Source organism: Streptomyces bambusae (assembly GCF_019400985.1).
Lineage (GTDB): Bacteria > Actinomycetota > Actinomycetes > Streptomycetales > Streptomycetaceae > Streptomyces > Streptomyces bambusae_A.
In genome coordinates this window covers 1-57,671 of the sequence record NZ_WTFF01000008.1, presented here as the reverse complement: position 1 = coordinate 57,671, position 57,671 = coordinate 1, and the positions used below count along the sequence as shown (strand labels likewise).

Genomic DNA, 57,671 nt, shown 5'->3' with positions numbered 1-57,671 from the left:
CTCTGCGGCTCCGGCCTGGAGGCCGTGATCCAGGCGGCCCGGGCCATCGCCCTCGGGGACGCCTCGGTGGCCGTGGCCGGCGGGGTCGAGTCGATGACCCGCGCGCCCTGGGTGGTGCAGAAGCCCGAGCGCGCCTACCCGGCCACCCACCAGCAGATGTGGTCCACCGCGTTGGGCTGGCGGATGACCAACCCGCGGATGCCCCAGGAGTGGGCGGTCTCCCTCGGGGAGGGCGCCGAGCTGATCGCCGACAAGTACGGCATCGACCGCGAGGCGCAGGACGCCTTCGCCCTCGAGAGCCACCGCAAGGCCGCCGCCGCCTGGGCTGCGGGCCGCTTCGACGGCGAGGTCGTGCCCCTCGACGGGATCGACCTGGTGCGCGACGAGTGCATCCGGGAGGGCTCCACGCCGGAGTCGCTGGCCAAGCTCAAGCCGGTCTTCCGGCCCGACGGCACGGTGACGGCCGCCAACGCCTCGCCGCTCAACGACGGCGCCGCCGCCCTGCTGCTGGTGGACGAGGCGGGCCTGCGCGCCACCGGGCGCGAGCCGCTGGCCCGGATCCGCGCCTCGGCCGTCACTGGCGTCGAGCCGCAGCTCTTCGGACTGGGCCCGGTGGAGGCCGTCCAGCGCGCCCTGGACAAGGCCGGCCGGGGCTTCGGCGACCTGACCACGTTCGAGCTCAACGAGGCCTTCGCCGCCCAGGCGTTGGGCTGCTTCGCCGGCTGGCCCGAGCTGGACCCCGCCGTGGTCAACCCGCTCGGCGGAGCCATCGCACTCGGCCACCCGCTGGGCGCCTCCGGGGCCCGGCTGGCCGGCTCGGCCGCCCACCAGCTCGCGGCCGCCGGCTCCGGCACCGCGGTGGCCGCGCTGTGCATCGGCGTGGGCCAGGGGATCGCCCTCGTCCTGGAGCGCTAACCGGCAGCACTCAGCGGGCCGCGGACGACCCCGTCCCGGGACCCTCGGACCCCACCGTACGCGCGCCCAGCGCAACCCCGCGCTGCCCGGGGACGCTTGAGACGGCCTCAGGCGTACCCGCCGCGGGGGCGTTGTCGGTGGAGCCTGCTACCGTCCCGTCCCTACCGCAGCTCAGGGGAGACGGCCTCCTGGTTCAGGCTGCGCGGAAGGCGAGCGGACAGGACGAGGGGGCGGCGGACGACCCCGCCGGGCCCCTCCCGCCGGTCGCCCAGGAGGTCCTCGCCGAGGCGGTCGAGGGTCTCACCGGGCGGCTGCGCATGAAGTTGGACGCGGCCATCGGGAGCTGCGACGCGGCGGGTGCGCGGCGGGCACCGCGGACGGCTCCGTCACGGTCCGCTTCGGCGAGGACGCCGAGGTCACCCTGAATCCCGGCCCCTCGGGCGTGGTGACCCACGCCGAACAGGCCGTCCGCACCAGTCTGCCGACGCCCCGCTGCCTGCACCGGGCCGCGGTACTCGGCGCCGCGCCTCGCCCGCAGCCGTCCCCGCGGCGCGGCGCCACACCCCATCGTTCTCACGGTCCCGAGCGGGGCAGCCTCCCCATCGTTCTCACGGTCCCGAGCGGGGCAGCTTCCGCGACGATCGTTTCCGGTCACCGTCTCCCGTAACTGCCCAATAACTGAACAGAATCCGGCCCGTCCGGTCTGGCACGATGACGCCTGGCCACCCCCGCCACCCCACCCCCGGAGGCCCCGCGCCATGCCGCTCCTCGACCCGACGCTCTGGCAGGACGGACCGACGCTCAGGGGCGGTACCGCCCCTGTCGTCGAACCTGCGACCGGCCGCACCCTGGCCACCCTCGACCTCGCCGCCGCCCCCGACGTGGCCGAAGCGGCCGTACGGGCGCACGCCGCCCAGCGCGACTGGGCGCGGGCGACCCACAGCGCGCGGGCCGCCGTCCTGCGCCGCGCCGGGGACCTGTTCACCGCGCACGCCGACGAACTGCGCGGCTGGCTGGTCCGGGAGTCGGGGTCCGTCCCCGGCAAGGCGGACTTCGAGCTGGCCGTCGCCGCACAGGAGTGCTACGAGGCCGCGGCGCTCGCCTCCCGCCCGACCGGGCAGGTGCTGCCGAGCGAGGCGCCCCGGCTGTCGTACACCCGGCGGGTGCCCGCCGGCGTGGTGGGGGTGATAGCTCCCTTCAACGTGCCGCTGGTCCTGGCGATCCGCTCGGTCGCGCCCGCCCTGGCCCTCGGCAACGCCGTGCTGCTCAAGCCGGACCGCCGCACCGCCGTCTCCGGCGGACTGGTCCTGGCCGCCGTGTTCGCCGCGGCCGGGCTGCCGGCCGGCCTGTTGCACGTGCTGCCCGGCGCCGCCGCCACCGGCGAGGCGCTCGTGGCCGATCCGCACGTGCGGATCGTGTCCTTCACCGGCTCGACCGCCACCGGCCGCCGCGTCGGCGAACTGGCGGGACGCCACCTCAAGCGCGCGCACCTGGAGCTGGGCGGCAACTCGGCCCTCGTCGTACTCCGCGACGCCGACGTAGAGGCGGCCGTCGCACAGGCCTCGTGGGGGTCCTTCTTCCACCAGGGGCAGATCTGCATGACGGCCGGCCGCCACCTGGTGCACGCCTCGCTCTACGACGAGTACGTCGAACGGCTCGCCGCCAGGGCCGAGTCCATGGCGGTGGGCGATCCGCACCGCGAGCAGGTCCACCTGGGCCCGCTCATCGACCGCGCCCAGCTGGAGCGGGTGCACGGCCTGGTCGAGGCCAGCGCCGAACAGGGTGCCAAGGTGGTCGCGGGCGGCGCCCACGAGGGCCTCTTCTACCGGCCGACCGTCCTCGCCGGGGTCTCCGACGACACCCCCGCGTACGCCGAGGAGGTCTTCGGCCCGGTGGCGCCCGTACGGTCCTTCCAGACGGAGGACGAGGCGGCGGCCCTGGCCGCGGCCGGGCCGTACGGCCTCTCCCTCGGCATCGTGACGCCGGACACCGCGCGCGGGCTGGAGCTGGCGGAGCGGATCCCGACCGGCATCGTGCACATCAACGACCAGACGGTGAACGACGAGGCGGTCGCGCCGTTCGGCGGACTGGGCGCCTCCGGCACCGGCGCCCGCTTCGGCGGCGAGGCGAACCTCGACGCCTTCACCGAACTGCGCTGGACCACCTCCCGCGCCACCCCGCCGGGCCACCCTTTCTAGGACTCGGCCGGCCGGCCGGAATGCGCGGGGGGCCTTCGCTCGTTGCACCGGCAGAAGCAAGACTCTGGAGGTCTGGGAACCGTGGCTACTGTCGAACTCACCAAGGAGAACTTCGACCGGACGGTCAGCGAGAACGAATTCGTGCTGATCGACTTCTGGGCGGAGTGGTGCGGTCCGTGCCGGGGCTTCGCCCCGGTCTACGAGAGGGCCTCGGAAACCCACTCCGACCTGGTGTTCGCCAAGGTCGACACGGAGGCGCAGCAGGAGCTGGCCGCGGCCTTCGACATCCGGTCGATCCCCACACTGATGATCATCCGCGACCAGGTGGCCATCTTCGCCCAGCCCGGCGCACTGCCCGGGCCCATGCTGGAGGACCTCATCGGCCAGGCCCGGGCCGTGGACATGGACGAGGTGCGCGCCAAGATCGCCGCGGCGCAGCAGGAGCAGGCACAGCAGGAGCAGGAGTAGCGGCAGGCGCAAGCGCAGGGGCAGGGGCAGGGGCAGGGGACCGGCGCGCCGGAGGCGTGACGGTGCGGGGCCGGGAGCGCGTCCAGCCGCGACACTGGACCGCATGACGGAAGCGGTTGAGTACGACGTCGTGGTGCTCGGTGCGGGGCCGGCCGGCGAGAACATCGTCGACCGGACCCGGGCCGCCGGGCTCAGCACCGCCGTGGTGGAGAGCGAACTCGTCGGCGGCGAGTGCTCGTACTGGGCCTGCATCCCCAGCAAGGCCCTGCTGCGCCCGGCCCTCGCCCGGGCCGACGCCCGGCGGGTGCCAGGGCTGGCGGAGGCGGTGGCCGGGCCGCTGGACGCGGAGGCGGTCTTCGCCCACCGCGACTACTGGACCGGCCACTGGAAGGACGACGGCCAGCTCGACTGGCTGGAGTCCATCGGCGCCCATCTCCACCGCGGGCACGGCCGGCTCCACGGCGTCCGCACGGTGGCCGTGACCGGCCCGGAGGGCGAGCACGAGCTGCTCACCGCCCGGCACGCGGTCGTGATCGCGACGGGCAGCCGGGCCGTGATCCCCGACCTGCCCGGCATCCACGGAGCCCGCCCCTGGACCAGCCGCGAGGCGACCTCCGCCCGGCACGTGCCGCCGAGGCTGCTGATCGTGGGCGGTTCGGTGGTCGCCGCCGAGATGGCCACCGCCTGGCAGGCCCTCGGCTCGCAGGTCACCGTGCTGGTCCGCGGGCCCCGCCTGCTGCCGCGCATGGAGCCCTTCGCGGGCGAGCTGGTCGCCGAGGCGCTGCGCGAGGCGGGCGCGGTCGTCCGTACGGAGGTGACCGTGGAGGCGGTGGTACGGGACGGTTCCACCGGACCGGTCACCGTCGTGCTGGAAGGCGGCGAGCCCGTCGAGGGCGACGAGTTGCTGATGGCCACCGGGCGGTCGCCGCGGACCGAGGACATCGGGCTCGACACCGTCGGGCTCACCCCGGGCGGCTGGCTCGACGTGGACGACAGCTTGCGGGTCGTCGGACACGACTGGCTCTACGCCGTCGGGGACGTCAACCACCGCGCGCTCCTGACCCACCAGGGCAAGTACCAGGCCCGGATCGCGGGCGCCGCCGTCGCCGCCCGGGCCGCGGGCGGCTCCGCGGGCGCGGGCGGGGTGGACACCGGGCGCTGGGGCGCGCACGCGGCGACGGCCGACACCGCCGCCCTGCCGCAGGTGGTCTTCACCGACCCCGAGGCCACGGCGGTCGGCCTCACCCTGGCGCAGGCCGAACGGGCCGGCCTGCGGGTCCGCGCGGTCGACCACGACCTCGGGAAGGTCTCCGGCGCCGGCCTGTACGCCGACGGCTACCGGGGGCGGGCCCGGATGGTGGTGGACGAGGACCGGCAGGTGCTGGTGGGCGCCACCTTCGTCGGCCCCGGCGCCGCCGAACTGCTGCACGCGGCGACCGTCGCGGTCGCCGGCGAGGTCCCGGTCCCGCGGCTCTGGCACGCGGTCCCGGCCTTCCCGACGATGAGCGAGATCTGGCTGCGGCTGCTGGAGACGTACCGGGGCTGAGGGCGGCGACCGGCCGCCTCGGCCTCGGCCGGGGGCGACGGCCCTGCCGCGCCGTGCCCTGCCGCGCCGTGCCCCGCCGCCGCTGAGCGGGCGTCAGCTGCTGCGGTAGACCTTGACCACCTTGCCGTCGATGCCCGCGTGGACGTAGCCGCCGCCTCCGGTCTCGTCGGTGAGGTACGGGCGCATGGACGGGCTGCCGTCCATCAGCCAGGGCTCGACGATCACGTAGCGCAGGGACGGGTGGCTGACGCCGAGGTCGCGCTGGGCCGCGTCCAGGAGGCCCGGCAGGGCGTCCCAGCTCACCTTCGTCATGTCGATCGGGGGTTTGCCCTGCTGCACGGACAGGCCGCTCGCCCCGAACCTGCTGACCTTCCCGTCGCGGTACTGGTACGAGTTCGTCGCCTTGGCCCCCGGCGTCATCGGGACGTCGGCGAGCGCGTAGCCCTCGTAGAGCCGCAGGTTGAGGAACGTGGTGGTGCCGGTCTCCTTGCGGAACGCCTCGACGGCCGCCCGGGCTCCGGCAGGACTGATCAGGCTGCCCTGGGGGGCGGCGGAGTCGTCCTGGCGGGAGCCACCGGAGCCGGCGGAGCCGGCCGTGGCGCTGCCGCCGCCCGTGGCCGCCGGGGCGGAGGACGAGGCGGAACCGGAGGGCGCGGCGCCCTTGGCGTCGGAGCCCGTGCCCCTGCCCGTACCCGTCCCCGTACTCGTGCCGGTCCCGGAGGACGATGCCGAGTCCTTGCCGTCGTAGGGCAGCCACTGGATCGCCGCGGCCGTGCCGCCCGCGAGGACCAGTGCGACGACGGCCAGGGCGACCAGGCCGGAAAGGCGGCGCGGGGCGGGCCCGGAGACCGCCACGGTGGGCGCCGCCGGGGGCACAGCGGCCCCGGGAACGCCGCCGAGGGCCGGCACGCCCGGAGCCCCGACGGCCGGAGCTCCGGCACCCGGGGTCCCGATGCCCGGAGCTCCGGCGATCCCGATGCCCGGGGTCCCGATCCCTGGGCCCCCGACCCCAGGGGGCCCGGCGACCCCGCCGGCCGGCCCGGGCACGGACGCCGCCGTGGGAATCGGCATGGGCGGGCCGAACTGCCCCGCCCCGGACGGCGTGGCGGAAGCGGCCGCCGGGGCGGGAGTGGCGGGAGTGGCGGGAGCGGGCGGTGCCGCTGATCCGCCCGCGGGGCCGGCGAGAGCGGTGCTCGCGTCGCGGAGCAGCTGTTCCAGCTGTGCGGCGTCCGGGCGGGCGGCCGGGTCCCGCACGAGCAGCCGCTCCAGTACGGGGCCCAGCGGGCCGGAGCGCACCGGCGCCGGGATCGGCTCGTCCAGGACGGCCACGACCGTGGCCAGCCCCGTGGCCCGGCGCAGCGGATGCACGCCTTCCGCCGCCACGTACAGCAGCATCCCCAGCGACCACAGGTCCGAGGAGGGGTTGCCCTCCTGCCCCCGGACCCGCTCCGGCGCGATGTACTCGGGCGATCCGATGAGGTCGCCCGTGGCGGTGAGGTCGGTCGAACCGTGCAGGGCGGCGATGCCGAAGTCGGTCAGGACGGCGCCGCCGTCGGGCCGCAGCAGCACGTTCGCGGGCTTCACGTCGCGGTGCAGCACCCCCTCGGCATGGGCGGCCCGCAGCGCGGACAGGACTTCGAGACCGAGTCGCAGCACGTCGCCGACGGGCAACGGCCCCTGGGCCAGCCGGTCGTGCAGGGAGCCGCCCTTGACCAGTTCCATCACGATCCACGGGTGCCCGTCGCTGCCGGCGGCCGGCTCGACGATGTGGTGGATCGTCACCACGTGCGGGTGCGCCAGCCGGGCCAGCGCGCGCGCCTCGCGCACCGCCCGCTCGCGCAGCTGCACCGCCAGCCCGGGATGGGCCGCGGCCACGGCCGGGTCCGGCGGGCGCACCTCCTTGAGCGCCACCTCCCGGTGCAGGGCGATGTCGCGGGCCCGCCACACCGTGCCCATGCCCCCGCTGCCCAGCGGGGAGATCAATTCGAAGCGGCCGTCGACCGGCTGTCTGCCGCCCTCACTCGTGTCCATGGCGGGCCATCGTATGAGCCGGGGAGGGGGTTCGCGTACTCGGCCCGTACACGCGGCGGGCGGCCGGCCGGCAACCGGTCGTCGCCCGGCCGGCAACGGTCTTCGCCCGCCCGGCAACCGGTCTTCGTCCGGCCGCCACCGGGCGGCCGGCGCCCGGCGCGCGGCCCGTGATCATGCCACGCGCTGTGCGGTGGCCATGGCGGCGGAGCCGCCGCTGCCCGTAGAAACGAGGTGGCGCGACCGGCCGCCACCGCTGTCCACGAAAGGGCCCCCACGTGATCGTCATCGCCCATCTCAGCGACGTCCACTGCGACACCGACCCCCGTGCCGCCGCCCGGACCCGGGCCGTCATGGCGTACCTCGACGACCTGCCGTACGACCTCGACGCCGTTCTCGTCAGCGGGGACATCGCCGACCGGGGACTGCCCGAGGAGTACGAGGAGGCCCGGGAGGCGCTGCGGACCCGGCATCCGGTGGTCGTCTGTCCCGGCAACCACGACGACCGCGGGGCGTTCCGGCAGGGGATGCTGGGCCGGCTGCCCGGGCCGGCGCCGGTCAACCAGGTGCTGCGGGGCACCGGTTTCGTCCTGGCGGTGTGCGACTCGTCCGTGCCCGGCAAGGACGAGGGCCTGCTGGAGGACGAGACGCTGGCCTGGCTGGACGGCGTACTGGACGAGACCCCGCGGACCACGCCCGTCCTGGTGGCCTTCCACCACCCGCCGGTCGAGCTGTACGCGCCGTACGTGGACGGGATACGGCAGTTCGGCGAGGAGCGGCTGGCCGAACTCGCCGCGCGGCACCCGCACCTGACGGCGTTCCTGTGCGGACACGCCCACACGGCGGCCGCGACCACCTTCGCCGGACGGCCGCTGCTGGTCGCGCCGGGCGTGGTGTCCACGCTCCGGCTGCCGTGGGAGCGGCAGGACGGCCCCGAGCACCACGTGCACCTGGACGAGCCGCCGGCCGTCGCCTTCCATGTCCTGGACGGCGACGGCCGGCTGACGACCCATTACCGGGTGGTCGTGGCCCGCGACTGACCGGCGACCGAGCGGCGCGAGCGGGGCGCCTCGGTCAGGTCAGGACGGTACGGATGCTCGTTTTCCCTACGGTGCGTTCTACCGTGCGTCCTACGGCGTGACGGTGATCTGCTGCGCCGGATCGGTGGTGTCGGTCACCGTGTAGACGGCGTTGAAGGTCGAGGTCGTCGCACTCGTCGGGCAGCCGAAGCCGCCGGTGACCTTCACCGGGACCGAGGCGTTGGCGAACGTCAGGGTGGGCGGGGCGCCGTTGGCCCAGGTGCCGGGCACGCTCGCCGCGGCCGTCGGCGCGGCGGTGACCGTACAGGAGGCGAGCCCGCTCGTCCTGACCACCAGTCCGCCGGCCGGCACGGTCATCGTCGCGGTGATCGGCGAACCGTCCTGCATCGACACCGACCAGGCCCCGCTGGTGGTCACCGTCGGGGTCACCCCCGGCATGCTGGAGGTGCACGAGCTGTACGTCGGCGCCGAGATGGGGGACGCGACCGGACCGGCCGCGTTGTGGTTGCCGGGCGCGGCCGGGACGGTGCCGGTGGCGACGGAGACCGAGCAGGTCACCGTGACCGAACCGGCCTTGAAGGTGGCCTTGCCGCTGAGCGTGGCCTTGAATCCGTGGCCGGCCGGCGTGACGGTCGTCGAGCCGGCCACGGGTAACGCACTCGCGGGCGCCGGGGCGGCTGTGGTCGCGGTGGCCGAACCGAGGGTCAGGGCGCCGGCGGCGGCGAGCCCTAGGACGAGCGTGGTGCGCGTGCGGCTCATGGCTGTGCTCCTTGGGGATCGGAGGGGGAGCGGTGCGGTGTGGGGGAGGAGCGGTGCGGTGTGTGCGAGGTGCGGCGGCGGCCGCCGCGCACGTCGGCGTACGGCTGCCACGCGAACATCAGGCCGCCGCCGAGGATGCCGAGCAGGGTGCCGATCAGGAACCCGCCGAGGTTGGACAGGACGAGCGCGGCGGTGGCGACGAGGGTGGTGAGCACCCCGGCGAGGGTGCGGTAGTGCGGGGCGAACCAGACGGACAGGCCCAGCACGACCATCACCAGGCCCATCAGGACGGAGGGGATGCCGGCCACCCCCTGCTGGAGCATGATCTTGAGTGGAGCGAGCGGCAGGGCGCAGATCTCGGCGCCGGCGAGGACGGTGACGAGCCCGCCCCAGAACGGCCTGCTGCGCCGCCAGCGCCGGAAGCGCTTGCCGGCCCGGACACTGCTGCCCGCCCGGACACCGTTGTCAGCCGGGGCCGGTGCGGTGCCGGTAGTTGTGCCGACGCTTGTGCCGCTGCCGCTGCCGCTGCCGCTGCCGCTGCCGCTGCCGCTGCCGGCGCCGGCGCCGGTCCGGGGCGGCGTGCTCCGGGACCTCCGGCCTAGAAGCATTCCTTCTTGCCCTTGCTGATGTCCATGCTGAGGCCCGTGAGCTTGAAGGTGCCGGCGTTCGTCGCCCAGGCCGTCTGCCGGAGATCGGTGATGGTGACGGAGTCGGCCTGCTGCCCGAACAGGTCCTGCATGCCCTGCGCGTCCGCCGGACCCTTGTCGAGGGTGGACGCGTCCCGCCCGATCTCGATGTTCTTGAACTCCGCGTTGCCGGCGAGCTGGGTGGCGTCCACGAAGAGGTTGCTGGCCTCCACCGGGGCCTTCTGCCCGGCCGTGAGGTTGAGCGAGATGTCGCCGATCACCGGCAGGGTGGTGACCACGGACTGGCAGAGGCTGTGCAGCTTGGCCTCGCGGATGGCGGTGACCGCCACCGGGATGAGCTCCTCGCGGGCGTTGACGTCGACGCTGCCGTACTGCGCGAAGCCCTCGCCCGCGAGGCTCTGCGCGGAGACCTTGAACTGCTGGCCCGACACGGCGAAGGACGCGGCGAGGGCGCCCTGTGCCAGGGCGATGCCCAGGCCCGCGGTGACGGCCACGGCCGGGACGGTCAGGACGGCGAAGCGCCGCCAGCGCACCCGTCCGGTGCCGTCGCCCGATAAGTGAGCGTCCGGGTGGGATGTGGTGCTGTGGGACTCTTCCATGGGAAATCCCCTTGTATATCGGCTGTGCACCGTTGTTACCGACGAGTTGAATGTAAGAGTGCCAATGGTGGTTGGCAAGGTTGTGCGACAGCGCCCTTTCGGCCGACTCCTACTGCTGCGTACGGGGCTCCGTATGCAGCAGCGCGGCCACCTCGGCGTCCACCCGGCGGGCCATCGCGCGGGCGAATTCCGCGGCCACGACCTCGCGGGCCATCGGCCGCAGTTCCGCGACCGCATCGCTGATGTGCTGGAGCTGGGTGGCCGAAAGTCGCTCCAGTCCGTCGGGGCCGATCACATGCGTGCGGAACAGCTCGACGAACCGGTCCGCGACCGCCGCCGCCTGCGCCTGCACGAACGCCCCCACGTCCAGGACCTCCGCCATCGGGACCCCGAGCCGCACCAGCGTCAGCGTCGCCGTCAGCAGCCGGCGGCTGCGGTGCGTCACGGCCTCGCCGTCGATGCGTACGTACCCCAACTCGGCGGCGCGCCGGGTGTCCTCGGCCGATCCCCCCGGACCGAACAGCTCCCGCAGCTCGGTCATGGACATCGTCACCGGCTCCTCCTCGCGGACCCAGTCGCGGGTCATCTCCCGCTCCAGGCCCAGCAGTCGGCCGAGACCGCCGCCGTCCTCCCAGGCCGCGAGCAGCTCGGCGATGCCGCTGACCGTGTAGCCGCGGCCGAGCAGGTCGTCGATCAGCCGCAGCCGGGCGAGGTGCTCGTCGGAGTACCAGGCGATCCGGCCCTCGCGGCGCGGTGGCGGGAGCAGCCCGCGCTCCTGGTAGTAGCGCAGGTTGCGCACCTTGACGCCCGCCGCCCGGGCCAGCTCCTCCCGGCGGTAGCGCCCCGCGGGCGCTCCTCCCTCGGCTCCGCCGGCACCCTCGACTGCGCTGCTCACAGCGGGAGTCTAGGCCCGACGGCCGCCCCGCGCCCGGCGCCCGGCGGACCGTACGCCGGTCCCGTTCCCCGCGCTGCCCGGACCCCCTGCACCCTTCTCGCCCTTCTCGCTCTTCTCGCCCTTCTCGCCCTTGACGACCCGCAGGATCACGAACTTCGGGTCGCTCGCGACGAGTTCGCAGTTGCCGAAGAGCCGGCGCAGCCGGACGTGGTACCCCAGGTGCCGGTTGCCGACCACCCACAGCTCGCCGCCCGGCCGCAGCGCCCTGCGGGCCTGCGCGAACATGCGCAGCGCGGTCGCGTCGGTCGTCGCCTGATGGGAGTGGAAGGGCGGATTGTTCAGCACGAGGTCCACCGATCCGGCGGGCAGTCCCGCCAGCCCGTCACCGACCACGAACTCGGCCGTGCTCCCGCCCTCGCCCGCATGCGCCACATCCACATGCGCCACATTCGCCTCGTACGTCGCCCGCGCCGAGGCCACCGCCTGGTACGACTCGTCGGCGAAGACCAGCTCGGCGCCCGGGTCGGCGAGCGCGGCGGCCGTCCCGAGGATGCCGTTGCCGCAGCCCAGGTCGACGATCCGGCGCGCGCCGGTGCCCTTCGGGAGGTGCCCCAGCAGGAAGCGGGTGCCGATGTCGAGCCGGTCCGCGCAGAAGACCCCGGCGTGGTTGACCACCGTGAGCCCCTCGGCGGGCCCGGCACCGGCGTCGGGGCCGAGCGTGTACACGAGAGGCCACGGATTGCCGGCCGTCCCGCCCTCTTCTGCGCTGCTCGCGCCCGTCGGCGTACAGAAGATCAGCCGCGCCTTGCGCTCGGCCAGTGAGGTCCGGGTCGGCCCCAGGATCCGCTCGAACAGGGTCAGCGTCGAGGTGTGGATCTCCTTCACCATGCCAGTGCCCACGACCACCGTGCCCGCGTGCACGTGCGGAGCCAGCCGGTGCAGCTGGTCCTCCAGCAGGGCCAGGCTCTTGGGCACCCGGACCAGCAGGACGTCGATCCGCTCGGGCGGCGCGTCCTGCGTCGTGAGCAGCCGTACCGACCCCTCGTCCACGCCGGCCCGGGCCAGGTTCGCGACGGTCGCCTCGCGCGTCAGGAACGAATCGGTGATCTGCGCCGGCCCGTGCGCGGCCAGCGCCGTGACCAGCGCCCCCCAGCGGTCGCCCAGCACCGTGATCCGGCGCCCCGCCAGCTCCACCGGGCCGCGCTCGCCGGTACCGGCGGCGAGGTGCCGCAGCAGGTACTCGTCGGCGGCGTCCCAGGCGCGGAGCCGGTCGCGGGGGTCCTCGGGGAAGCGGGTGAGATCGTACGAGCCGAAGGGCGTGGTCAGACGGTTCATCGTGGTCCCAGGCTAGCCGCTCGGCCCGGCTGCCCGGACCGGGCGGCGCGGGCCCGTCATGCCTCGGGGAAGTCCCCGGCCATCGCGGCCGCGATCCGCAGGTACGTCCCCGCCTCCGCGGCCCGGCCCTGCCGCTCCAGCGTGCGACCGAGCAGCAGCTGTGCGTAGTCCTCCACCGGCCAGCGCTCCAGGATCGCCCGCAGCTCGCCCTCGGCGCGGGACAGCTGTGCGGAGTGGTAGTAGGCGCGGGCCAGCAGCAGCCGGGGCGCGAGCTGCTCGGGCGTCTCGGCGGCGAGGGAGTCCAGGACGCGGGCGGCCGGGGCGTACTCCTTGGCGTCGAAGAAGAGCTGGGCGCGCGCCCAGCGCTCGGCGGGGGTTCCGTGCTCGTAGTAGGCGTTCAGGGCGTTCATGGCCCGTGCAACACGCGGGCCGGCGCCGACATTCCGCCGAACGGCAGTGCCCTGACCAGGCTAGGTTGTGCCCATGAGCAATCTCGATCGCCAGCCCGCTCTGTCCACCTGCGGCGGCCGCGGGTTCGTCGTCGCCGAACCGGTCCGTGAACTCCTCAGCCCCCGCCAGGTCAAGCTCGGAGAGTCCACGGAGGTCCGCCGGCTGCTGCCGAACCTGGGCCGGCGCATGGTCGGCGCCTGGTGCTTCGTCGACCACTACGGCCCCGACGACATCGCCGACGAGCCCGGCATGCAGGTGCCTCCCCACCCGCACCAGGGCCTGCAGACCGTCAGCTGGCTGCACGAGGGCGAGGTGCTCCACCGCGACAGCGTGGGCAGCCTCCAGCTCGTACGACCGCGTGAGCTGGGCCTGATGACCTCGGGCCGGGGCATCAGCCACTCCGAGGAGAGCCCCAGGTCCCACGCCCGCTTCCTGCACGGCGCGCAGCTGTGGGTCGCCCTCCCCGAAGCCCACCGCCACGTGGACCCCCACTTCCAGCACCACGCCGACCTCCCGCACGTCGCCGCCCCCGGCCTCACCGCCACGGTGATCCTGGGCACCCTGGACACCGCGACCTCGCCCGGCACCACGTACAGCCCGATCGTCGGCGCGGACCTGTCCCTGACCGCCGGCACCGAGACCCGCCTCCCGCTGGAACCGGACTTCGAGTACGCGGTCCTGTCCATGTCGGGCGAGGCCCACGTGGACGAGGTCCCCCTGCAACCGGGCTCGATGCTCTACCTCGGCTGCGGCCGCACCGAACTCCCCCTGCGGGCGGCCTCGGACGCGGGCCTGATGCTCCTGGGCGGCGAACCGTTCGAGGAGGAAATCGTCATGTTCTGGAACTGGATCGGCCGGTCACACGATGACATCGCGCAGGCCCGCGAAGACTGGACGAACGGGACGCGCTTCGGCGAGGTGAAGGGCTACGACGGCCCTCCGCTTCCGGCTCCAGAGCTCCCGCCGACGCATCTGAAGCCTAGGGGAAGAGTGCGTTGACCTGCTGGTTTGTGTGGATGAGGGCTGGGTGTCGTGCTCGCACCCGGCCCTCCGATTTTGGTTTCGCAGGGGGAGGTCGCCGGACGCGGTGCGAGAGCCTTCGGCGCCGACGGTCGAGTCTCATGTGTTGCGGGCTGTAACCAAGTTTGGTCGAACGAATGCTGACCTTTTCCGAGGCGATCCTGTCGAGTGGTGGCCAGTGCTATTGGTCGATGTCGTCGAAGGGGCTGCCCTGGGAGTCGGGGCGCGGGTTCCCCGGCTGCTGATCCCGGCGCCCGGGAGGGGCCGGCTGCCCCTGTCGCCTGGGGAAATAGTCCCAGGCCTCTCGGTGTTCTGCCTCGACACACGAGAACTGGGGGTGTCGACGCTGGAGCTGTTCAGCATGCGAGGCAGTGTGACGGAAGTTGCGCCGCGACTGGCCGATGAAGAGTCGGAGGTGCAGGCGCTGGTTGAGGCCCACACGGAGATCATGCTCGGGGTGAGGTTCCTTGCCACCGAGTACAGCACTGGCCCCGTGCACGGTGGGCGGATCGACTCGCTTGGGCTTGATGAGAACGGTGCTCCCGTCATCGTCGAGTTTACCGACCGCAGGTACTCCTGCCCGTGATGTCCGTCTGGGACTGTGACCAGCACGTCCCGGGCTTGTTTACCGACCGTGTCCGGGACGTCTGTCATGTTCTGGAGTCGGTGCGGAGGACGAGTGGCACGGCACGTGGTGGTCGGGGACCTGAGGGTCCAGCAGATCGAGCGGAAGGACGGGCGGCGGTCGTGGACGATCGTGTGGCCCGAGGGGACGGTGCACACGGAGGCGGACCGGTTCCTGCGCCTGCATGATGGTTCTGGAACGCAGAGGACGTATGCGTATCTGCTGGTGGACCATCTGCGGTGGCTGGAGCGGGAGTGTCTGACCTTCGCTGGGGTCCAACTGCGAGACCTGGAACGGTACATGGGCATGGTCGGTGCCGAGGTTCGCATGCCGCTCGGCGAGCCGTGGCGGGTCGGCAAGCGCCCGTACGGCCGCTCCGCATTGTCGACTGCGGCGGCTTGCCTGAAGGGCTTCTACCTGCATCAGTCCTCCCTCGGCATCAACGGCGAACTCGGCAGGAAGCTCGATAGGTCGCGGCTGCCGTCGCGGGTGGACCGGCGCCGTTCGTTCCTCGGGCATGTGAAGTCGTCGCTGCCCACCAACCCGCTGGCGCCGAAGGGGCCGCACCGCCGGCATCCGAAGATGCTTCCGGACGGCGCCCGGGAGAGGCTGCTGGAGACGGTGAACGCCGCCCGGGACCGGCTGGTGGTCACCTGGCTCGCCGACGGGGGCTTCGCATCGGCGAGCTCTGCGGACTTCACCTGGTCGACCTGCACCTGCGTGAGAACGCGGCCTGCGGCGAGTGCCGCACCCCTCACCTGCACGTCTGCCACCGGCCCGGTAATCCGGACCGGGCCGAGGCCAAGACCAAGCACCCCTGGCGGGTCGAGCACGGCACCGTGACCGGCGGGCTGATCAAACGGGTCAGCCCCGCGATGGTGCACACCTACTTCGAGTACGTCACCACCGAGTACCCGCGCCGCGCCGGGCACGGCATGCTCCTGGTTCAGCTGCACGGCCCCGGTGCCGGGCAGCCGTGGGCGCCGGTCGGGGCTCGGCGGATGCTCGGCCGGGCCGGGACGCGCGCTGGTCTGGGGCTGGTGAAACCGCATGCCTTCCGGCACTCGTTTACTTCCGCGGTTCTCGACGCCGCCGACGGCAACTTGTTGATCGCCCGGGACGCCGGCGGCTGGGCCTCGGCCGCGATGGTGGATGAGGTCTACGGCCACGTCGATGTCCACGACCCGGTCTTCGACGCCGCCCTGCGCACGGTCTGGGGTGGGACGAAGTGACGGCGCCGTCGCTGCTGCCGCAGCAGGATGCCCGCACGCGACGGGACCGGCTGGAGGCGCTCACCGCGCTGATCAACGGGCCCGAGTTCGACCCGGCGCTGCGCGGCGGGGTGCTGAAGATCCCGCCGATGCACCCGGTTTATCCGTGGAGCTGCACGGTCGTCGACTGCGCGCGGCCCCGCTGGCGGCGCTACGCGATGTGCTCGCTGCACGCCGAGCAGTGGCAGGAGGCGGAGGCGCGTGGGGTGAGCCGGGCTCAGTTCCTGCGGGCCGCGGAGCCGCTGGCGGCCACGGAGATGCCGGAGGCGATGATGTGCCGGATCTGCCCGCACCGTCCGGCGTTCAGCCTGCAACTGGTGCTGTGCTTCCGGCACCGCAACCGGTGGCTTGGCCACCTGAAGCGGCACCCCGGCGGGGGTGAGGCGGAGTTCGAGCGGTGGCTGGCCGACCAGCCGGCGCTGCCGGGCTACGGGGAGTGCCGAGCGGACGTGTGCGACGAGTTGGCCGCCTCGCCGCTGGGGCTGTGCGGCGCGCACGAGCGCGGCTACATCCGGGCCGGGCGGCCGGGTGGGGCGAAGCTGCCGAAGAACTTCTTCGCCACCTATGAGCGCAGTGGTCGCCGTGTCCCGGTGACCTGCGAGGACGACGTCGCCTTCCGTGCCTGGTGCCGTGCACAGCTGCCGGTGCACCGCACCGGAACGGTCAACCTGCGAGGGCTGCGGCCCTTGCTGAGGGCGGAGGTGCAGTGGGGCATGTATGTCCACGGCCTGCAGCCCGTCGCCGTGTGGCATCTGACGTGGGTGCAGTCGCTCGCGGACGAGTGTCAGCGCCGCGATGTGGCGTCCCTGGCCGGCCTTGATGCGTCCGTCTTCCGCCGGGCCTACCACCAGCGCATGGTCCAGGAGATGCAGCAGGCCCTGCGGAAGATCTACTTCACCCCCTCCGACACCCGGGATGCCGGCTATATCGAGACTGAGCACTTCGGGGTGCGCTTCCCCCACCGCTCCAGCTACGTCGACCTGACCTGCATCTGTCAGCGGTGGCTGCGCGACCTCTTGTGGGACCACATCGCCGACGTGCTGCGCTCGCCCACCTGCCCGCGCAGCGCCCAGCCAGTGGACTTCGTGCGCCGCGCCGCCGCCGAGCTGTCCGCGTTCTTGGAGGCGGAGGCGCCGGGCGGCGGCCACGACCCCACCGTGCTGCGCGGCGAGCACGTCCACCGCTTCGTCGCGGACCTGCGCAACCGCGAACGCCTCGGCCTGGCCTTCCGCGGCCGGGCCCGCCTGGACGGCAAAAGGGCGAAGGTCACCGAGAACGCGCGCCGGATGGTGTTCAACTACGGCCGGTCCCTGCTGCGCGGCGCGCTGGACCGCGGCAGCGCCGAGCGGATCGGCCTGGACCGCGCCTTCATCGCTGCTATGCCGGTCGGCGGCCCGGGCACGCCCCGCAGCCGCAACCCCTTCCCCGACGAAGTCGCCCGGGCGCTTGCGGACGAGGCCAACCTGCAGCAGCTCGCCGACGGCTACGACCCGCACGACCGGGGCCTGAGGGACATGTGGGAGACCATCATCGTCACCGGCCGGCGCGCCAGCGAGGTCATCCAGCTCCGCCTGGACTGCGTCGGCCGCTACGGCGGGCTGCCCCTGCTCTGGCACGACCAGACCAAGGTCGGCAACCTGAACGCGGCCGTCCGCATCCCCGACCATCTCCTGGACCGGCTCGAAGAACGCCGCCAAAAGACCCTGACCCACTACGCCGACCGGCACGCCGGCCGCCCGCCCACTGCTGCCGAACGCGCTCACCTGGCCCTGTTCCCCACCGACATCGTCAACCCCGACGGCCGCCGTGCTTTGTCCTACACCTGGTTCCACACCGGCTTCCGTAGCTGGATCGCCGAGCTTGACCTCGGCGGTCACTACGTCACCCACCAGGCCCGGCACACGCTGGCCACCCGGCTGCTGCGGCACGGCGCGAGCCTGACGCACATCCGCCGCTACCTCGGCCAGGTCTCCGACCGCATGGCCGAGCACTACGTCCACCTGACCCAGTCGGACCTGGATAACGTCCTCCAGCACGTGTGGGTCGCCGGCCCCGGCACCACGAGTCCCGGCAAACTCCTCACCAGCGACACCGCCCCGCTCACCCACGAGCAGGCCCAGGCCCTGGCCATCGACCTCTCTCGCCGCAGCACCCCCGCCGAGGGCGGCTTCTGCACCTTCCAGCCCGTCGTCGACGGCGGCGCCTGCCCCTGGAACCTCGACTGCCACAACTGCGACAAGTTCGTACTCTCCGGCGCCGACCTCCTCTACTGGCGACGCAAGCGCGAACAGTGGCGCCTGCTGGCCGAAGGCGCCCCCGACGACGCCACCGCCAACTACCTCCACCGCTACTTCGAGCCCACCGCCCGCGCCATCGACGGCCTGGAAAAGGCGCTGGCCGGCCTCGGCCTCCTCGACGACGCCCTCGCCCTGGACCTACGCAAACCCCAGGACTACTTCCATCGCCTATGGTCCACCGCCTTCCGTGCCACCGACCTCGCCGACGCGGGCAGCGACGAGCCGGACGAGTACAGCGATACGTGCACAGCCGACGGAGACGCCCCCGAACAGGAAGCCGCATGAACACCGCCACCGTCCCCGAACCCCGCACCGCGGCGGCCCTGGCCGCCCGCCGCCGCAAGACCGAAGCCGCCCTTGAGCGCGTCCACCAGGCCATCGCCCGGCTCCGACGCGAGAAGGCCCAGGTCAGCGTCGCCGCCGTCGCCCGCCGAGCGGACGTCTCGCGCACCTTCCTCTACGACAACACCGAGGCCAGAGCCGCGGTCGCCGCAGCGATGACGCAGGCCGGCGAACACCGATTCCGCACGCTCGCTGAACAGGACGCCGAACGCAAGGCGACCTGGCGCGAACGCGCCCTGAACGCCGAGGACGCCCTCAAGGCCGCCCACACCGAGATCTTCACCCAACGCACCCGGATCGGCGAACTCCTCGGCCAGATACGTGACTTGCAAGCTGAGTGGACCGAGGAGGCAATCCTGCGGATCACCACCGAGAACACCACCCTGAAACAGCGCGTCCGCCAACTCACCACCGACAACCGCACCCTCAACGAACGACTCAAGGCCGCCCGTTCGAACCTGCGCTTCCAGGACCGGCGCGTCGCCGACCTTGAAGCCCGCATCGCCGAACCGGTACTGAAGTCCTGATCCCTCCCGCCCAACCACTTCACGGCCCGTCCACCGTTCCGGTGGACGGGCCGTCCCCTGAGACCACCACGGCGAGTTACAGCGGATGCGTTTCCTCTGGAGTGACCACCCCTCCCACCAGCAAGGACGCGTCGAATCGGTAAGCGTCGCGGCAGGTACGAGAGCCGCCACGAACATCTCGTGCACCTCCTGCCCGGGGTTCTTCGGTTCGGCAGGTACATGGCGGTCGCTCAGGAAGAAACGCACCGCAACGCACTTAGCGTTGCTTTTTCGGCGAGAACCACAATCTGCCGCACAGCGCTGCGGCCAGTTCGCCAGGCCGCCGATTTTGACGTGCACGTCAGCGAAGTTGCGTGAGGCCGTGTCTTACACATCGGCCTCCTTGTTCGCCCTAGGTCAAGGCTGTGCCGCGTAGGTAGGCGGCAAGAATGGGCTGTGGCGAGACGGTCTCGTTGATGGCGGTCCGGTGGAACACCAGCGAGTCCGTGAGGGCGATCAGTTCCTCGACGCGCCCGTCTGAGTTGGGGAGTCCTGCTCTGGTGAGGGCCGACGCCGTCACCTGTTGGGTGATGGCGTGCACCTCGGACTCTGCCGTCAACTTTGCTCGAAGGTGTGGCGCGTCATCGAGTTCGAGGATGAGGGCGTATCGGGCTCTCATGTCGTCGCGGCGGAACGCGAGAGTCTCGACGAGTCCTGCGATCAGCGCGGCAAGCTCTTCGACGTCGAGCCGGTGTTCGCGCTCGAACGTCGCGTTCAGAGAGTCGGAGAGTTCTACGGCGTCGGCCTTCGCACGGGCAGCGAGCGCGTCGACGATGAGCTCCACAAGCGCGAGCCGCGTCTTGGCATGGTACGAGGTCGATCCCTGCGGTATCCCCGCCTCGCGGTCGACGGCCCGATGCGTCAGGGCGCGAACACCGTCGCGGGCGATGATTCGAATCCCGCTGTCGGCGATCGCCCTCCGCCGCTCACTGCCACTTGCCGCATTCGAAGACACGATTTGATGCTACAGGTGTAGAGTCTTGATCGCGGATGCTCTACAGCTGTAGTGGTGATGAGAGTCCAAGCCGACAGGACGCAGCGCAGACCAGGAGGAGAGCGCAATGATGATCGACTTCGTTCCTGACTCGAGCCTGTACCCCTTCGAATCACGATGGTTCGACTCGTCCGCTGGTCGAGTTCACTACATCGATGAGGGGACGGGGCCGCCGATCGTGTTCTGCCATGGCTCTCCTACCTGGAGTTTCCTCTACCGCCACATCGTGAAGGGCCTTCGCGGTCGGTATCGCTGCATAGCTGTCGACTACCTCGGCTTCGGCTTGTCCGAGCGCCCTGCCGGCTTCAGCTACACGATCTCGGAGCACATAACAGTCGTAGGTGAGCTGATCGACCATCTACAGCTCGATGACTTCGTCCTGATGGGACAGGACTGGGGCGGCCCCATCGGGCTCGGCGCAGCGACCACGCGCGCAGATCGCGTCAAGGGGATCGTGCTGGGCAACACCGCGTTCTGGCCGATCGAGCCGCTGGCGAATCGGGCGTTCAGCGTGATCATGAGCAGCCGCCCCATGCAACGACGCATCCTCGAACAGAACCTTCTCGTGGAACAGTTCCTGCTCGGCAAAGCCGGTCCCACTCTGACCGCAGCCGAGGCCGACCACTACCGCATGGTGCAACCCACCAAGGAAGCCCGACGCGGACTCACGGTCATGCCCAGGGAGATCCGCGCCGCACGCCCACTGCTGGAGAAACTAGCCCAAGACGTACCTGCCCGCCTCGGCGACAAACCGACTCTGGCGATGTGGGGCATGCGGGACATGGTGTTCCGACCGAAAGCGTGCATCCCGCGGATTCGCTCCTCATTCACCGAACTCGACATCGTTGAACTCCGCCAGGCGAAGCACTTCATTCAGGAAGACGCACCAGATCAGATCGCGGCAGCGATCATCGAACGATTCCCCTGAGTCATCACCATCGTTCCCTGCTGAGACCAACAACCACGCGAGTTACAGCAACGGCCCCAACTCCCTGTCGCGGACATGTAGTCTATGAGTCGTCGCAGTTCAGAGCCGGTTCACGAGCACCTGCGGTCGGTAAAGTCGAGTACAAGCGGGCGACCGACCCAGGCGTCATCAACCAGGGTCTGTTCTACATGTCCTGGCTGATGGACCACCGTACGGAGTTCCAGGGCCTGGTACGCGAACGCATCGGGACGACGGCGGCATCGCAGGTGCTGTGGAGCGCTCCCCGGCTGATCTGCGTCGCCGGGGACTTCACCCGCTACGACCTCCACGCGGTGCGCGAGCACCGCCGCTCGATCGACCTGGTGCGCTACCGCCTATACGGCGGACTCCACATCGCCTTGGAGACAGTCGCTTCGTTTACTGCCCAGGCCAAGGCGGCCCCGCGCCTACGCCGCAGCGGGGCTGGCGTTGCGGTGCCTGCCCGGCGGGCGGCGCGACGGATGGCTGACCTGGCGGCGGCAGTGGACGATCTTTGGCGGGTTCTGTCGTCGCCTGATGGTGTGGGTGCGGGGCGGAATCCGTCGGTCCGCGGTCGTTCATCTGCTGGTGTGATGATGTGAGTGAACGCAAGCCGTACCCGAGCGACTTATCGGACGGGCAGTGGTCGCTGATTGAGCCGGTGATCACGGCGTGGAAGGACCGGCACCGCTCGGTCAGTGGCCATCAGGGCGCCTACGCGATGCGGGAGATCGTGAACGCGATCCTCTACCAGGGCCGGACCGGCTGCCAGTGGGCCTACCTGCCGCACGATCTGCCGCCGAAGAGCGTGACGTACTACTACTTTGCCGCCTGGCGGGACGACGGGACCGACCAGGTCATCCACGAGCTCCTGCGCTGCCAGGTTCGTGAGCGGGCCCGGCGATTAGAGGACCCGACCCTGGTGGTGCTGGACACCCAGCGTGTCCACGCGGCCGCCGGGGTCCCCGCCGCCACGACCGGCCAGGATCCGGCGAAGAAGGTGCCGGGCCGCAAGCGGGGACTGGCCGTGGACGTGCTCGGGCTTGTCATCGCGGTGATCGTGCTGGCCGCGAGCACCCACGACAACGCCGCGGGCGTTGCCCTGCTGGACCAAGTCGCCGAGCGCACCGGCGGCACTGTCGAGAAGGCGCTGGCCGACCAGGGCTTCAAGAAGCAGGTCGTCGCGCATGGAGCCGGCCTGGGAATCGACGTCGAGATCGTCGTACGCAACCCGAAGAACTGCACTGCCGGCTGCAGGAGGCAGAGACCCACCTCGAACACCTCGCGATCACGCGGAAGACCATCGCCGCCCTCGCCGACCGGCTCCCGACCGACCCACCGGACCTGCCCGAGCACCCGGACTACCCCCGCATCCTCGGTGTCTTCAACGACGCGACCGGACCACTTCGGGCCCGGGAGGTGTGCGAAGCCCTCGACCACGAACTGCTGCCGAAGAACATCGAAGGTACCCGCGCCAAGCTCAAACGTCTGGTCAAGCTCGACATCCTCACCGAGGTCGACGTCGGCAGCTTCACCAGGAAGCAGTAGCCGCCAAGAACCCCGACGAGCAGCCCCACACCCAGCCTCATCAGTGAGCCGATCTCTGCTGTGTCTGTTCCTGCGGACCGCACGACGCTAGCGTCGCGTCTCATGATCGTATGGCTCAACGGCACCCATGGCGCGGGCAAGACGACGACCAGTGCGCTCGTGCAGCAGCTGATCCCGGATTCCCGGGTGTTCGACGCCGAGAAGGTCGGCGAGACACTCATGGACATTACACCGGGGTTGCCTGCTACGGACAACTTCCAGCACTGGCCGCCATGGCGACCTCTTGTGGTCGAGACCGCCCGACGCGTTCTCGACTACACCGGCGGCACTCTGGTGATTCCCATGACCGTCCTGGTCGAGCAGTACTGGCGCGAGATCAGCTCGGGCCTTGCTCAGCATGCCATTCCGCTCCGGCACTTCGTCCTCCACGCCGACCATGACACTCTCCGCAGGCGCATCGCGGGCGACACTGTTGTTGGCCCCAACTCCCCGTTCCGTCTCCAATACCTTGAGCCCTACGCCGAGGCGGCCCGCACGTGGCTGCACGCCGAGGCCGAGGTGGTCGACACCACACACCTCACGCCCGCCCAGGCCGCCCTGCAGATCGCGGAGGCCGTCAAGAATTGAAAGTAACGGCATGCGGCGTCAAAGCCTCACAGGTGCCAAGAAGTCTGCCCATGTGACAACCAGCGTGCTTCGACCCAATCGGGAAACGGTCAACACCTCACGAATCGCCCTCTCAGAACACCGTTGGCTTGGCGCGCAGTTACACCTCCCACTACGCTGACGTCCACCTCCTGCTCCGGCAGGGCGACGAAATCCTCATGAGCCGGCGCCGACAGCAGCAGGTCTTCCCCGGCATGTGGCAGGTCCCAGCCGGGCTCATGGAAGAGCCCGAACCCGCCCGCGCGGCGGCTGCCCGCGAGTTCACTGAGGAGACCAGCGCCACCGTCGACCCCTTCGACTTGCGCTTCGTACACCTCATGCACCACGTCTCCACCGGCTCCGGCTCCCGAAGGATCGCGTTCTTCTTCGAAACCGACCGCTGGCACGGCAGCATCGGCAACCCCGAGCCGGACAAATACGAAGGCTGGCAGTGGTACAAGACCAGCGGTCTGCCCGAGCCTCTTCCGCCCTACCTCGCTGTAGCGCTCCAGCACATCGCCGACGGCACCCCCTACAGCGAGTACGCCTGGCCCGCGAACACCGCCCTCGCCTAAGCCCTCAACTTTGCAAGAGGACGTGAACGAAGGCGCGGCGGCTTCCCAGTGCACAGCCGAAGGGAACCGCATCGGCAGGCGTTGGCACTGGCCTGTGACCGAGCTGTACGGCGTGGCGGATCGAGGCCGGCGGCCTTCCTTGCTGATGGTGAGGAGCACCAGAGAGTGTGACCGCGGCGGTGAGGGATCGACGGCGGAGCATTTTTTCACGGGTGTGGTGTTTCCTGTATGCCGTCGACCGGGGGGCTCATGGTGCGTTTCCTGCGGAGTTTCTTCGCGACGTCGTGTGCCCCGGCCGGGTCGTAGACCGTTATCGTTTTGCTCGGTGAGGACAGCGCGGCGGCGCGGGGTGTGAACGTATAAGTGTCGATGCCGTAGCGGACGACCAGCGCATCGACCTCGCTGGCGGACACTTGCCACAGAGCGGCCAGGCGTGCTTCCGAGTACCACTCGTCGGGGCACACGAAGTTGCGGTCAATCTCCGTCCGGTGCTCCACCGCTATGCCGACCGGGCTGAGTTGGCTGGTCAGCCAGTCGAGCAGTGCCTCCGCATCGACTCGGGGCATCGGGCCCAGAGTTCCCGGCTTGCACGCCACCTTCCCTCCGCGCGTGTGCAGCACACGAACACCAGCCGCTCACCCGTTGCGGTTGTCGACGCAACTCCCGCTAATAGGTGCGTATTTGGGGTGGTCATGAATCAAGTGTAGGTAGTAGCCGACAAATTGGTAAGGACCTGGACAGGGCAGCTCCACGCCCGCGAGGGACTCCTTCACGCCTCGACGACCACCAGGCCGGGGCAGCTCGCGTCCCTGCTCGACGAGGCCACCGTCGCCCAGGTCGTCGACTGACCGGAGCGCACCCGCGCAGCCGCCCTACACCTGGCCCCGCCACGGCGAGGCCCGCCTACCGCCGTCCCAGGCCCGACAGTCGGCCCCAGCGCACCTGAAGGACGGGCACCCGCGGCCGCGCCGCAGGGGCACCCGCGGGCCGGTCCTGCGGGCCCGCCGACCGGCAGGGTCCGGCGGCCCGGCTCAGCTCGTGGTGAAGACCCCGCCGGCGACCAGGACGCCGGCGCGGCCGTCGACGCCTGGACCGGTGGCTGTCGTGGGCACAACGCAGCCGCATCGAGGCGTTCGTCGAACTCGGCCGCAGGGTCCGCCGCCACGCGAGGCCATCGTCAACGCCCTGGTCGAGAGGCTGTCGAAAGGGCTGATCGAGTCCACCAACACCAAACGAGGCTGATCATCCGCCGGGGCTTCGGCTTCCGCACCGCCGACGCGGTCATCGCCCTGGTGATGCTCACCCTCGGCGGCGAACGCCCGACACTGCCGGGACGCCAACTCGCTCCAGCATGACCCACACATCAGTCACAAGAGCCATTTTTTCGGTCACGGGGGTCCTCTTGAGGGGTCAGCGGTGATCGGATGCGCAAAGCTGTGTAGCCAGTAGAGCGGTGATCGCCTCGGTGTTTGTCGGCCATGAAGTCGCGTAGCTGCGTCGGCATCAGGGCGAGTTGGCGGATCGCTTCCGCCGTGAAGGGGATCCGCACGATGTCGTACTTCCCGCGGTCCGCCCTGGTGAACTCGGTGCCCGTCCGTGCCTCGATGTTCATGTGATCCAGACGCGCGGCGAAGATGTGCTGGACGGCCACCCCGCCGTCGGCGGGACTGCTGATCAGGTAGACCAGCTCTGTCCGGCCCAGCTTCCCGCCGACCTCCTCGAACACTTCGCGGTGCAGTGCGTCCTTGATCGAGGCATCCGTGCTCTCGACGCCGCCGCCGACCGTCACCCAGTACGGTTCCTGTCCAGGTTTCGTGCGCTTGATGAGGATGAGGTCTTCGCCGTCGAGCAAGATCGCTCGTGCGCTGCGTTTGGTGATCGCCATGTCGTGACCTTCCGGTGTGAGGTGCGCGGCCCACGCGGCCTGGGGCGGCGCGGCTTCGCTTCAGGGTGCAAGCTGGTGGAGGCCGTTGTGGGAGGACTTGAGGTTGTGGCGGATGAACCACTCGGTTCCCAGCACCGCCTCGCGTTCCCGCGTCCGGAGCCCACTGAGCAGAGCTGGCAGTGAGCGACCACGTGCCGTCTCCGAGCGGTGTGCCTGGATCGCGGCCCATTTTCGGTCCAGCCAGGGGCCGACGTCGACGGTGGCCGTGACGAGGTCGTCGGGCACGGTGTGCAGGCGCTTGCCCGTACCGGCCAGCAGATCGGACAGGGCGCTGCTCGCCGTTCGTGGGTGTGTCGAGAGGTAGAGGGCGCTGGGCTGCCACGGGGGTCCGGCCTGAGGGTAGAGGTCGTCGAGGCCGGCTGCGTGCGCGGCCAGCAGGGCGACGCGGTGGGTGTGCTTGTGGTCGGGGTGTCCGGAGGAGCCGTAGGCGTCGTGGGTGACGATGACGTCCGGGCGGAAGTCGCGGATGTGGGAGACGACGCGCTCCACGGATTCCTCGAGCGGGGCGTCGCAGAACCGGGGTTGCCCCGGCGCGGAGTCGGGGACCCGGAGGTCGGCGTAGCCGAGCAGGCGGGGTTCTCCGGCGCCTAGGATTTTGAGGGCGTCGGCGAGTTCGGCGGCGCGATGGCTGTCGGGGGACCAGGTGGCCGTGACGACGGCGGTGCGTGCGCCGGCGGCTGCGTGGCGGGCGAGGACTCCACCGACAACGAGGGACTCGTCGTCGGGGTGTCCGTAGATCGCGAGGACGCTCGGTGCGGTCATGGGGAATCCGTTCTGTGCGAGGGAGCGGGCGAGTCCCCGGCGGCGGCGCGGATTGCCGTCGGGGTGGGGGAGGCACCGGTGTTGCGCTGGTGCTCAGGCCCCGCCTTCCGAGATTCCGGGGCTCGGTTGGAACTGCGGGATGGGGCTGCCGGTGAGGTGGCCGGCCCGACTGGCGAGGTGAGGCCCGAGCTCCGGGTGTCCGCCGCGGGCGGCGACCTGGAGAAGCTGGGCGAGGGCGATGAGTTCGCCGGTCCGGCCGTCCGGGGCGTCCAGGATGTGGCTGAACGTGTTTCGGATCCGGGCGGCCGTGGCCGGGGTGCGCAGTGAGTAGGCGTGCAGGAGTCCGACGTCGAATCCGGTGGGAACCAGGCCCCAGCCTTCCCAGTCGAGGATCACCAGCGGTTCGGCCGTGAGGTTGCCCCAGTGCAGGTCACCGTTTCCAGTGGTCCAGGAGACGGTTGCAGCCGCGGGGATGCCGAGGAAGCGGGTGAAGTTGCGGTCGATCCACTGCTGGCGCACGGCTTGGCGGTTGGTCGGCACCGTCGCGGTGGTGGCGAGCGCGGCTTGCAGGTCGCTCCACCAGGAGTCCGGCAGGTTGGCCTCGGCCGTCAGGACGGGCCCGCCGGCTGCGAGCGCCGGTAGAGGGACGTAGGGCCGGGCACGTCTTTGGCGCAGGCGATCGTGGCCTCCACCCGGCCGTCGAGGAGGTGCTCGTCGGCGCGGCGGGTGAAGGCGCCCTCCCGCCGATCGTGCTGAGCGGGCCACGGTGTGCGTCGCCCTCGGAGGTGATCTTGAGGATGTCGAGGTCCATGTCCGGGTAGCGGGAGCGGAAGGCCCGGGCGACCCGGCCGGTCTGCTCCGTGGCCATGGGGCTCGGGCGGGTGCCCATGCGGAAGGGCCTGGTCGTCGTGGTCATCGCGGATCGCTTTCACAGAAGTGAGCGTGGTGTGCAGGGGCTCGGTGAGGGACCAGGGCCTGCCGGAGGGTCTGCGTCAGGGTGCTGGTGTCTATGACGCGCCCGTCCGCGTGCATCCAGTCGGCGGCAGCCTCGTAGTAGTCCGCAGGCAGCGTGGATTCCCGCCGCAGAACGGCCCGTTGAACCAGGTGATCAAAGCCCGTTGCCCCCTCCGCTCCTCGCGTCCTGCCCAACGCCGCGGTCGGCGGCACCGTCACGGCCCGGCCAGCTGACCACGATGCGGCAGTCGGCCTTCTCGACGACGTCGCCGGCGGGAAGCGCGCCATCGGCTGTGCCCGTCGGCAGGACGGTCAGTGCGGGGACGGCGTGTCCGCGCAGTTCGCGGTCCCAGGTGTGGACCGCTGCGGCCATGCTCTCCGCGGCGGCCTTGCCGTCCGGCCCGAAGCCCTGCACCCCGAACTCCCACGTGGATGCACCGGTGGCCTCATCGCACTCTCGGCGCTCCACCATCAGGCAGGCCAGCGATCGGCCGAGGACGATGGCTTCGGCGCCCGCCCTCTTCGGCAGTCGCACCGGTCCCGGCCGGTCCGGGTCGCCCGTCATGCGGCAGAACCCGGGAAGCGAGGAGGCCAGCCACAGCTGCAGGTCCTCGAACGACTCCCCGCCACGCACCGTCACCCCGGTCCACAGCTCCACCCTGCCCGCGGCGATGGCCCGGTCGAGCCCGTCCAACGGGGCGGGCGGGGTGTCCTCCCAGCAGATCCCGTAGCCGGCCTCCCCGACCGCCACCGGCGTCTCGTCCCACCGGCCGACACCCTGCATCGGTACGAACCCGCAGGCGCTGATACCGGTCGAGTACAGCGTGCCGCCCTGGTTCCGCAGCCCGACGGCGCGGGTGTATCCGCCGAGCCGCAGCGGCAGCACCAGGTGCCCGCCTTCGGCCAACTGAGCAGTCCAGGCCCGCGGCACGTCCTTGGCCGCGACCGTGACCAGGATCGCGTCGAAGCCCTTCTCCGGCAGCAGATGGCTGGGGGCTCCGTGGCCGCCGTCGCCCAGGAAGGGCCGGACCCGGTCCGCGTACCCGGTCTCGGCCAGGAACCGCTCGGTGCGGGCGTGCACGTACGGGTCGATCTCCACGCACACCACCGATCCCGACGGTCCGACGAGCTCGGCGATCAGGCAGGCGTTGTAGCCGCCCCCGCCGATCTCCAGCACCCGGTGGCCGGGACGGAGGCCGGCCTGGCGGAGCATGAGGGCCTGCATCTCCGGCTGGGACACCGAACTCATGGACTGCCCGGTGTCCTCGTCGAACACGGTGGCGATGGCCTCGTTGGCGTACGCGCGCGCGAGGGGCTGCTCGGGCAGGAAGGCGTGCCGGGGCACGGTCGTGAACGCCCGCTGGAGTTCGGGGGTGTCGGTCCACCCGGCTTCGGTCAGGTCCCGCACCAGCCGCTCGCGGAGCCGTACGGCGGCGGCCGGTTCCGCGAACGTCAGCCGCACTTCCCCGGCGGGCCGGGGGGTGTGGTGCGCGGCTGGGACCTCGGGCAGCAGGCCCGGCCATGCGACGTTCAGCGCCTGAGCGGAGGCGGTGAACAGCGGCTGCGGCAGGCTGCGCAGGTCGGAGGGGGAGTGCCACTCCCACCGGCTGATCAGCTCGGGCTCCCGTGCCGTGGGTTCGCCGGTGTGGTCGGTGATGCGGGCGACCTCGGTGATCCGGGTGAAGCCGTGGGTGGCGTCGCACAGCGTGCCCAGCAGGAGTACGGCCTCCGGCCGAGCGTGCAGGCCCGCTTCCTCGGCGAGTTCGCGTACCGCCGTGGCCTCGAACGCCTCGCCCGGCTCGACCTTCCCCGCGGGGAGTTCCCACATGCCCCGGGACGGGTTCCAGCCGAGCAGGACCTGCCCGCGGTCATTGGTGACGACGACCGCGACGCCGGCCATCGCGGCCGGCTTCGGCGTCCGCTTCTCGCTGTACGCGACGGCGTCGGTCTTGGGCCCGCGCAGCAGCAGGATGGTGGAGTCGCCGGCGTCGATGCGCTCGGTGTGCTGCCAGCCGTCGGCCAGGAGGTCCATCTCGGCGTTGTCCAGGCAGATCCTGCGCAGTTCCGCCGGGTGCCGGTCGGCGTGCGGGCTGATCACGCACAGCGTGCCGTCCTCGTCGAGCAGGGCGGCGAGTTCGGCGACCGTGCGGGTGCGGTCGGGCAGGTGCGCCAGGGCCCGCCGCACGGTGATGACCCGGTAGCCGTGGCCGGCAGCGTCGAGGGAGGCGACGTCCCCGCCGGTGACGTCGAGCTGGTGGTACGTGATCTCGTCCGAAGCCGCCGCTGTCGCCCGCTGGAGGGCGGCCTCTGCCCAGTCCACCGCGTCGACCCGGTACCCCGATGTGGCGAGGAAGCGGGCGAGTTCGCCGGTCCCGCAGGCCACGTCCAAGGCCCTGGCGTCCGGGGCGTCCCCGTCCGACAGGGCGAGGTGCTCGGTCAGGACGGACTTCTCGACGTCGGTCAGCGGCCGGAAGTCCCGGCCGGCCTCGTAGTGGGCGTGCCAGTCGCGCTCGGCGTACGTGGTGCTCATGTGGTCGTGCTCGCTTTCGTCGGGTTGCTCAGGAGCGGTCGGCGGCGTGCGGGAAGGCGGCGGGCCCGTAGAGGGCCGCCGGTTCGCCCGTCATCAGGGCCCAGTAGCGGTCGCCGAAGGACCAGTGCCACCACTCCGTGCCGTAGTTGACGAGCCCTGCGGCCGTGAGCGCACGGCTCAAGGTGGCGCGGTGCAGCCGAGCCTGGTGGGGGAGGCCGTCGGCGAGGGTGTAGCAGGCACCCGCGCTCTCCTCCGGGCTGGCGTTGACCCGGGTGCCCATGTCCAGCTCGGTGCCGTCCGCATCGACCAGGGTCAGGTCGACGGCCGCGCCGGCGCTGTGCGGGGCGACCTCCGGCGGTGACACGTACCGGCTCGCCTGCGCCCTCAGCTCCTCCGCGGTCCAGCCTGCGTTGGCGGCACGCAGCTCGGCCGCGTACTCCTCGAAGTACCGCCGCTGCAACGCCGGCGGCCGAAACCCCTCGACGACGAGCAGACGCAGGCCGTCGGGCAGAAGCGACTGGGCGTGGAGCAACCGGTCGAGTACACCGGCGCGGAGACGGGCGAAGGCGTACGCCGGATCGGAGCGGCGGTCATCGAGAAGCAGCTCTCCGGCGGCGCGGACATCGGCGAGCGGCTCGCCGTCGTCGGCTACCGGAATCGCGGTGACCCGCGGGTCGGACATCAAGACGATGCTCATTCAGGCCTCCCAGTCCCAGGTGTCGAAGTACGCCGGGATCCCGGCGCGGCGGGCGGCCATGACGGCCTCGAGCCGTGCGTGGTCGCGTCCCGGCATCAGGTCCCGCCACTCGGGCACGGTCAGGGCGCGGACCTGGTCGTGCTCGTCGGGGTCCAGCACGATCGAGTCGATCTGTCCGGACGACAGCCGACCGCCGTCGAAGACGAACCCGACCGTGGCCAGCGGCCAGTCCTTGCCAGGCAGCCCGAACACCGTGGCCAGCAGCCTCGGCGGTCCCGGCACGTGGAGTCCGGTCTCCTCCCGGCACTCGCGTACGGCGGTCTCCCAGGGGCGCTCGCCGGGCTCGGCGACGCCACCCGGCCACTGCCAGGGGTGGGTACTGGAGTAGGTGGCGCGCAGCTGGACGGGCCGGTCGTCCTGATCGGTGAAGAACACGGCCCCGAAGACCGTGGCCTTCGGCAGGGTCGCGGCGAACTCCTCGGGCGGGAGCCACTGCTTGCTCACGACGCGCTCCCTTCGGCCGAGGCCGGGAAGCGCGTCATCCGCATCAGCGCCGGGTCGGCCGCGAAACCGAGCTGCTCGTACAGAGGGGCGGACCCGGCGCTGGCGTACAGCTCGTAGAGGGTGACGCCGTCGCGTTCCAGGTGGTCGAGGAGCGCGGCGAGCGCGGCCTTGGCGTAGCCGCGGCGCCGGTGGGCGGGGTCGGTGGCGACGGCCTGGATCACCACGGCCAGCCCTTCGGGGTACCTCGGCGCCGGTAGGACGGCGTGGACCAGCCCCAGGGCGCAAGTGGCGAGCGTCCCGGTGGGGGAGTCGACGACGTACGCGCGGGCGTCACCGCCGGCCTGGAGGCGTAAGGCGAGCTGGTCGGCGCACGCGGCGAGCCAGGTGGCGTCGAGGGGTTCGCTGAGGATGTTGTCCGAGCGCAGGCGGGCGATCTCCGCGGCGGCCGGGGTCGCAAGGCGAGGTTCCAGCATGGGGGTTCCTTCCTCAGGCGGGCTGGTGGGGCCGGGGTTCAGGGGTGGTGGACGGTGTGGAGGCGGCGCAGGGTGCGGTGGCCGCGTTCGGTGACCTCGGGGTCGCCGTGGCGGGTGCCGTAGGCGATGCCGGAGACGGCGTCGAAGGCGGCTTCGCAGTCCAGGCGGAGTTCCTCGTCAGGGGTGAGGGGCCGGCCGTAGCCGTCGAGGAACGCGCCGCGCAGGTCCGGCCGGCCACTCCAGGTGTCGCTCAGCCGCACCATGTCCCGGGTCGCGGTGTTGTACTCGGAGCGCTCGAAGTCGAACAGCAGCGGTTTGCCGTCGTCTCCGATGAGGACGTTGCGGTATTGCAGGTCCCCGTGCGTGGGCACGAGAACAGGCTTCGGCAAGTCCGCGTAGGTGCCAGCCAGGGCGAGGACCAGGTCCTCGTCCCCGTCCTCCAAGTACGGCCGGGCGTTCTCCAGATGGCGCTTGATCTTGGCGGCGGCAGTTGCGACTTCGGCGGGCCGCTCGGGTGCGCTGCCGTGCAGGGCACGGACGAGGCGGCCCAGGGCGTACTGGACGCGCGCTTCTTCGACCGCGTCGAGGACCATGCCGTGCAGCGGGCGCCCGGGCAGCGCGGTGACGATGACGGCCTGCGTGTCGGTGTCGGCCGCGACGAGACGGGGAGCCCGCGGCCCGAGCCTAGGCACCCACGACCGGTACGCGACCACTTCCCGGCCATGGAACTTCGCCCCGCGATGCCGCTTCAGATACCAGGTCCCGCCACCTGGCCCGGTGAGCCGCCACACCCGGCTGCCGGTGCGCACCCAGGACACCTCTGTTGCCCCGCTGATCGTGCCGATGGCCTGCTCTGCGAACATCCGCAGCCGGTACGGCAGCTCCACCCCATCGACGGGCGGTCCGGCCAGGAGGCGGGTACGGTCGCGGCCCTGCTGATCGTGTTCGATGGCGTCGCCGGGCTGCTGGAAGTGCACGGCGGCGGGCAGACCTGCGCGGTAGGCGTCCAGTCCGGCCCGGCAGTACGCCACCATCGGGTCGGGGAGGGCGTCCAGTGGGTACCAGCCCATGCCGTCGCACCGGTCCGGCTCCATGATCCGAGGCCGACCAGCCCACTGGCGCACCTCGAAGAAGACACCTACGCGGGAACGGGAGCCCGTCGGTGGGCGGTGGTGGACGGTGACGGCCGCGGTCACGTCCTCCGCCGTGATCAGCACGCCCGTCTCCTCGCGAGCCTCCCGGATCACGGCCTCGACCATGTTCTCGTCGGGATCGAGGTGCCCGGACGGGAGATGCCACAGGCCCGACGCATACACGGGTCCGGCCCGGCGCGACAGCAGCACCTCCGGGCCGCTCTCACCCTCGCGCCGCAGAATGAGGTGGACGTCGACCGGCACTGTGTGCCGGGCCCCGCCGCTCACCGCGCCACCCCCGGGCGGCGGGCGAGCAGCACGGTGAACACGCCGTCCTCGTGTAGGACCCCGTCCTGCGCGTGCCGAAGGAGGAGGTCCTCGGCCGGTTCCTCGAAGGCGGCGTGGTCGGTGAAGAGATCGGGCCGGGCGAAGCTGGTGGAGCGCAGGTAGCCCAGGACGCTGCGGGGCGTCCAGGCGCGGTTGAAGGGGATGCGGTGCTCGGCGATGTCGCTGAACGCGGAGCCGGCGAGGTCGTCTTCGTAGCGGCGGCCGGGCTCGCGGTAGGTGCCGGTGGTGCCGGCGCGGCGGTCTTCTCCCAGGTGGGACTGGATCAGGGTCCTGAGCGCGACGGTCCACTCGGCCTTGTGGGTCCAGAGGCTTCCGTCGCCCATGATTGCGACGGCGGCGTGTGGAGCGGCCACCCGGTCAGCCATGGCCAGCACCACTGGGCGGTCCATCCAGTGGAACGCGCGGCAGCATGTGACCAGATCCGCCTGGTAGCCGGGTTGGGTGGGGGCGAACTCCTCGGCGGGGAGGGCGTGCACCGTGGCGGTGCGCTCGCCCAGGTGCGGTCGGAGCTCGTCGAGCGCGGTGCGGAGCATCCCCCCGTCCTGGTCCACGAGGTCAAGGTGGGCCGTGCGAGGCAGGGCGGGGAGCATGGACAGGGCGACCTGTCCGGTGCCGGCGCCGAGGTCCAGCAGTCTGGGTGCTGCCGCGCCGACCAGTTCGCGGGCCAGGAGCTGGACGACCTGGTCGGGAAGTCGGGGACGGTAGCGGGCGTAGTGGCGGTCCACCGAGTCGAACAGGGACACGGCTCTCCGATCTCGTGGTGTGGGCGTGGCCGTCAGCTGCGGGTGTCGGGGACCTGGGGCAGCCAGGGCACGGCGGTCTCCCGGAAGGACTGGTTGACCGGGACCAGGTCGGGCGGGTTGCCCAGCGCGGAGAGGGTGACCGCAATGCTGGTGGCGCCGTCGTCCAGGGCGCAGACCTGGCTGCCGCAGGCCGGGCAGAAGCCGCGCCTGGAGTCCGGCCACGTGTAGTGCCACGACGGCTCGGCGCCGGACCAGGCCAGACCGTCGAGCGGGAAGGAGACCCACGACATCATCGGTCCCCCCGACAGGCGCTGGCAGTGCCCGCAACTGCAGGTGTGGGGGTAGTCGGGTTCCCCGGAGACCGTGAAGCGGAGCTTGCCGCACTGGCAGGCGCCGGACCGGGGAGTGGTGGAGGCGGGGGTGGGCGAGGTCATGGGGTGGACTCCTTCTGCGACAGGGTGGGTTCGGACGGCGATGGGACTGTCGCTGCCGGCTGGAGGGCGGCGGGCAGCTGCCAGGACAACTCGGCCGAACCGCTGCCGGCGCTGACCCACTGGGTTCCGTCCGGTTCGAGGTGCAGCCGGTAGGAGGACGGGGATCCGGCAGCCTGCCATCGGGTGGCGGTGTCCTGGATCTCCGCCCAGATGTCGCGGGGCCCGCAGACCGTGACCGTCCACGTTCCGGAGTCGTCCGGCCTGGCAGTGACCCAGGATCCGCAGTCGGGGGCCCCGATGACCAGGTAGTCGGCGGCCCAGTTCCGTACGAGCCCGGGGTGCAGGTGGTCCAGGGCCAGCCACAGACCCCGCGCATCATCCGGCGGCGGGCCCGTGTGCGTGGTGCGGGTGCTGCCCCCGTCCGCGGCCTCGATCCGGCCCCGCAGACCGGGCTTCAGGTACAGCTGGCTCCAGCCGTGGCCCGCCCGGTGCCCGAGCCGCACCGCTTCCAGACGGGCCCGGACGCGACCGCTGCCGGTCCTGGTGAGGACGGCCAGGCCCGGCCAGGACGGCGAGGACGTCGACAAGGTTGCCAGTCCCAGGCCGTCGGCAGCCAACTGCTGCGGCCAGGCCTGCGGCACCCGGGTGACCGCGTACGACACGAAGATCCGGTCGTAGTCGGCGCCGGCGGGCCAGCCATTGTGCCCGTTCCCCGTCACGGCCGTCGGCCGGTGGCCGAGCAACGCCAGCCGCTCGCGGGCGGCGGCGGTGACGTGCTCGTCCCGGTCCACGGTGACCACCCCGGCATCACCCGCGATCAGGCACGCGACGGCCGCGGTCACTCCCGCACCGGTCCCGACGTCCAGGACCCGCTGGCCCGGCCGCAGGCCGAGACGCTGCAGGAGCGCGACGGTCATCCCGGCCGTGCTGGACATCGACGTCATCGACCCGCCCGACCGCGGGGCCGGCACCCGGCCCAGGACCGGCTCGCCGTCGTGCTGGACCAGCACGCTCTCCCCGCAGTACAGCAGCCCGAGCAGTTCCTCCCGGTCCTCGGGCACTCCCCAGTCGAGCAGGTCCCAGCGCGGCGGGGTCTCGTCCGGCCCGCTGCGCCGCACGTACGCCTGCGGCATCAGCACCTCCCGCCGCACCGCGAGGAACGCGTCCCGGACCGGGCCGGGCTGAAGGTGGCCGGCGGCCTCCAGCCCGGCGACCATCTCCGCCCGCGCGGCCGTTGCCCTCTCCTCAGGGGCGACTCCGGCATGGGCGGGCGGTACGAGGGGATCGAGCACGTATGACTCCTTAGGCAGGGGGACGGGGACTGCGGGCGGGAAGCGCGGGGCGGTCAGGTCCACCCCAGCTCGGTGTAGGGGCGACCGGCTCGGATGCCTTCGATCGCGGTCCGGGTGTAGGGGACGATCGGCTCCGGAAGGGCGTCGGCAGGCCACCAGCTCCAGGAGACGCACCGGTCCGGCTCCCGGACCTCGGGTGTCCCCGTCCACTGCCGGGCGCGGAAGACGAACCCGATTCTGGGCTGGTCTCCGGGCCTGTCCACCATGTGCACCACGTGCGCGAGCTCGACGTCAGCCGGGTCGATGAGCAGCCCGGCCTCCTCCTGCGCCTCGCGGACCAGGCAGGCCACCGCGGACTCCTGCTCGCAGTGCCCGGCCAGGAAGTGGTGGGTGCCGCCGGCGTACGCGGAGCCGGGGTGCCGCAGGCCGAGCAGCACCTGGCCGTCGCGTTCCAGGTAGAGGTGGACGCCGACGATGTGCGGAACGCTGGTGCTGCCCGCCTTCGACCTGTCCGGCCCGACGGCTCCGTCCTGCGGCGCCGTCGTGCTGCGGGCGGCGTGCTGGGCGTGCCGGCGTACGAGGTCCAGGGTGGAGGGGCTCAGCCTCAGGCGGGCCATGGTGTCGGGGTGGAACCAGGCCAGCATCACGCCCTCGGTGAGCGGCAGTCGGGCGGGATCGCCGCTCCACTGGGCGGTGAACACCTGCACCGGCACGGTCAGGCCGTCGGTGCCGGTGGCGAGCTCGACGGCGAACGGCTCCACGACGCCCGGCTCGAGCCCGGCTTCCTCACGCAGTTCACGGCGGACGGTGTCTTCGAGCGAGGTGTCGCCCGGCTCGCGGCCTCCGCCGAGCAGCGCCCAGGCCCCGGGCTCCCAGATGCCGGGCAGGTCATCGCGCAGGTGCAGCAGGTAGCGGCCGTGCCCGTCGTGGATCAACGCCGAGGCGTTGACCGGCTCGATGCGGCCGTCGAGTCCGGAGGCACAGAGCTTCGCCCGCAGCTGCGGGGCCGTGACCTTGTCGAAGGCGAGCCACTCTGGGGCCGAGACCTCCTCCGGCTGCACCGTGACCTCGACGTCCCTGTCCACCAGCTGGAAGACGAAGCGGAAGTCCCAGTGCTGGTGCGCGCCTTCGCCCTTGGCCGGGTTGGCGTCGATGTCGAAGACGTCGATGTCAATGGGTAATGGACCGTAGGTGGCGGTGGCGCACAGGGCGCCGGGCGGGATGCCGGCCTCCTCGTGGACCTCGCGCAGCGCCGTCTCCAGCAGCGAGCGATCGCCTGTCTCGACGTGCCCGCCGGGTGCCAGCATCAGCCCGAAGGTGTTGTGGTGGACGAGCAGGACACGGCGGTCGTGGTTGACGACGACCGCGCTGCACGTGATGTGCCCCGGCATGGTCGAGCGGCTCGTGGGCTCGGCGTCTTCGTCCAGCAGCCGCAACAGGGGGGACAGCAGCGGCGCTTCAGTGGGGTGACGTTCCAGGTAGGCGGTGACGAGATCGCGGATGTGTGCGCGGGAGGGTGTCAAGAGGGCCTCACAGGTCGGTGGGAGGGCGGGATGGAGGAGTCGGCGGCGCTCACGGGTGAGGGTCCGCTCCTGCGGCATCAGCGGGGGGAGGCGCACCGCGGGCGAGGGCGGAGTCGCCAGGGGGAGGTGCGGGGACGGGCATCGCGGTCAGGCGGCTGACCGGGGAGCGCCAGAGCACGATCACCGGCAAGACCAGCACCAGCGTCCCGACGGCCAGCGCGGTACGTGCCCCGTATGCGGTGGCTACGGCGCCGCCGGCCAGGGCGGCGAAGGGCTTGCTCCCGGAGACCAGCCAGGTCGACGTCTGCTGCGCCCGCGCCTGCAGTCCGGGTGGGCAGATCTGCTGGCGTACCGACCGCTGGGTGGTACCCGCCACCGCCGCGGCGGCGAGCTGGAGCCCGCCCGCCGCGGCGAGGACGGCCAGCCAGACGGGCCCCGGCCGGGCGAACAGCAGGGGCAGGCCAGCCACTGGGCAGGTCGCGAACCCGGCGAGCAGGGTGTGGCCGGGGCCGAACCGGGCTACGACCCGCGGCGCTGCCAGGGCGCCGGCGAGCGCGCCCGCGCCGGAGACGCCCATCACGATCCCCAGGCCGGTCGGTCCCGCCTCCAGCGCGGTCAGCAGGTAGTACGCGAACAGCGCGCCAGTCACACCGACGCCCACACCGGTCAGGGGCAGTGCGGACACGAGGTCGCGGACCAGTGGAGTCCGCGCGGTGTAGGCCAGGCCCTCCCAGATCTCCCCGGCCAATCTGCGCCTGGGCCGCCCCTCGCCCGCTGTCGGCTGACCGGGGTCCGGAATCCGGGCTGTGCAGCAGGCGGACACCAGGTACGACAGAGCATCCAGCCAGAAGGCCTTGGCCGCGCCGACGGACGCGACGACCGCGGTGCCGAGGTAGGTTCCGGCCGTGTCCGCAGCCCCGAAGGCGGCACCCACCCGGGCGTTGGCCCGGTGCAGCAGGGTGGGTTCGACCAGCTGCGGGACGATCGCGATGGCCGCCGCCTGGTGCAGCACGGTCACCGCACCCAGGACCAGCGAGACCGCGTACAGCACGGGCATCGACAGCACCCCGGCCAGCGCCGCCACGGGAACCACCGTGACGACGACGGCCCCCGCCAGGTCCGTCCACACCAGCAGAGCCCGCTTGGCGTACCGGTCGACGATGCCGCCGGCAGGGAGGGCAAGGAGGAAGGTGGGCAGGTGGGCCAGGGAGGCGAGCAGAGCGGCTTGCCCGGCCGTCGCGTCCAGTTCGAGGACGGCCAGGGTGGGCAGGGCCACCAGGTGCACCGACGTCCCGACCAGGCCAGCGGACTCCCCGCCGAGGTACAACCGGAACGCCCTCCCAAGTTCCGGTGCCCTCTTGCGGACGGAAGCCCGGGGGCGGGGCAACGTCACCACAGGCCGGCCTCCGTCAGCAACCGACCCGCGGGCAGCAGCTCGGGGGTGGCCCGGTCGGTGAGCAGGCCATCGGGAACGGGGACGCGGGCATTGAGCCGGAGCGCCTCCCGCCAAGCCACAACCTCCGGCCACTGCGCGCGGGCACGGGCCAGTCCCGTCCCGGCACGCCCGGTCGCGGTCTCGGGCAAGTCCTCCAGGTGGCGACCGTCGGCGAGGAGCTGCCCGGCGGTCACCGGGCCGACCCCGGCGACTCCGGGGATGCCGTCGGACGCGTCCCCGGTCAGCGCCCGGAAGTCCGGCCACTGCACCGGGAGGACACCAAAGCGGGTGGCCACGTCCGCGGCCGTCACCAGCTGACGCCCGGCTGGAAGCTGGGTATTGAGGATCCGCACCCGCTGCCCGTCCAGCAACCCGTACAGGTCGCGGTCACCGGAGAACACCACCACCGCCCGGCCGGTGTCAGCGGCGATCCGGGCCAGGGTGGCGAGCGCGTCGTCGCCTTCGCACCCGGGCTGCTCCAGCCACCGCACCCCGGCCGTGTCCAGGGCCAGCTTGGCTGCGGGCAGGTGGACGACAGGGCTGTGGTCGGCGCCGGCACGCCCCGCCTTGTAGCCGGGCACGTTCTCGGCTCGGCCGGCGGAGCCGTCCTCGGCGTCGAAGACCACGACCACCTCATGGTCAGGACAGTGCTCCCGGTGGGCTTTGCGCAGCAGGGCGACGAACCCGAACAGGCCCGTCAGGTCCTCCCCGCTGGCCGTGGTCACCCGCCGTGGGAAGCCGAAGTGGGCCCGGTAGAGGAGGTGATGGCCGTCGACCAGCATCAGCGCAGGTCCGGCTCCGGCGACAGCCGGATGGGCATCCGTCTGCCGACCGGTGTGAGATCGGGCCTCGTGGAGTCCCGCCGCCAGGCGGGCGTCCATCCTGGATCCGTGGTCCTGGGCTGCGGTGGCGGCGGTCATGCCTGGTCCTCGGCGCACAGGGCATCGTGGCCACCTGCCGGTTGGGTGGGGATCGTGGCATCGAAGGCGGCGGCCTGGACGAGGTAGGCCTCGCGGAAGTCCCCCGTGCCCGTGGCCGGGTCCATCAGTTCGTCGAAGGTGCCCGACTCGGCGACCCGGCCGTCCTTCAGGACGTGGATGACGTCCGCATGGCGCACGGAATGCAGGCGGTGTGTGATGAGCACGATCGTCTGCCCGGTGGTGGCGGCCAGGGCCCTGATCTGGTCGAAGACCCGCTGTTCCGCGACCGCGTCCAGGGCGCTGGTGGGCTCGTCCACGATCAGGATCTCGGCCTGCCGGTACTTGGCCCGTGCGATGCCGATGCGCTGCCATTGACCGCCGGAGATCTGGTGCCCGCCGCGGTAGCCGCGGGCGAGCAGCGTGCCGAGCCCGCGAGGCAGGTCGTCGAGGACCTCGTCGGCACCGGAGAAGCAGGAGGCTTCCTCGACTGCCCGGTCGTCGATGGCCTGACCGGGCTGTCCGATACCGACGTTCACCCGGAACGTGAAGGGCCAGTGGTAGAAGTCCTGCGACATCAGCGCGACGCGGCCGAAGATCTGGTCGCGGTCGGCGGTACGGGCATCGACGTCGTCCCACCAGATCGTGCCGCTCCCCTCGTCCGGGAGGTACAGGCCTGCCAGCAGCCTGACCAGGGTCGACTTGCCGGAGCCGTTCTCGCCCACGAGCGCGATGATCTTGCCGGTGGGGAAGGACAGGCTGACCTCGCGCAGGGTGGGCTCCGGCTCGTCGCCGCTGCTGCCGGGGTAGGTGAAGGTGACTTTCTCGAAGCGGACCTCCCGCAGCCGTTCGGGCAGCGCGCATCCGCCGACGGGGATGGCCCGGGTCTTCGCCTCCCGGCACAGCCGCTCGAAGTCGGCGACGAAGAGGCTCTCCTGGTGCAGTTCGGTGATCTGCAGGACGAGCGTGTCGAGGCTCGCGGCGCCGGTGCGGATGGCCAGGACGGCCGTGCCGGCGACGGCGAGGTCCATGGCTCCGCCCCACAGCAGAGCGCCCAGGGCTCCGTAGGTCAGGAGGGTGGCGATGCCGCCGGCGCCGTCGGCGGCGAGCCCGATCCGGGCGGCGCGGCGGGCCAGGCGGGTCTGTTCGCGTTCGCTGGTCTCGGCCATGGTCCGGAAGTGCCCGAGCAGGAAGGGCCCGACCTCGTGGACGCGGACTTCGGCCGCAGCTTCCTTCTGGGTCAGCAGCTGGCCGAGGAGGTGCCCGGCGCGGGCGTGCTGGACGAAGGCGTGGAAGGAGATGTATTTCTGGCGGGAGATCATCAGCGAACTCCACGCGCTCGGCAGCGTCATCAGGACCAGGAGTGGCAGCAGCACCGGGTGCAGGACGGTCAGCACGCCGGCCGCGGCGACCAGGGACACACCCGCGTTGAGGGTGTTGGTGCAGTAGCGGATCATGCGCCGGGCGGAGTCGGCGCCGTACCGGGCTGCGTCGAGGAGGCGGTGGAACTCGTCGTCCTCGATCGCCGCGAGCTCCGTACGGTGCACCAGCCCTAGGTATTGCTCGGTGGCGACTCGCTGCACCTTCGGCTCCAGCGCCCCGGTGGCCGCCGTCGAGGCCGAGCGGAACAGGGAGCCGAGGAACGCCGTGACCGCCACGACCGTGAGCGCGGGTAAGGCCTGGCCGAGGCGCTCGTTGGTGCTGCCGCCCGCGAGGATGTGACCGAGCATGCTGTTCACGGCGACCAGGCCGATCGCCTGGGTGATGCCACGGCCGACCTCGGAGGCCAGGACCACGCGCAGGGCTCGTGCGTCGGCGAGGTGGGCGAGCCGCAGGCCGGTCCCCGCCAGGCGGGGCAGTTCGCGCGCCATGGTCCAGAGTCCGAGCCCCAGCCAGGCGCCCTCGTGTCGGTCCCAGCCGATGTCGTAGGCCAGCTCGCCGCCGAAGAGGAGTCGCTCGGAGTCAGACACCCCCGCGGTGCCGGTTCCGGTCGTCGAGTCCTTGCTCACGCGGCCCTCCTGGTATCCGGTCGTGAGTCGCGGCTACGGAAGGACGAGGCGTCAACGCGGCGCCCCGCGACCGGGCGCGTACACGGGGCGGGCCTGGGATGTTCGATTACTGCGGCGGTGTCGAGTCGGTTCGGCGCGGGCTTCATGGGGTCCTCCGGATGGGCGCATGGCTGGTACTGGTGCTCTAAGAACTGCTCTCGATCGGGCGCGTCACGGCCGAATCGGGGGCGATTGGTGAACGGATGTTCTGGTCCGGCTTGGTGGGCTTGGCAGGCCTGAGGTCGTGGCGTTGAAACTCGCTCGAACAGGTTCCTGTCACTCCGCCGGGGGATTGCGGGCCTCGGTGCGGTGGCCGGACTCCAGGGCCTGCGGGCATGACGGGGAGGGCAGTGGCGGGGTGTGCCGCTGCCCTGGTGGAGTGCGAGGAAGGATCAGGCGGTGGTGCCCTCCAGGGCCTGGTTCCAGGTGCTGATGCCCGCGGGGTCGAGGAGAGGGGCGACGGGGGCGGCGAGGTATTCGTGCTCGACGAGGTAGAGGGCCGCGGTGCCGGCGTGACCGGGGAAGAGGGTGTTCATGCGGCGGGTGATCACTTCGGCGTCGGCGTCCGGGACACCGAGGATGCTCCGCGCGAAGATCTTCCGGTTCCAGACGTCGATGCCGAAGACGGAGAGGTCGCGGGAGGCGGGTGAGGCCATGACTGCGGCCGTGTAGGGACCGACGCCCTTGATCTCCTGGAACCGCTCCACCAGGCTCTCGTCGCGCATGCGCTGGATCAGCGGATGTGCCCAGGCCATGGCGGGTATCTCGAAGCCGTGCAGGCGCTCGGTGATGTCCAGGATGATCCCGGTGCCGCCCGAGTCGAACCGCAGACGCAGGTACTTCTCCGGAGACAGGCACATCCGTGTCGCCCGGTGGGCGGACTCCGTGCGGTACGCGGTGATGAAGTCGCTCAGGTCCTTGGCCGCCCGCTCCCGCCATGCCGGGGACATGCCCGAGCACAGCCGTCGCCAGACGTCCGCCAGCGCCCGCTCGCCGGCCAGCACCGGCGCCGAAGGAGCGGTGTGCGGGTCCAGGACAGCGAGCAGCCCTTGGACGACCGCCTCGGCCCGCCCGCTGTCCTGGCCTGCCAGGCCGTCGAACTGACCGTCCAGCAGGATCATCCACCCGTAGAAGTCGGAGGCAAGGAAACGGTCGTCCCCTCGGGCCCCGGGATGGAAGTATGCTCCGGCCCGCTCCGGCCCCCATGCCATCAGCTGCTCGATCTGCTCCTCGGTACCGAGCATCCCCATGCCGCGGACCCAGGACATGTGACGCTCGCGCGCCAGCCTCAGACCCTCCGGCACAGCAGGAGGAAACGGCAGATCAAAGACGGTCGAGAACCCCACCGACACACCCCGCCCCATCGATCCGTGATCACGTCAAGGGCAAGATCATCCCGCGCTTTCACGGGGCGTACAGCCGATTCGATGAACAAGGCACACGTCGTCAGAAATCACCGGCGTCGCGTCCGAGCCGGGGCGCTGCGCGTGATCGTTTGTCAGTGGCCGAGATCATCTCTCCGTGGACGGCCGCCGCCTCCCCGCTGGCGGTCCCCACTGGCGGCAAAATGTGCTCCTCAGTGTCGGTCATCTGGCTACGGATGGTGAGGGCGATGACACTGTTTGAACATCCGTACTTGCCGCTGCGTGGTGGGGCGGTTCGGCTGGACCAGATGATTCCCCACCTTCCTGGTCCTTGGGTCATCGCGACTGTGGTCCATCCAGGCAGTGACCTGAAACCGAGGGATTCGTTGGGCCGATCATGAAGCGAACCGAGCGATTCCTGGTCGGGGTGATTGGCGCAGTCGCGGCCATGGGCCTGATGCCGGCACCAGCGGCACAGGCCGCCGACGGGTACGACCGATGCCCTGTCGGCTACTACTGCATGTTCTCGGGCCTGGATGGCACCGGGGACATGATCAAGCTGAGGCACAGCACGCCGGATCTCGCGGCGCTCGGCATGGATGACCGGGCCAAGTCGGACTGGAACCGAACGTCTTCGACCATCCACCTGTGGTCCGACGCATCCTACTTCGGCTGCACGTCCGTCATCTCCTCCGGCCCGACCGGCAAGGGCAACTTCTTCCCGAGCTATCGGGACTTCTTCAGCTCGGTGCAGTTCGACGGTCCGGGAGGCCCGAGCTGTGGCACGCTGCCGGGCGCAGGCGACTGACACTGCTCAAGCTTCCGGCTTCCTCAACTGCTGATCGAGCAGCACCGCGGGCCGAAATCTCGGCCATTCGCATCAGCCAGGCCAGCACGCGGCGGGTCCTCTGCCGTCGCGGCCAGCGTCGGGCGCCGGTGCAGTCGGAGTCCCGGGCCCCGCGCAACGGTGGTCCTGGGCCGACCTGCGTGCGTCCGGGTCCGCATTCTGCGGCCGGACTGCGTACATGCAGCAGGGCGCACATCATCGGCAACGACCTGCGGCTGTTCCGGGGTGGCCGGCTCGTGGTGGTCAATGTCACCAACGGCAACATCACCTACAACGGAAAGATCACCGGGCACGGCACGTACGCTCAGGTGCCGGCTGACTTCGTCGAGGACATCGACGACGTCATCACGGTCAACAATGACGTCCGTATGTTCAAGGGCGACCGCCTGGTGATCGCCAACGTCGGTCAGGGCAACAAGGTCATCTACGACGGCAAGATCACCGGGCACGGCACCTTCGCCAAGCTGCCGGCCGACTTCACCAGCGACTTCGACGCCGTACACACCGTCGGGAACGACATCCGCCTGGTGAAGGGCGACCGCCTGGTAGTCGTCAGCATCAACCAGGGTGCGATCACCTACGACGGGCCACTCCTCAAGCACGGCACCTACCCCAACGTCCCAGTCGAGTGGGTCAGCTGACGCACCCGATCAGCCGGGAGGGCGCCGATCGAGGCGGGATGGTCCACGATCACCAGGACGGTGCCGAACTTTGCGGTCAGCTTGTCCAAGACGGCCCGCAGTTTCGGCTCGCTCGCGGTTGGGCAGCGGTTTGTCGAAGACCTTCTTCCCGGCCGGGGTCAGCCCGTGGCCGTGATGAGCGGTCTTGCCGACGTCCAGGCCCAGGAACACGCCCACGTCGCATGACGGGGACCGGTGACGGCGACGATCTCGCCGTCACAGTTCCTTGGCGGGCCAGTCGAGCAGCCTCGCTCCGATGACGGCGGTCTGGAGGGTGTAGCGGTGCACCGGGTCGGCGGGGCTCGCGCCGGTGAGCTGTTGGATGCGCTCCAGACGGTAGGTGAAGGCCCGAACGCTCAGATTCAAACGCCGGGCCGCCTCGGCGGCGTTGCAGCCGGAGTCGAAGTACGAGGCCAGGGTGTCCAGCATCAGCGAGGCGCCACCCCGGGCCTGCTTGAGCGGGCCCAGCGTGCTGGTGACGAGATCGGCCATCGCCTGCCGGTCCCGCGTCAGGACGGGGTAGACGAGCAGATCAGCGGCGCGTAGCACCAAGTCGTCGAGGCTCATGCGCTCGGCCAGGTCGAGGGCGTTCAGCGCCTCCTCGTAGGAGTGGACGACGCCGCCGGCTCCGGGGTGGGGGCGGCCGATGGCCACGCGGCCGCCCTCGGTCGCGGCGTGCGCCTGCTTGGCGAAGTACATGAGTACGTCGTCCTGGTCGGCCGGGGCCACACAGATGAGCCGCCCGTCCTTGGTGGTCAGCAGGATCCGGCGGTTGCCGAAGCGGCCGACCAGCGCCCGCTCCACCCGCTGGACGGCCGGGTGGGCGTCGTCGTAGGCCGCGGGCCTCTCGGCCACGGCCACGGCATGGGTGTGGGAGAGGAGGAGGCCGAAGCGCTCGGCCCGCTCGGCCAGGTGCCCGGGGTCGCTGCGCCCGTGGAGGAGGTCGTCGATGAACTCCCGTCGGGCTGCCTCCTCCTGGCGTACGGCGAGCAGTTGGGCCCGCTCGTGTCCTTCGGCGAGGGCGTCGACGACCTGGTCGAGCGTGGACAGGACCAGGTCGAGGGAGGCGCGGGGGAGGTCGGGGCAGGCGGAGCGCATGGTGGACAGGTGCTGCCGGACCAGGGCCCGCAGCCCGATTCCGGCCTCGGCTGCGCGTTCCCCGGCGGCGCGGCGCGATTCCACCTCGTCCCGCGTGAGCCGGCGTCCGGAAGGGAGGACCTCGGCCAGGATCCTCGTGAAGCCGTCCAGATAGTCCTCGGGTATCTCCCGGCCTGCCACTGCTCTCCTCGGTGGTGATGTGGTGATGTGTGATGTCTCGATCGCTTGGTGTGCTGATGGCGCCCTCTTGACGGACGGGTTGTCCACCCTGTCAGACCGGCACGGACGGCCGGGACCCGGCATCAGGATTGCGTAAAGACTGCCGCTCTCCGGCAATGCGGACGGGCGTACGGCGAGGCCAGAATGGACGCGGGGGGACACGGGGGATGGTTCCGGTGCCGGTAGGCAGAAAATCCGCCGGCATCGGAACCATGACGTGTGCCTCGGGAAGAAGCGTGAACAAAGGGGGAAGAACAGTGCGCGAGTTCGTCGATGCGGCGCTCGGCTTCCCCACCGGAATCTTTACGGTCGTTCTGTCCGTGGTCGTCGTCCACTGGCTCCTGGTGCTCTGCGGCGGTATCGAACACGACATGCTGGACACCGTGGCCGGATCTGCCGCGTTCGGCGCGGTGGGTGTTCCGGCGGCGGTTTCCGTGTCGGTGTTCACCGTCGTCGCCTGGTTCACCAGCCTCGCCGGCACCGTGTTGGCCGACCGCCTGGGTTTCGGCGGCGGAACCGCCCTGGTGATGCTGGTGGCAGTGCTCCTGCTCGCCGGCTTCGTCACGAGGGCTCTGGTACGGCCCTTGCGCGCCGTGTTCCGGTCTGCTGCCCTGGTGCCTTCCCGGCAGGACTTCATCGGAATGACCTGCGTCATCCGCACCAGCCGGGTGGATCACGGGTTCGGTCAGGCCGAGGTCGCCTCCGACGACGGCTCGACCGCCGTCGTGCAGGTCCGCCAGACCGGCTCGGAGCCGTTGACGTACGGCAGTACCGCGCTCCTCTTCGCCTACGACGAACCCGGCGAGTTCTTCTGGGCCGCGCCGTTCGACGCTGCCCTGGATCCACGCAGCTCCGGCTGAGCCTCCAGCCGTTCCGGCTCCTCACCACACCTTCACCGCAAGGACTTCACCATGGATGCCATCTCTTTGGGCATCGGCGTGCTCATCGCCGTTGTCCTGCTCATCGCGCTCGCCCTGCTGTTCATCGTCAGCCGGCTCTTCCGCAAGGTCGAGCAGGGCAAGGCGCTGATCGTCTCGAAGATGCGCAAGGTGGACGTGACGTTCACCGGCCAGGTCGTGCTGCCCGTCCTGCACAAGGCCGAAGTCATGGACATCTCCGTGAAGACCATCGACATCAGCCGGACCGGGCGCGAGGGCCTGATCTGCCAGGACAACATCCGCGCCGACATCCGGATCTCGTTCTTCGTCCGCGTCAACAAGACCGTCGAGGACGTCATCAAGGTCGCCCAGGCCATCGGCACCACCCGGGCAAGCGACAAGGCGACCCTGCAGGAGCTGTTCAACGCCAAGTTCTCCGAGGCGCTGAAGACCGTCGGCAAGCAGCTCGACTTCGCCGACCTCTACACCAAGCGCGACGAGTTCCGGGACCGGATCATCCAGGTCATCGGCACCGACCTGAACGGCTACAGCCTGGAGGACGCGGCGATCGACTACCTGGAGCAGACCCCGCTGAGCCAGCTGGACGCGGCGAACATCCTGGACGCGCAGGGCATCCGGAAGATCACCGAGCTGACGGCCATCGAGCACGTGCGCACGAACGAGTTCCAGCGCACGGAGGAGAAGGAGATCACCCGGCAGAACGTCGACGCCCGCGAGGCCATTCTGGAGCTGGAGCGCCGGCAGGCCGACGCGGAGATCAAGCAGCGCCGGGAGATCGAGACCGTACGGGCCAAGGAGGAGGCCGAGACGGCGCGTGTGCAGGAGGAGGAGCGGCTGCGCGCGCAGAGCGCCTTCCTCAGGACCGAGGAGCAGCTCGGCATCCAGCGGGAGAACCAGGCCCGCGAGGTCGCGGTGGCGGAGAAGAACCGCGAGCGGGTCATCGCCATCGAGAGCGAGCGGATCGAGAAGGACCGCCAGCTGGAGGTGATCGCCCGGGAGCGGGAGACCGCGCTGACCCGGATCTCCGCCGAGAAGGAGGTCGAGGCCGAACGTCGTGACATCGCCGAGGTCATCCGCGAGCGGGTCGCGGTGGACCGCACGGTCGCCGAGCAGGAGGAGTCGATCAAGCGACTCCGCACGGTGGAGGAGGCCGAGCGCAGCCGGCAGGCAGTCGTCATCGCCGCCGAGGCCGAGGCGCAGGAGAGGCTCGTCAAGGACATCAAGGCCGCGGAAGCGGCCGAACAGGCCGCCGTCCACCGGGCGGCCGAGGAGATCACCCTCGCCGAGGCCCGGGTCAAGGCCGCCGACCTCGACGCCCGCGCCAAGCTCCGCCTCGCCGAGGGCATCCAGGCCGAGACCGCGGCGCCGGGGCTGGCCGCGGTGCAGGTACGGGAGAAGGAGGCCGACGCCATCGAGAAGACCGGACGGGCGGAGGCCGGAGCCACCGAGGCGCGGCTGAGGGCGCAGGCCGAGGGCACCAAGGCCCAGGCGAGCGCCGAGGCGGCGATGATCGGGGAGAAGCTGAAGGCCGAGGCGGCGGGCCTCACCGAGAAGGCCGCCGCGATGGCCGCGCTGGACGAGGCGTCGCGCGGGCACGAGGAGTACCGCCTGCGGCTGCAGGCGGAGAAGGAGGTCCGCCTGGCCGGGCTGGACGTCCAGCGGCAGGTCGCCGAGGCGCAGGCCATGGTCGTCGCGGCCGGGCTGGAGAAGGCCGAAATCAACATCGTCGGCGGCGACACGGTCTTCTTCGACCGCCTCGTCTCCTCGATCGCGCTCGGCAAGGGCGTGGACGCCTTCGTCCAGCACTCCGACACCGCGCAGGCACTCGCCAAGCCCTGGCTGGACGGCACGTCCGACTTCACCCAGGACCTCACCCGTGTCCTCGGCTCGGTGTCGACGGCAGACGTGCAGAACCTGACGGTGTCCGCGCTGCTCATGAAGCTCATGCAGGGCGGTGGCGCTCAGGCCGGGCCGCTGAGCGAGCTCCTGGACAAGGCGGGGCAGCTGGGACTCGCCGACCTGCCGCTGGCGAAGCTCGGGACCGGCCTCAACGGGACGGCCAAGGTCTGACCGGGCCGGGCCTGCTCCCCACAGCCGGGGTCGGCGCACCTGACGCGCCGGCCCCGCCCCGCCCCGCCGGCCCGGCCCCGCCCCGCCGCGCTCCAACAGTCCGTGGCCGCCGCCACCGTACGTACCCACCCGCAGGGAGCCTGACCATGACCAGCACGACGTCCGCCATGGACGCGGGCACCTACGAGCTGCTGCGGGACCGCCTCGTCGCGCAGTCCGCCGACCTGGCCCGCCGGGCTGCGGCCCTCAACGCCCGCAGGAGCGAGGAGTTCGGCTCCGCCGAGCTGACGCTGGCCGGCTCGGAAGGCATCCGAACCGAGCACAACTGCGTGCCCCGTGACATCGTGGCCGTCGGCGACACCCTCCTCTTCGGCCACAACGCCACCCCCGGCCCGGGCGAGACCACCCTGGACAGGGTCTTCGCCCTGCACGACCGGGACCTGAACCGGCTGCCCGACACCGCCGTCCCCGGCCTCCTCGACGACCCGGCCTTCCTCGGCGAATTCGCCGCGCTGTACCGCTACTACCGCCAGACCCGTCTCCTCCAGCTCCGCCACGTCGAGGGCAAGCTGCTCGCCGTCTTCCAGACCGGGGACACCAGCGCGGACATCCGGGTCCTGCGCTGGACCCTGCATCCGGACGGGACCGCAGGCTTCCTGGACGCGCGAGGCGAGCGCGACCACGTCCTGCCACCGTCCCACGACTTCGACTGGACGCCCACCACCCGCGAGGACCACGTCCTCGGGCGGCACCCGCACGTCTCCATCGGCGGTGAAGTCTTCGTGGCCACCGTCGGCGGCGCCCTCACGGTCAAGACGGAGGACGACACCGAGACGGCCGACGGGATCTACTCGGAGCCCGTCGACGAGCCGCTCCAGTCCCTCGCCGACGCGGACATCGACCACGCCCGCGTCGGACCGCTGATCCTCCTGCGGGTGCGCCCGTACAAGGAGGAAGTCCGCCGGCACCTCGTCTTCAACAGCACCACCAAGAGCGTGGTCCGTCTCGACGGCATCGGTCAGGCTGCCCGCCGGCTGCCCGAGGACCAGGGAATCGTCTTTCCCGGCGGCTGCTACCTCACCACGGGCCTCACCAAGACCTTCGACACCCCCACGGACGGGCTGGAGTTCGAGCGGGCGGTGCGCTCGCCCAACGGCGAGGACGTGCTCTACGTCTTCCACGCCCGCGAGGAAGGCCGCAGCCTGCTGCTCCCGTACAACCTGATCCGCAGGGAGGTCGCCACTCCGCTGCACTGCCACGGGTACGCGCTCTTCGACGACGGCACCCTGCTGGTGCTGCGCACCGAATCGGAGGAGCCGGCCCGGGTCCACCCGCTCCAGCGGTGGAGCACCCCGTACCTCTCCGACCTCCACGCCGCCGCCCGGCCACGCGGCACGGGAGCACTGGCCCGAGTGGGGAACGCCGATCTCGTGCGCGGCATCTCGGACCTCCTCTCGATCACCGCCGCAGTCGCGGACATGCCCCCCACCGCCGCCGTGTACGCGAACCTGGCCGCCGCCTGCGTCCGTGCCTCCGACCGCTACCACTGGCTCGGCGACCCCGAACTCGGTGACCTGCGCACGCCCCTCGGCGAAGTACGCGCCACCGCCGAGCAGGTCCTCGCCGAGTTCGAGACCGTACAGACCCTGACCCGGCAGGCCGCCGACGCACTCGGCGAGGCGGCGGCACGGATCGCCTCGCTCGTGCGCCGCATCCGGGGGGAGGCGCCGCGTACCACCGGCGACTGGGTGGACCGGCTCACCGAACTGCGCCGGGCCCAAGGGCACTTGCTCACGCTCAAGGAGATGCGCTACGCGGACACCGGACGCATCGACCGGCTCGCCGACGACGTGGGGTCCGACATCGGCTCCTTCGCCGGACGGGCCGTCGCCTTCTTCGAGCGCACGGACGCCTTCGCCGCCCACCACGAGGACATCGAACGCCTCACCGAGGAAGCCGCGGCGATCGCCACCGTCGCCGACGCCGCACCGCTCGCCGGCCGTCTCGACACCCACACCGAGAGCCTGGGCACCGTCACCGAAGTCGTCGCCGGACTGGACATCGGCGACGCGACGGTGCGTACGTCCATTCTGGAGCGGATCGCCGAGGTGCTCGGCGGCGTCAACCGGGCCCGTGCCACCCTCGACGCCCGCCGTCGCGAGCTGCTCGCGCAGGAGGGGAAGGCAGAGTTCGCGGCCGAGTCCGGGCTGCTCGCCCAGGCGGTCACCGCGGCACTTGCCGCCACGGACACCCCGGACGCGTGCGACGAGCAGCTGGCCGGCCTCTTGCTGCGCCTGGAGAACCTGGAGTCCCGGTTCGCGGACTCCGACACCTTCCTCGCCGCCCTGTCCGCCAAGCGCACCGACGTGTACGAGGCGTTCTCCGCCCGCAAGCAGACCCTCCAGGACGACCGCGCCCGCCGCGCCGAACGGCTGGCGCACTCCGCCGCCCGGGTCCTGGAAACCGTCACCCGGCGGGCGGCGACCCTCGCCGACGCCGACGCCGTCAGCACGTTCTTCGCCTCCGACCCGATGGTCGCGAAGGCCCGCCGCACGGCCGACGAGCTGCGGGACCTGGGCGAGCGCACCCGGGCCGAGGAACTCGACGGCCGGATCAAGGCCGCCCGCCAGGAGGCTGCCCGCGCCCTGCGGGACCGGGCCGAGCTGTACGCGGACGGCGGCCGGACCGTTCGCCTGGGCCGGCACCGGTTCGCCGTCAACACCCAGCCGCTGGACCTCACCCTGGTTCCGCACGGTGAAGGCCTGGCCTTCGCCCTCACCGGGACCGACTACCGCTCCCCGGCCGGCACCGACTCGCCGGACTTCGCGGCCACCCGCCCCTACTGGGGCCAGTCGCTCCCCTCGGAGAACGACGACGTGTACCGGGCCGAGTACCTGGCCGTACGGATCCTGACCGAGCACGGACCCGCCGCCCTGGCCGGGGCGGACCTGCCCGCCCTGGTGCGCCGGGCCGCGGAGGCCGCGTACGACGAAGGCTACGAGCGCGGCGTCCACGACCACGACGCGGCCGAGATCCTGACCGTGCTCCTGCGCCTGCACGAGCAGGCGGGCCTGCTGCGCTACCCGGCGGCGGCCCGGGCCGAGGCCCAGCTGTTCTGGGCGCACCGCACGACCGGCCCCGAGCGGGCGAACTGGGCCCGCCGCGCGGCCTCGCTCGCCCGTGTCCGGGCCGCCTTCGGGGCGACGCCGGCGATCGCCGAACTCCGGGCGGAGCTCGCCTCGGCCATGGGTCCCGGCCGGGGCACGGGCCGGGCCGCCGAGTACCTCTTCGAGGAACTGGCCTGCGGCCCGGAAGGCTTCGTCACCAGCACGGCTGTCCGTACCCTGCTGGACAAGTTCCGCCGGGCCACCGGGACGTCCGCGTACGAGGAGGACCTGGCCGCCCTCGACGCCCTGGCGGACCGGCGTCAGCTCGTGCAGGCGTGGCTGGGCGCGTACGCCGCCGCGAGCGGCGAGCCGGTCGGCCCCGGCGACCTCGCGGAGGCGGTGGCCGTGGAGCTGTGCCCGGACCTGCCCCGCCACGACTCGGACGCCGAGCTGACCGGGACGGCCGAGGGCCTGCTCGGCCGCCACCCCCGGATCACCGGCCGTACCCTCGCCCTCCGCATCGACGAACTCCTCCACCGGGTGGGCGATTTCACTGCGCACTCGGCCCCGGGCTTCCGCGCCTACCAGCGGTCCCGCGCGAACCTGGTGGCGGCCGAGCGGGCCCGCCTCCGCCTGGACGAGTACCGACCGAAGATCATGTCCTCCTTCGTCCGCAGCCGCCTCCTGGACGAGGTCTGCCTGCCGCTGATCGGCGACAACCTCGCCAAGCAGCTCGGCACCACGGGCGAGACCAAGCGCACCGACAGCAATGGCCTGCTCCTGCTGATCTCCCCGCCCGGATACGGCAAGACGACCCTCATGGAGTACGTCGCCGACCGCCTGGGCATGGTCCTGGTCAAGGTCAACGGCCCGGCCCTGGGACACGGCGTCACCTCGCTCGACCCTGCCGAGGCCCCGAACGCGACCGCACGCCAGGAAGTAGAGAAGATCAACTTTGCCCTGGAGGCGGGCAACAACACCCTCCTCCACCTGGACGACATCCAGCACACCTCACCCGAACTGCTCCAGAGGTTCATCCCCCTCTGCGACGCCACCCGCCGCATGGAGGGCGTCTGGAACGGCGAGGCGCGCACCTACGACCTGCGCGGCAAGCGGTTCGCCGTCTGCATGGCCGGCAACCCCTACACCGAGTCCGGACAGCTCTTCCGCATCCCCGACATGCTCGCCAACCGGGCCGACGTCTGGAACCTCGGCGACGTCCTGACCGGCAAGGAGGAGGCGTTCGCGGCCAGCTTCGTCGAGAACGCCCTCACCTCCAACCCGGTCCTGGCCCCGCTCGCCGGCCGCGACCGCGCCGACCTGGACCTCCTCCTGCGGCTGGCCGATGACGATCCGTCCGCACGCGCGGACCACCTGAGCCACCCGTACGCCCCGGCGGAACTCGACCGGATCCTGGCCGTCCTGCGCCACCTGCTGGCCGTCCGTACGACGGTCCTCGCGGTCAACGCTGCCTACATCGCCTCAGCCGCCCAGAGCGACAGCACCCGCACCGAACCGCCGTTCCGCCTCCAGGGCTCGTACCGCAACATGAACAAGATCACCGCCCGGATCGACCCCGTCATGAACGAGGCCGAGCTCACCGCCGTCATCGACGACCACTACGCCGCCGAGGCCCAGACCCTCGCCACCGGCGCCGAGGCCAACCTCCTCAAGCTCGCCGAACTCCGCGGCAGCCTCACCCCGGACGAGGCCGACCGCTGGGCCGAACTCAAGGCCGCATACGTCCGCAACCAGACCCTCGGAGGCCCGGACGGCGACCCCCTCACCCGGGCGATCGCCGCCCTCGGCCTCCTCGCGGACCGCGTCGCCTCGGTCGAATCCGCCATCACCCGCGCCACCGACCCCCGCCACGCCCTCGCCAACCCCGCGGCCCGGCACGCGATCCGCCAGGATGAGCCGTGAATGTCAAGTGGAGCGCGGCAATTGTTCGGGGTTGCAGCTGCCTCAGATTCCGTGAGCGTGCAGCCCCGCGAGGCAATCGCCGCTGCGCCGTGCCGGGCGAAAGCTCATGTGCACCGACAGGTGAGGCCGGCAGGTCAGAGGCGCTCAGCTGTGATCCGAGTCGTACTGATCCCGCCACTTGTCGATCAGGGCGGCCATCTCCCGCAGCATGAAGCTACATCGGGGGCGAGCCACTGAAGAACGGCTTCCAGTGGGGCGACGGCGCCGTACTGGCCATCGCCTCGGTGCTCTTCGTCGCGGTGGGCGTGCGGCGCTTTGACAACCGCGACCTCAACAGCTGACCGGAGCGGGCTCAATCGCCGCTCGGCGAAGACGTTGGCGAAGCGCACCCGCTTGAGGTGCGGTCGTCGCGGTACTCGGCGCGCACCGGGGGTTCGAGGTAAGTGCCGTGCTCTGCCTCGGCTTTAGCCGGGAGGGTCCGGGGGCGCGTCCGGCAGGGCTCGGGGCGACGGCTGTCCGCCGTTTGGTTTGCGGCCGGTGAGCTGACGTACTGGCTTGCGTTTCGTGATCTTGATCGGCAGAGTGTCGGTCATGTCTGCCGATCCGACACAGATGGGATCCGGAAGTAAACCCTCCGGAAGTTTCCCATCCCCGATCTCGGAACAACGTGTTCCGATATTGCGGAACGGCCGGTTCGGAATTGACGACTCCGACCCCACTGGAATCCACGGTGTGGCGCAGGTCACTTGAGTGCCATTGGACGAGAATTCGACCAAGGTGTTTACATGTGGAGGGCCGCCCGGCGGGATGCTTCCCGGCGGGCGGAGGATAACCCCTGCGGTGCACGGGGCTGTTGTGCACGGAATGCTGGGTCCCGCGTACAAGGAAGGTGGCGGGGGAGTGCTGGGGGAATGTGTGCACACCATTCGCACGACTGGCGTTTTTCCATGCCGTACAGCGGCCTTTCTTCACGTCGACCCATTGCTCTGGGCTTCCCGAGCCGACGACTAGGACAGCGATGAAGATGCGAAAGGTGATGCTCCGTTCCGCCTGTGCTGCCGTGGGAGCGGGCGCCTTGGCGTGGCTCGCGATCGCCGCAGGGGTCGGCCACGGCCCGGCGGACGCCTCCGCGATGAAGGCGATCGCGGACGAAGGCCCTGGTTACGCCATTGAGGACTTCGGGTACCCGAACGCCGACAAGATCCTCGCGGAGCGGGGTATCACCCTCAAGCGCGGCGACGGCCACATCATGCTTGCCGATTGCGGCAGCGCCACGGACCTCATGGAGATCTGGTCCCGTGCGAACGAGAAGATCTGCTTCCGGGTAAGCGGAAACACCGGCTACCTGACCATGGAGATCCCCGCGGTTTTCGCCGTGAAGGGCAACAGCTACTCGGCCCAGGTGGACATGAAGACGGGCACCGAGCAGAAGACCTTCGACGTGAACAAGAACGCCTGGACCCCCGTCGGGGAGAGTGCCGACGAACAGGGCCGCGACTTCATGCTCATGGAAATCCGTACGAGCAAGTAGACCCCCGGCGAAAACACGTCTCGGAGTATCGGTCGGATTTCCCTGCACTTGCTCTACCGAAGGAACACGCATGCCCTTTTCTCGTTCGCGCACCCTCCGTATCAGCAGCCTGTTAGCTTCCGCCACCGCGGTGTCGTCCGGCCTGATCGCTTCGGCCCCTGCTTTCGCGGTATCCGGCCCTGAGGCCTCCGCCGGACAGCTCACCTCCGTGGTGAGGCTGAACATCGGCGACGAGGCGCACTCCCGTGCCTGCACCGGGATCCTGGTCGACCGTCATGGATCGCGACGGCCGCCAGTTGCTTCGCCTCCACCCCCGGCGCCCTGGTTCCTGCCGGCAAGCCCACTCTGGCCGGCACCGCCACCCTCAGCGGCGGCACGGCCGTCGGGATCGTCGACCTGGTCCCCCGTACCGACCGCGATGTGGTCCTGGCCCGCCTCGCGACCCCCGCCGCCGGCGGCCCGCTCCTCGACGCGGCCGGTGAACACCTGACCGGCATCACCCAGGTCTCCACCGTGTCCATCGGCACCGACCTCCACGTGGTGGCCGTTGCGGGCGGCAAGGTGTTCCACACCGTGCGCAACGCCGCCGGCTCCTGGACGCCGTTCGGCGACGTGGCCGGCGCGGTCGGCCCGATCGGCACCGTCACCTCCGTCGCCACCGCCAGCGCCGGCGGCCAACTGCAGCTCGTGGCCGTCACCGGCGGCAAGGCATTCCACACGATCCGCGCCACCACCGGGACCTGGACCGTCTGGGGCGACGTGGCCGGCGCCGCCGGCGCCACCGGCGCCATCAGCTCCGTGGCCATGGCCGGTGCGGGCGGCGACGCGCATCTCGTCATCGCCACCGACAACGGCACCCGCCAGTACCACACCATCCGTTACGCCAACGGCACCTGGGCACCCTTCGGCGACCTCAAGGACTACCTCGGCACCCTGACGGCCAAGTCCCTCGCGGCCGGAGCGGTGGACGGCGAGCTCCAGCTGGCAGTGACGACCACCGACAACCGGATCGTGCACACCCTGCGCCACACCGACCGCACCTGGGGCACCGCCGCACAGGTCACCGCCCAGGGCATCACCGGAACCCTCGGTTCCATCTCCCTCGCCGGCACCCTCTGACACCCGAACCGGCCCCCCCGTGACACCAGTGGCGTCGCGGGGGGCCGGCCGTGGGTGCGCCCGCCGCCGCGCACTGGGACTGGAACGCCATCGAACTGCCGTAGCGACCCACCGACCCGTACCGGCCGAGAGCACTCCCCTGCCTCGGTCAAGGACCACGCCCGCCCGTCGGGCGTCGACAGTGAAAGGCCGTTTTGGACACCATGTACTGGAGCCGGCGCCGCGTTCTCGGTGCCGTTGCCGCCACCACGGTTGCCGTCACCGCATCGAGCCTCGTCCTCAATCCCGTCGCCGCACTGGCCGCCACCGTTCCACCGCCGGACGGCGGTGACGGCGACCCGTTCCGGCTTCCCGACACCGACCGCGCCAAGGTCGTCAAGGCGTGGCTGCTGGGCGGCAAGGCCGTCCGGGCCGCCGCCGCGGCGGCGCTCACCGGCTCCGACGCCGACGTCCAGAGCTTCCTGGCCACGAAGCTGGCCTCGGAGACGGCCGAGGACAACCGCGTCGCGATCATCAGCTCCCTCGCGGGCGGCGGCAAGGGCAGCCGCCGCGAGGCCACCGCCGCGATCAACGGCGGTGACTCCGCCATCGCCGCCTATCTCGCCGGCGGTTTCAAGGGCGCCGTCATGGAAGACCTCCGCGTGGCGACGAGCACGGTCATGGCCGTGGGCGGCAAGGCCGTCAACCGCGTGGGGAACACCGCCCTGAACGACGGTTCGCAGGCGGCGCTGGAGACGTTCCTCCTGGACGGCCAGTACACGGCCCGCCTGGAGGACATGCGGGTCGAGGTCTCCAAGCTCTCCTTCCAGGCGGGCCCGGAGGTACAGAAGTACGCGACCCGGGCGCTCTCGGGCAGCGCGAGGGACGTGGAGTGGTTCCTGGAGATCGGCCAGCACATCGCGCGGGCCCGCGACCAGGAGTCCATGAAGATCCAGGAACTGGTCGCGGTCGTCCAGCGCGAGGGCAAGAAGGCCGACGCGATGACCAAGCAGGCCGAGGAGGCATCGGCCCGTGCCGTCGAGGCCGCCGCCAAGGCCAAGGACGCCGCGGAGAAGGCCGCCGCCGAGGCCCAAGCCGCACAGGCGGACGTGATCAAGTCCGGGAAGGCGGCCCGCAAGGCCAGTGAGGCCGCCGGCGGCGCCGCCGACGCGGCCCGTGTCGCCACTGTCGCCTCCCACGCCGCCATCCAGGCTTCGCGCCGGGCCGCCTACGCCGCCACCGCGGCGAGCCAGGCCGCCGCCAACGCCGGCTCCGCCGCCGCCCGGGCGTACAACGCGGCCATCGCCGCGTCCAAGGACGCCTCCCAGGCACAGGCCGCCAAGGACGCCGCCCTGGTCGCCCGTACCTGTCTCTTCTACACCTCTGAC

Annotated in this window: 48 protein-coding genes and 5 pseudogenes (1 of these 53 running past the window's edge); 25 read left to right on the top strand and 28 right to left on the bottom strand. The window is 71.3% G+C overall.

Annotated elements, in window-relative coordinates:
- From GPJ59_RS02685 to GPJ59_RS02670, 4 genes are all read left to right on the top strand, one after another.
- Positions 1–915, top strand: partial view of a thiolase family protein gene (locus GPJ59_RS02685; RefSeq protein ID WP_219664707.1) — the 3' portion only. The gene continues 270 nt to the left of window position 1, outside the view; only the last 915 of its 1,185 coding nucleotides appear in the window; its start codon lies off the left edge, out of view; the stop codon is at positions 913–915.
- A gap of 758 nt (positions 916–1,673) precedes the next feature.
- Positions 1,674–3,113 carry an aldehyde dehydrogenase family protein gene (locus tag GPJ59_RS02680; RefSeq protein WP_219664706.1) on the top strand — a complete coding sequence of 480 codons (1,440 nt, stop codon included), beginning with the start codon at positions 1,674–1,676 and terminating at the stop codon, positions 3,111–3,113.
- A gap of 81 nt (positions 3,114–3,194) precedes the next feature.
- Positions 3,195–3,581 (top strand): thioredoxin, encoded by a 387-nt coding sequence (gene trxA, locus GPJ59_RS02675; RefSeq protein WP_219664705.1) that lies wholly within the window; start codon positions 3,195–3,197, stop codon positions 3,579–3,581.
- A gap of 103 nt (positions 3,582–3,684) precedes the next feature.
- Positions 3,685–5,127, top strand: a complete 1,443-nt coding sequence (locus GPJ59_RS02670; protein ID WP_219664704.1) for a dihydrolipoyl dehydrogenase family protein — start codon at positions 3,685–3,687, stop codon at positions 5,125–5,127.
- 93 nt (positions 5,128–5,220) lie between these two features.
- Here GPJ59_RS02670 and GPJ59_RS02665 read toward each other — a convergent pair whose 3' ends face one another.
- Positions 5,221–7,158, bottom strand: coding sequence for a serine/threonine-protein kinase (locus tag GPJ59_RS02665; RefSeq protein ID WP_219664703.1), 1,938 nt, complete (start codon positions 7,156–7,158; stop codon positions 5,221–5,223).
- A 275-nt stretch (positions 7,159–7,433) separates the two neighbouring features.
- Between GPJ59_RS02665 and GPJ59_RS02660 the strand changes: the two genes are divergently transcribed.
- Positions 7,434–8,195 carry a metallophosphoesterase gene (locus GPJ59_RS02660; RefSeq protein WP_219664702.1) on the top strand — a complete coding sequence of 254 codons (762 nt, stop codon included), beginning with the start codon at positions 7,434–7,436 and terminating at the stop codon, positions 8,193–8,195.
- Between the two features lie 90 nt (positions 8,196–8,285).
- Here the strand turns inward: GPJ59_RS02660 and GPJ59_RS02655 are convergent, their stop codons facing one another.
- The 6 genes from GPJ59_RS02655 to GPJ59_RS02630 all read right to left on the bottom strand — a co-directional run bounded on the left by GPJ59_RS02655 (position 8,286) and on the right by GPJ59_RS02630 (position 12,840).
- Positions 8,286–8,954 (bottom strand): hypothetical protein, encoded by a 669-nt coding sequence (locus GPJ59_RS02655; protein ID WP_219664701.1) that lies wholly within the window; start codon positions 8,952–8,954, stop codon positions 8,286–8,288.
- Positions 8,951–9,562: a DUF6114 domain-containing protein gene (locus GPJ59_RS02650; protein WP_219664700.1), complete on the bottom strand. Its 612-nt coding sequence runs from the start codon at positions 9,560–9,562 to the stop codon at positions 8,951–8,953. The genes GPJ59_RS02655 and GPJ59_RS02650 overlap by 4 nt, the downstream gene beginning before the upstream one ends.
- Complete coding sequence (locus GPJ59_RS02645) at positions 9,553–10,200, bottom strand: DUF6230 family protein (protein ID WP_219664699.1); 648 nt, start codon at positions 10,198–10,200, stop codon at positions 9,553–9,555. The genes GPJ59_RS02650 and GPJ59_RS02645 overlap by 10 nt, the downstream gene beginning before the upstream one ends.
- A gap of 109 nt (positions 10,201–10,309) precedes the next feature.
- On the bottom strand, positions 10,310–11,095 hold the full coding sequence (locus tag GPJ59_RS02640; protein ID WP_308120093.1) for a MerR family transcriptional regulator: 786 nt from the start codon (positions 11,093–11,095) through the stop codon (positions 10,310–10,312).
- 9 nt (positions 11,096–11,104) lie between these two features.
- A complete protein-coding gene (locus tag GPJ59_RS02635; protein ID WP_219664698.1) occupies positions 11,105–12,430 on the bottom strand; it encodes a methyltransferase in 1,326 nt (441 codons plus the stop codon).
- 56 nt (positions 12,431–12,486) lie between these two features.
- Positions 12,487–12,840: a tetratricopeptide repeat protein gene (locus tag GPJ59_RS02630; protein WP_219664697.1), complete on the bottom strand. Its 354-nt coding sequence runs from the start codon at positions 12,838–12,840 to the stop codon at positions 12,487–12,489.
- Between the two features lie 73 nt (positions 12,841–12,913).
- Here GPJ59_RS02630 and GPJ59_RS02625 point away from each other — a divergent pair, with 73 nt between their 5' ends.
- The 6 genes and pseudogenes from GPJ59_RS02625 (at position 12,914) to GPJ59_RS02605 (ending at position 18,962) form a co-directional block, all read left to right on the top strand.
- Entirely contained in the window at positions 12,914–13,879 is a 966-nt protein-coding gene (locus GPJ59_RS02625) for a pirin family protein (protein ID WP_219664696.1), read from the top strand.
- Positions 13,880–14,237: 358 nt separating this feature from the next.
- Positions 14,238–14,459, top strand: a pseudogene (locus tag GPJ59_RS02620) (DUF5655 domain-containing protein); the annotation flags it as partial.
- Positions 14,460–14,579: 120 nt separating this feature from the next.
- Positions 14,580–15,368, top strand: coding sequence for a hypothetical protein (locus tag GPJ59_RS38840; RefSeq protein WP_374200770.1), 789 nt, complete (start codon positions 14,580–14,582; stop codon positions 15,366–15,368).
- Positions 15,365–15,757 (top strand): hypothetical protein, encoded by a 393-nt coding sequence (locus tag GPJ59_RS37020; protein ID WP_374200769.1) that lies wholly within the window; start codon positions 15,365–15,367, stop codon positions 15,755–15,757. The genes GPJ59_RS38840 and GPJ59_RS37020 overlap by 4 nt, the downstream gene beginning before the upstream one ends.
- Complete coding sequence (locus tag GPJ59_RS02610; RefSeq protein ID WP_219664694.1) at positions 15,754–18,378, top strand: tyrosine-type recombinase/integrase; 2,625 nt, start codon at positions 15,754–15,756, stop codon at positions 18,376–18,378. Before GPJ59_RS37020 ends, GPJ59_RS02610 begins: the two co-directional genes overlap by 4 nt.
- Entirely contained in the window at positions 18,375–18,962 is a 588-nt protein-coding gene (locus GPJ59_RS02605; RefSeq protein ID WP_219664693.1) for a DUF6262 family protein, read from the top strand. The genes GPJ59_RS02610 and GPJ59_RS02605 overlap by 4 nt, the downstream gene beginning before the upstream one ends.
- Before the next feature lie 391 nt (positions 18,963–19,353).
- Here the strand turns inward: GPJ59_RS02605 and GPJ59_RS38375 are convergent, their stop codons facing one another.
- The gene (locus GPJ59_RS38375) at positions 19,354–19,956 is read right to left on the bottom strand and encodes a TetR/AcrR family transcriptional regulator (protein ID WP_219664692.1); all 603 of its coding nucleotides are present in this window, start codon (positions 19,954–19,956) and stop codon (positions 19,354–19,356) included.
- Between the two features lie 106 nt (positions 19,957–20,062).
- Between GPJ59_RS38375 and GPJ59_RS02595 the strand changes: the two genes are divergently transcribed.
- The 5 genes and pseudogenes from GPJ59_RS02595 to GPJ59_RS02570 all read left to right on the top strand — a co-directional run bounded on the left by GPJ59_RS02595 (position 20,063) and on the right by GPJ59_RS02570 (position 23,709).
- Complete coding sequence (locus GPJ59_RS02595; RefSeq protein WP_219664691.1) at positions 20,063–20,923, top strand: haloalkane dehalogenase; 861 nt, start codon at positions 20,063–20,065, stop codon at positions 20,921–20,923.
- 116 nt (positions 20,924–21,039) lie between these two features.
- Positions 21,040–21,486, top strand: a pseudogene (locus tag GPJ59_RS38835) (transporter); the annotation flags it as partial.
- 53 nt (positions 21,487–21,539) lie between these two features.
- Positions 21,540–22,580: an IS5 family transposase gene (locus tag GPJ59_RS38830; RefSeq protein ID WP_374200768.1), complete on the top strand. Its 1,041-nt coding sequence runs from the start codon at positions 21,540–21,542 to the stop codon at positions 22,578–22,580.
- A gap of 11 nt (positions 22,581–22,591) precedes the next feature.
- Positions 22,592–23,116 carry an AAA family ATPase gene (locus tag GPJ59_RS02575; RefSeq protein ID WP_219664690.1) on the top strand — a complete coding sequence of 175 codons (525 nt, stop codon included), beginning with the start codon at positions 22,592–22,594 and terminating at the stop codon, positions 23,114–23,116.
- A 128-nt stretch (positions 23,117–23,244) separates the two neighbouring features.
- A complete protein-coding gene (locus tag GPJ59_RS02570) occupies positions 23,245–23,709 on the top strand; it encodes an NUDIX domain-containing protein (protein ID WP_258023753.1) in 465 nt (154 codons plus the stop codon).
- A gap of 206 nt (positions 23,710–23,915) precedes the next feature.
- Here GPJ59_RS02570 and GPJ59_RS02565 read toward each other — a convergent pair whose 3' ends face one another.
- Positions 23,916–24,275, bottom strand: a complete 360-nt coding sequence (locus tag GPJ59_RS02565; RefSeq protein WP_219664688.1) for a hypothetical protein — start codon at positions 24,273–24,275, stop codon at positions 23,916–23,918.
- A gap of 509 nt (positions 24,276–24,784) precedes the next feature.
- Between GPJ59_RS02565 and GPJ59_RS37005 the strand changes: the two are divergent.
- A pseudogene (locus GPJ59_RS37005) lies at positions 24,785–25,064 on the top strand (transposase); the annotation flags it as partial.
- A gap of 55 nt (positions 25,065–25,119) precedes the next feature.
- On the opposite strand, the pseudogene GPJ59_RS02560 reads toward GPJ59_RS37005, so the two are convergent.
- The 17 genes and pseudogenes from GPJ59_RS02560 to GPJ59_RS02480 all read right to left on the bottom strand — a co-directional run bounded on the left by GPJ59_RS02560 (position 25,120) and on the right by GPJ59_RS02480 (position 42,715).
- Positions 25,120–25,594: pseudogene (locus GPJ59_RS02560) on the bottom strand (NUDIX hydrolase).
- 60 nt (positions 25,595–25,654) lie between these two features.
- The gene (locus GPJ59_RS02555; RefSeq protein ID WP_219664687.1) at positions 25,655–26,416 is read right to left on the bottom strand and encodes a PIG-L family deacetylase; all 762 of its coding nucleotides are present in this window, start codon (positions 26,414–26,416) and stop codon (positions 25,655–25,657) included.
- Between the two features lie 93 nt (positions 26,417–26,509).
- Positions 26,510–26,956 carry a hypothetical protein gene (locus GPJ59_RS02550; protein ID WP_219664717.1) on the bottom strand — a complete coding sequence of 149 codons (447 nt, stop codon included), beginning with the start codon at positions 26,954–26,956 and terminating at the stop codon, positions 26,510–26,512.
- Entirely contained in the window at positions 26,847–27,305 is a 459-nt protein-coding gene (locus tag GPJ59_RS38825) for a hypothetical protein (protein WP_374200771.1), read from the bottom strand. The genes GPJ59_RS02550 and GPJ59_RS38825 overlap by 110 nt, the downstream gene beginning before the upstream one ends.
- A 219-nt stretch (positions 27,306–27,524) precedes the next feature.
- Positions 27,525–29,900 carry a methyltransferase, FxLD system gene (gene fxlM / locus GPJ59_RS02540; RefSeq protein WP_219664685.1) on the bottom strand — a complete coding sequence of 792 codons (2,376 nt, stop codon included), beginning with the start codon at positions 29,898–29,900 and terminating at the stop codon, positions 27,525–27,527.
- 28 nt (positions 29,901–29,928) lie between these two features.
- On the bottom strand, positions 29,929–30,597 hold the full coding sequence (locus GPJ59_RS02535; protein ID WP_219664684.1) for a M15 family metallopeptidase: 669 nt from the start codon (positions 30,595–30,597) through the stop codon (positions 29,929–29,931).
- Positions 30,598–31,101, bottom strand: a complete 504-nt coding sequence (locus tag GPJ59_RS02530) for an NUDIX domain-containing protein (RefSeq protein WP_219664683.1) — start codon at positions 31,099–31,101, stop codon at positions 30,598–30,600.
- On the bottom strand, positions 31,098–31,574 hold the full coding sequence (locus GPJ59_RS02525) for a GNAT family N-acetyltransferase (RefSeq protein WP_219664682.1): 477 nt from the start codon (positions 31,572–31,574) through the stop codon (positions 31,098–31,100). Before GPJ59_RS02525 ends, GPJ59_RS02530 begins: the two co-directional genes overlap by 4 nt.
- 38 nt (positions 31,575–31,612) lie before the next feature.
- Positions 31,613–32,995, bottom strand: a complete 1,383-nt coding sequence (locus GPJ59_RS02520; protein WP_219664681.1) for a phosphotransferase — start codon at positions 32,993–32,995, stop codon at positions 31,613–31,615.
- Complete coding sequence (locus tag GPJ59_RS02515; protein WP_219664680.1) at positions 32,992–33,798, bottom strand: class I SAM-dependent methyltransferase; 807 nt, start codon at positions 33,796–33,798, stop codon at positions 32,992–32,994. The genes GPJ59_RS02520 and GPJ59_RS02515 overlap by 4 nt, the downstream gene beginning before the upstream one ends.
- Positions 33,799–33,830: 32 nt before the next feature.
- Positions 33,831–34,232: a GFA family protein gene (locus tag GPJ59_RS02510; protein WP_219664679.1), complete on the bottom strand. Its 402-nt coding sequence runs from the start codon at positions 34,230–34,232 to the stop codon at positions 33,831–33,833.
- The gene (locus GPJ59_RS02505; protein WP_308120092.1) at positions 34,229–35,524 is read right to left on the bottom strand and encodes a protein-L-isoaspartate O-methyltransferase family protein; all 1,296 of its coding nucleotides are present in this window, start codon (positions 35,522–35,524) and stop codon (positions 34,229–34,231) included. Before GPJ59_RS02505 ends, GPJ59_RS02510 begins: the two co-directional genes overlap by 4 nt.
- 53 nt (positions 35,525–35,577) lie before the next feature.
- On the bottom strand, positions 35,578–37,047 hold the full coding sequence (locus GPJ59_RS02500; protein WP_219664678.1) for an NUDIX domain-containing protein: 1,470 nt from the start codon (positions 37,045–37,047) through the stop codon (positions 35,578–35,580).
- A gap of 49 nt (positions 37,048–37,096) precedes the next feature.
- Complete coding sequence (locus GPJ59_RS02495; RefSeq protein WP_258023752.1) at positions 37,097–38,374, bottom strand: MFS transporter; 1,278 nt, start codon at positions 38,372–38,374, stop codon at positions 37,097–37,099.
- A 62-nt stretch (positions 38,375–38,436) separates the two neighbouring features.
- Entirely contained in the window at positions 38,437–39,402 is a 966-nt protein-coding gene (locus GPJ59_RS02490) for a 5'-3' exonuclease (protein WP_219664677.1), read from the bottom strand.
- Complete coding sequence (locus GPJ59_RS02485; protein ID WP_258023757.1) at positions 39,399–41,270, bottom strand: ATP-binding cassette domain-containing protein; 1,872 nt, start codon at positions 41,268–41,270, stop codon at positions 39,399–39,401. Before GPJ59_RS02485 ends, GPJ59_RS02490 begins: the two co-directional genes overlap by 4 nt.
- A 569-nt stretch (positions 41,271–41,839) precedes the next feature.
- Complete coding sequence (locus tag GPJ59_RS02480; RefSeq protein ID WP_219664676.1) at positions 41,840–42,715, bottom strand: terpene synthase family protein; 876 nt, start codon at positions 42,713–42,715, stop codon at positions 41,840–41,842.
- A gap of 493 nt (positions 42,716–43,208) precedes the next feature.
- Between GPJ59_RS02480 and GPJ59_RS02475 the strand changes: the two genes are divergently transcribed.
- On the top strand, positions 43,209–43,619 hold the full coding sequence (locus GPJ59_RS02475; protein ID WP_219664675.1) for a peptidase inhibitor family I36 protein: 411 nt from the start codon (positions 43,209–43,211) through the stop codon (positions 43,617–43,619).
- Between the two features lie 275 nt (positions 43,620–43,894).
- Positions 43,895–44,299 carry a hypothetical protein gene (locus tag GPJ59_RS02470; RefSeq protein WP_219664674.1) on the top strand — a complete coding sequence of 135 codons (405 nt, stop codon included), beginning with the start codon at positions 43,895–43,897 and terminating at the stop codon, positions 44,297–44,299.
- Between the two features lie 14 nt (positions 44,300–44,313).
- Here GPJ59_RS02470 and GPJ59_RS02465 read toward each other — a convergent pair.
- Both GPJ59_RS02465 and GPJ59_RS02460 read right to left on the bottom strand, forming a co-directional pair.
- Positions 44,314–44,515 (bottom strand): annotated as a pseudogene (locus GPJ59_RS02465) (IS110 family transposase); the annotation flags it as partial.
- 39 nt (positions 44,516–44,554) lie between these two features.
- The gene (locus GPJ59_RS02460) at positions 44,555–45,616 is read right to left on the bottom strand and encodes a PucR family transcriptional regulator (protein ID WP_308120091.1); all 1,062 of its coding nucleotides are present in this window, start codon (positions 45,614–45,616) and stop codon (positions 44,555–44,557) included.
- Positions 45,617–45,912: 296 nt separating this feature from the next.
- On the opposite strand from GPJ59_RS02460, the gene GPJ59_RS02455 reads away from it, so the two are divergent.
- From GPJ59_RS02455 to GPJ59_RS02430, 6 genes are all read left to right on the top strand, one after another.
- Complete coding sequence (locus tag GPJ59_RS02455) at positions 45,913–46,515, top strand: hypothetical protein (RefSeq protein ID WP_219664672.1); 603 nt, start codon at positions 45,913–45,915, stop codon at positions 46,513–46,515.
- Positions 46,516–46,566: 51 nt separating this feature from the next.
- The gene (locus tag GPJ59_RS02450) at positions 46,567–48,624 is read left to right on the top strand and encodes a flotillin family protein (protein WP_219664671.1); all 2,058 of its coding nucleotides are present in this window, start codon (positions 46,567–46,569) and stop codon (positions 48,622–48,624) included.
- A 146-nt stretch (positions 48,625–48,770) separates the two neighbouring features.
- Positions 48,771–53,654: a DNA repair ATPase gene (locus GPJ59_RS02445; protein WP_219664670.1), complete on the top strand. Its 4,884-nt coding sequence runs from the start codon at positions 48,771–48,773 to the stop codon at positions 53,652–53,654.
- Positions 53,655–54,690: 1,036 nt separating this feature from the next.
- Positions 54,691–55,185, top strand: coding sequence for a hypothetical protein (locus GPJ59_RS02440; protein WP_258023754.1), 495 nt, complete (start codon positions 54,691–54,693; stop codon positions 55,183–55,185).
- Between the two features lie 420 nt (positions 55,186–55,605).
- On the top strand, positions 55,606–56,304 hold the full coding sequence (locus tag GPJ59_RS02435) for a hypothetical protein (RefSeq protein WP_219664669.1): 699 nt from the start codon (positions 55,606–55,608) through the stop codon (positions 56,302–56,304).
- A 203-nt stretch (positions 56,305–56,507) separates the two neighbouring features.
- Positions 56,508–57,671 (top strand): ALF repeat-containing protein (locus GPJ59_RS02430; protein WP_219664710.1); only part of this gene is annotated, 1,164 nt, incomplete at its 3' end.

Coding starts and splice junctions, on each gene's coding strand:
- GPJ59_RS02680 (WP_219664706.1), top strand. CDS start 1,674: ATGCCGCTCCTCGACCCGACGCTCTGGCAGGACGGACCGACGCTCAGG.
- GPJ59_RS02670 (WP_219664704.1), top strand. CDS start 3,685: ATGACGGAAGCGGTTGAGTACGACGTCGTGGTGCTCGGTGCGGGGCCG.
- GPJ59_RS02665 (WP_219664703.1), bottom strand. CDS start 7,158: ATGGACACGAGTGAGGGCGGCAGACAGCCGGTCGACGGCCGCTTCGAA.
- GPJ59_RS02655 (WP_219664701.1), bottom strand. CDS start 8,954: ATGAGCCGCACGCGCACCACGCTCGTCCTAGGGCTCGCCGCCGCCGGC.
- GPJ59_RS02650 (WP_219664700.1), bottom strand. CDS start 9,562: ATGCTTCTAGGCCGGAGGTCCCGGAGCACGCCGCCCCGGACCGGCGCC.
- GPJ59_RS02645 (WP_219664699.1), bottom strand. CDS start 10,200: ATGGAAGAGTCCCACAGCACCACATCCCACCCGGACGCTCACTTATCG.
- GPJ59_RS02635 (WP_219664698.1), bottom strand. CDS start 12,430: ATGAACCGTCTGACCACGCCCTTCGGCTCGTACGATCTCACCCGCTTC.
- GPJ59_RS02630 (WP_219664697.1), bottom strand. CDS start 12,840: ATGAACGCCCTGAACGCCTACTACGAGCACGGAACCCCCGCCGAGCGC.
- GPJ59_RS02625 (WP_219664696.1), top strand. CDS start 12,914: ATGAGCAATCTCGATCGCCAGCCCGCTCTGTCCACCTGCGGCGGCCGC.
- GPJ59_RS02605 (WP_219664693.1), top strand. CDS start 18,375: ATGAACACCGCCACCGTCCCCGAACCCCGCACCGCGGCGGCCCTGGCC.
- GPJ59_RS02595 (WP_219664691.1), top strand. CDS start 20,063: ATGATGATCGACTTCGTTCCTGACTCGAGCCTGTACCCCTTCGAATCA.
- GPJ59_RS02575 (WP_219664690.1), top strand. CDS start 22,592: ATGATCGTATGGCTCAACGGCACCCATGGCGCGGGCAAGACGACGACC.
- GPJ59_RS02565 (WP_219664688.1), bottom strand. CDS start 24,275: ATGCCCCGAGTCGATGCGGAGGCACTGCTCGACTGGCTGACCAGCCAA.
- GPJ59_RS02555 (WP_219664687.1), bottom strand. CDS start 26,416: ATGACCGCACCGAGCGTCCTCGCGATCTACGGACACCCCGACGACGAG.
- GPJ59_RS38825 (WP_374200771.1), bottom strand. CDS start 27,305: ATGGGCACCCGCCCGAGCCCCATGGCCACGGAGCAGACCGGCCGGGTC.
- fxlM (WP_219664685.1), bottom strand. CDS start 29,900: ATGAGCACCACGTACGCCGAGCGCGACTGGCACGCCCACTACGAGGCC.
- GPJ59_RS02535 (WP_219664684.1), bottom strand. CDS start 30,597: ATGAGCATCGTCTTGATGTCCGACCCGCGGGTCACCGCGATTCCGGTA.
- GPJ59_RS02525 (WP_219664682.1), bottom strand. CDS start 31,574: ATGCTGGAACCTCGCCTTGCGACCCCGGCCGCCGCGGAGATCGCCCGC.
- GPJ59_RS02510 (WP_219664679.1), bottom strand. CDS start 34,232: ATGACCTCGCCCACCCCCGCCTCCACCACTCCCCGGTCCGGCGCCTGC.
- GPJ59_RS02490 (WP_219664677.1), bottom strand. CDS start 39,402: ATGACCGCCGCCACCGCAGCCCAGGACCACGGATCCAGGATGGACGCC.
- GPJ59_RS02485 (WP_258023757.1), bottom strand. CDS start 41,270: ATGGCGCGCGAACTGCCCCGCCTGGCGGGGACCGGCCTGCGGCTCGCC.
- GPJ59_RS02480 (WP_219664676.1), bottom strand. CDS start 42,715: ATGTCCTGGGTCCGCGGCATGGGGATGCTCGGTACCGAGGAGCAGATC.
- GPJ59_RS02475 (WP_219664675.1), top strand. CDS start 43,209: ATGAAGCGAACCGAGCGATTCCTGGTCGGGGTGATTGGCGCAGTCGCG.
- GPJ59_RS02450 (WP_219664671.1), top strand. CDS start 46,567: ATGGATGCCATCTCTTTGGGCATCGGCGTGCTCATCGCCGTTGTCCTG.
- GPJ59_RS02445 (WP_219664670.1), top strand. CDS start 48,771: ATGACCAGCACGACGTCCGCCATGGACGCGGGCACCTACGAGCTGCTG.
- GPJ59_RS02440 (WP_258023754.1), top strand. CDS start 54,691: ATGCTCCGTTCCGCCTGTGCTGCCGTGGGAGCGGGCGCCTTGGCGTGG.